Origin of the sequence: Bacillus sp. 95MFCvi2.1 (genome assembly GCF_000374965.1) — a bacterium.
Lineage (GTDB): Bacteria > Bacillota > Bacilli > Bacillales > Bacillaceae_G > Bacillus_A > Bacillus_A pseudomycoides.
Genome location: NZ_KB895695.1, coordinates 1 through 57671 on the forward strand (window position 1 = coordinate 1; position 57671 = coordinate 57671).

At 35.0% G+C, this 57671-nt stretch carries 59 protein-coding genes and 6 pseudogenes (1 of these 65 running past the window's edge); 37 read left to right on the forward strand and 28 right to left on the reverse strand.

The window, feature by feature from the left end; translation table 11 throughout:
* Nucleotides 1–740, reverse strand: a 740-nt coding sequence (locus C568_RS0110165; protein ID WP_018781432.1) for a collagen-like repeat preface domain-containing protein, incomplete at its 3' end; no start/stop codon positions are given.
* A gap of 115 nt (nt 741–855) precedes the next feature.
* The gene (locus tag C568_RS0110170) at nt 856–1818 is read right to left on the reverse strand and encodes a tyrosine-type recombinase/integrase (protein ID WP_003203435.1); all 963 of its coding nucleotides are present in this window, start codon (nt 1816–1818) and stop codon (nt 856–858) included.
* A gap of 119 nt (nt 1819–1937) precedes the next feature.
* Between C568_RS0110170 and spoVK the strand changes: the two genes are divergently transcribed.
* On the forward strand, nt 1938–2894 hold the full coding sequence (spoVK, locus tag C568_RS0110175; protein WP_018765230.1) for a stage V sporulation protein K: 957 nt from the start codon (nt 1938–1940) through the stop codon (nt 2892–2894).
* A gap of 47 nt (nt 2895–2941) precedes the next feature.
* On the opposite strand, the gene C568_RS36090 is transcribed toward spoVK, so the two are convergent.
* Both C568_RS36090 and C568_RS0110190 read right to left on the reverse strand, forming a co-directional pair.
* Nucleotides 2942–3076 carry a hypothetical protein gene (locus C568_RS36090; RefSeq protein WP_001051869.1) on the reverse strand — a complete coding sequence of 45 codons (135 nt, stop codon included), beginning with the start codon at nt 3074–3076 and terminating at the stop codon, nt 2942–2944.
* Nucleotides 3077–3324: 248 nt separating this feature from the next.
* Nucleotides 3325–3948: a trimeric intracellular cation channel family protein gene (locus C568_RS0110190; RefSeq protein ID WP_003203441.1), complete on the reverse strand. Its 624-nt coding sequence runs from the start codon at nt 3946–3948 to the stop codon at nt 3325–3327.
* Between the two features lie 92 nt (nt 3949–4040).
* Here C568_RS0110190 and hflX point away from each other — a divergent pair, with 92 nt between their 5' ends.
* From hflX to C568_RS36095, 5 genes and pseudogenes are all read left to right on the forward strand, one after another.
* A complete protein-coding gene (gene hflX / locus C568_RS0110195; protein WP_006095585.1) occupies nt 4041–5318 on the forward strand; it encodes a GTPase HflX in 1278 nt (425 codons plus the stop codon).
* On the forward strand, nt 5311–6582 hold the full coding sequence (locus tag C568_RS0110200; protein ID WP_018781433.1) for a methionine gamma-lyase family protein: 1272 nt from the start codon (nt 5311–5313) through the stop codon (nt 6580–6582). The genes hflX and C568_RS0110200 overlap by 8 nt, the downstream gene beginning before the upstream one ends.
* A gap of 174 nt (nt 6583–6756) precedes the next feature.
* A complete protein-coding gene (gene glnR, locus C568_RS0110205) occupies nt 6757–7146 on the forward strand; it encodes a transcriptional repressor GlnR (RefSeq protein WP_002014475.1) in 390 nt (129 codons plus the stop codon).
* A 48-nt stretch (nt 7147–7194) separates the two neighbouring features.
* The gene (gene glnA, locus C568_RS0110210; RefSeq protein WP_003203448.1) at nt 7195–8529 is read left to right on the forward strand and encodes a type I glutamate--ammonia ligase; all 1335 of its coding nucleotides are present in this window, start codon (nt 7195–7197) and stop codon (nt 8527–8529) included.
* Between the two features lie 34 nt (nt 8530–8563).
* Nucleotides 8564–8956, forward strand: a pseudogene (locus C568_RS36095) (N-acetylmuramoyl-L-alanine amidase); the annotation flags it as partial.
* 273 nt (nt 8957–9229) lie between these two features.
* On the opposite strand, the gene C568_RS0110225 reads toward C568_RS36095, so the two are convergent.
* From C568_RS0110225 to C568_RS0110240, 4 genes are all read right to left on the reverse strand, one after another.
* Nucleotides 9230–9733: a DUF7018 domain-containing (lipo)protein gene (locus tag C568_RS0110225; RefSeq protein WP_003205215.1), complete on the reverse strand. Its 504-nt coding sequence runs from the start codon at nt 9731–9733 to the stop codon at nt 9230–9232.
* Nucleotides 9734–9771: 38 nt separating this feature from the next.
* Complete coding sequence (locus C568_RS0110230; RefSeq protein ID WP_018781436.1) at nt 9772–10383, reverse strand: DUF7018 domain-containing (lipo)protein; 612 nt, start codon at nt 10381–10383, stop codon at nt 9772–9774.
* 37 nt (nt 10384–10420) lie between these two features.
* Nucleotides 10421–11296, reverse strand: a complete 876-nt coding sequence (locus tag C568_RS0110235; protein WP_003205210.1) for a DUF7018 domain-containing (lipo)protein — start codon at nt 11294–11296, stop codon at nt 10421–10423.
* A 221-nt stretch (nt 11297–11517) separates the two neighbouring features.
* Complete coding sequence (locus C568_RS0110240) at nt 11518–12348, reverse strand: hypothetical protein (RefSeq protein WP_018781437.1); 831 nt, start codon at nt 12346–12348, stop codon at nt 11518–11520.
* Between the two features lie 423 nt (nt 12349–12771).
* On the opposite strand from C568_RS0110240, the pseudogene C568_RS36100 reads away from it, so the two are divergent.
* Nucleotides 12772–13164: pseudogene (locus tag C568_RS36100) on the forward strand (N-acetylmuramoyl-L-alanine amidase); the annotation flags it as partial.
* Nucleotides 13165–13217: 53 nt separating this feature from the next.
* On the opposite strand, the gene C568_RS0110250 reads toward C568_RS36100, so the two are convergent.
* Nucleotides 13218–13463, reverse strand: a complete 246-nt coding sequence (locus tag C568_RS0110250) for a hypothetical protein (RefSeq protein WP_003199277.1) — start codon at nt 13461–13463, stop codon at nt 13218–13220.
* A 169-nt stretch (nt 13464–13632) separates the two neighbouring features.
* Between C568_RS0110250 and C568_RS35305 the strand changes: the two genes are divergently transcribed.
* The 3 genes from C568_RS35305 (at nt 13633) to C568_RS0110270 (ending at nt 15567) form a co-directional block, all read left to right on the forward strand.
* Nucleotides 13633–13833, forward strand: a complete 201-nt coding sequence (locus C568_RS35305) for a hypothetical protein (RefSeq protein WP_003199274.1) — start codon at nt 13633–13635, stop codon at nt 13831–13833.
* A gap of 385 nt (nt 13834–14218) precedes the next feature.
* Nucleotides 14219–15307: a response regulator aspartate phosphatase gene (locus C568_RS0110265; protein WP_003199272.1), complete on the forward strand. Its 1089-nt coding sequence runs from the start codon at nt 14219–14221 to the stop codon at nt 15305–15307.
* A complete protein-coding gene (locus C568_RS0110270; protein WP_029427132.1) occupies nt 15307–15567 on the forward strand; it encodes a hypothetical protein in 261 nt (86 codons plus the stop codon). Before C568_RS0110265 ends, C568_RS0110270 begins: the two co-directional genes overlap by 1 nt.
* 59 nt (nt 15568–15626) lie before the next feature.
* Here the strand turns inward: C568_RS0110270 and C568_RS0110275 are convergent, their stop codons facing one another.
* From C568_RS0110275 to C568_RS0110310, 8 genes and pseudogenes are all read right to left on the reverse strand, one after another.
* Complete coding sequence (locus C568_RS0110275) at nt 15627–15929, reverse strand: hypothetical protein (protein ID WP_003199269.1); 303 nt, start codon at nt 15927–15929, stop codon at nt 15627–15629.
* A 59-nt stretch (nt 15930–15988) separates the two neighbouring features.
* A complete protein-coding gene (locus C568_RS0110280; protein WP_006095590.1) occupies nt 15989–16924 on the reverse strand; it encodes a DUF7018 domain-containing (lipo)protein in 936 nt (311 codons plus the stop codon).
* A 56-nt stretch (nt 16925–16980) separates the two neighbouring features.
* Nucleotides 16981–17535, reverse strand: coding sequence for a hypothetical protein (locus tag C568_RS0110285; protein WP_003199265.1), 555 nt, complete (start codon nt 17533–17535; stop codon nt 16981–16983).
* Nucleotides 17536–17762: 227 nt separating this feature from the next.
* Nucleotides 17763–18335, reverse strand: a pseudogene (locus C568_RS31790) (helix-turn-helix domain-containing protein); the annotation flags it as partial.
* Between the two features lie 654 nt (nt 18336–18989).
* Nucleotides 18990–21224 (reverse strand): DUF4129 domain-containing transglutaminase family protein, encoded by a 2235-nt coding sequence (locus tag C568_RS0110295; RefSeq protein ID WP_018781442.1) that lies wholly within the window; start codon nt 21222–21224, stop codon nt 18990–18992.
* Nucleotides 21221–22435 carry a DUF58 domain-containing protein gene (locus C568_RS0110300; protein WP_018781443.1) on the reverse strand — a complete coding sequence of 405 codons (1215 nt, stop codon included), beginning with the start codon at nt 22433–22435 and terminating at the stop codon, nt 21221–21223. The genes C568_RS0110295 and C568_RS0110300 overlap by 4 nt, the downstream gene beginning before the upstream one ends.
* Nucleotides 22435–23397 carry an AAA family ATPase gene (locus tag C568_RS0110305; RefSeq protein WP_018781444.1) on the reverse strand — a complete coding sequence of 321 codons (963 nt, stop codon included), beginning with the start codon at nt 23395–23397 and terminating at the stop codon, nt 22435–22437. The genes C568_RS0110300 and C568_RS0110305 overlap by 1 nt, the downstream gene beginning before the upstream one ends.
* A gap of 505 nt (nt 23398–23902) precedes the next feature.
* Complete coding sequence (locus tag C568_RS0110310; RefSeq protein WP_018781445.1) at nt 23903–24082, reverse strand: small acid-soluble spore protein H; 180 nt, start codon at nt 24080–24082, stop codon at nt 23903–23905.
* Nucleotides 24083–24425: 343 nt separating this feature from the next.
* Between C568_RS0110310 and C568_RS0110315 the strand changes: the two genes are divergently transcribed.
* Nucleotides 24426–25274, forward strand: coding sequence for a DUF2935 domain-containing protein (locus tag C568_RS0110315; RefSeq protein WP_003199253.1), 849 nt, complete (start codon nt 24426–24428; stop codon nt 25272–25274).
* A 213-nt stretch (nt 25275–25487) separates the two neighbouring features.
* Here the strand turns inward: C568_RS0110315 and C568_RS34180 are convergent.
* Nucleotides 25488–25589: pseudogene (locus C568_RS34180) on the reverse strand (tyrosine-type recombinase/integrase); the annotation flags it as partial.
* A 226-nt stretch (nt 25590–25815) separates the two neighbouring features.
* On the opposite strand from C568_RS34180, the gene C568_RS0110320 reads away from it, so the two are divergent.
* The 5 genes from C568_RS0110320 to C568_RS0110340 all read left to right on the forward strand — a co-directional run bounded on the left by C568_RS0110320 (nt 25816) and on the right by C568_RS0110340 (nt 29901).
* On the forward strand, nt 25816–26727 hold the full coding sequence (locus C568_RS0110320; protein WP_018781446.1) for a DUF2935 domain-containing protein: 912 nt from the start codon (nt 25816–25818) through the stop codon (nt 26725–26727).
* A gap of 234 nt (nt 26728–26961) precedes the next feature.
* The gene (locus C568_RS0110325; protein ID WP_018781447.1) at nt 26962–28014 is read left to right on the forward strand and encodes a pyruvate kinase; all 1053 of its coding nucleotides are present in this window, start codon (nt 26962–26964) and stop codon (nt 28012–28014) included.
* A 222-nt stretch (nt 28015–28236) separates the two neighbouring features.
* Complete coding sequence (locus C568_RS0110330) at nt 28237–28548, forward strand: PadR family transcriptional regulator (protein ID WP_018781448.1); 312 nt, start codon at nt 28237–28239, stop codon at nt 28546–28548.
* Between the two features lie 4 nt (nt 28549–28552).
* A complete protein-coding gene (locus tag C568_RS0110335; RefSeq protein ID WP_003208004.1) occupies nt 28553–29095 on the forward strand; it encodes a DUF1700 domain-containing protein in 543 nt (180 codons plus the stop codon).
* 5 nt (nt 29096–29100) lie between these two features.
* The gene (locus tag C568_RS0110340) at nt 29101–29901 is read left to right on the forward strand and encodes a DUF4097 family beta strand repeat-containing protein (protein WP_018781449.1); all 801 of its coding nucleotides are present in this window, start codon (nt 29101–29103) and stop codon (nt 29899–29901) included.
* A gap of 29 nt (nt 29902–29930) precedes the next feature.
* Here C568_RS0110340 and lexA read toward each other — a convergent pair whose 3' ends face one another.
* Nucleotides 29931–30551: a transcriptional repressor LexA gene (gene lexA / locus C568_RS0110345; RefSeq protein ID WP_003199232.1), complete on the reverse strand. Its 621-nt coding sequence runs from the start codon at nt 30549–30551 to the stop codon at nt 29931–29933.
* Between the two features lie 142 nt (nt 30552–30693).
* On the opposite strand from lexA, the gene C568_RS0110350 reads away from it, so the two are divergent.
* Nucleotides 30694–31350 carry a YneB family resolvase-like protein gene (locus tag C568_RS0110350; protein ID WP_018781450.1) on the forward strand — a complete coding sequence of 219 codons (657 nt, stop codon included), beginning with the start codon at nt 30694–30696 and terminating at the stop codon, nt 31348–31350.
* A 45-nt stretch (nt 31351–31395) separates the two neighbouring features.
* Nucleotides 31396–31635: a DUF896 domain-containing protein gene (locus C568_RS0110355; RefSeq protein ID WP_003199228.1), complete on the forward strand. Its 240-nt coding sequence runs from the start codon at nt 31396–31398 to the stop codon at nt 31633–31635.
* Between the two features lie 42 nt (nt 31636–31677).
* Here C568_RS0110355 and C568_RS0110360 read toward each other — a convergent pair whose 3' ends face one another.
* Complete coding sequence (locus C568_RS0110360; RefSeq protein ID WP_018781451.1) at nt 31678–33261, reverse strand: bifunctional metallophosphatase/5'-nucleotidase; 1584 nt, start codon at nt 33259–33261, stop codon at nt 31678–31680.
* Between the two features lie 158 nt (nt 33262–33419).
* On the opposite strand from C568_RS0110360, the gene C568_RS0110365 reads away from it, so the two are divergent.
* The gene (locus C568_RS0110365; protein ID WP_006095601.1) at nt 33420–33902 is read left to right on the forward strand and encodes a hypothetical protein; all 483 of its coding nucleotides are present in this window, start codon (nt 33420–33422) and stop codon (nt 33900–33902) included.
* A 36-nt stretch (nt 33903–33938) separates the two neighbouring features.
* Here the strand turns inward: C568_RS0110365 and C568_RS0110370 are convergent, their stop codons facing one another.
* Entirely contained in the window at nt 33939–34238 is a 300-nt protein-coding gene (locus C568_RS0110370; RefSeq protein WP_018781452.1) for a hypothetical protein, read from the reverse strand.
* A gap of 360 nt (nt 34239–34598) precedes the next feature.
* Between C568_RS0110370 and tkt the strand changes: the two genes are divergently transcribed.
* From tkt to C568_RS0110395, 5 genes are all read left to right on the forward strand, one after another.
* Nucleotides 34599–36599, forward strand: coding sequence for a transketolase (gene tkt / locus C568_RS0110375; protein WP_018781453.1), 2001 nt, complete (start codon nt 34599–34601; stop codon nt 36597–36599).
* 156 nt (nt 36600–36755) lie between these two features.
* Entirely contained in the window at nt 36756–37196 is a 441-nt protein-coding gene (sirA, locus tag C568_RS0110380; RefSeq protein ID WP_003199216.1) for a sporulation inhibitor of replication protein SirA, read from the forward strand.
* A 78-nt stretch (nt 37197–37274) separates the two neighbouring features.
* Nucleotides 37275–37496 (forward strand): YneF family protein, encoded by a 222-nt coding sequence (locus tag C568_RS0110385; protein WP_003199214.1) that lies wholly within the window; start codon nt 37275–37277, stop codon nt 37494–37496.
* A 125-nt stretch (nt 37497–37621) separates the two neighbouring features.
* The gene (locus C568_RS0110390) at nt 37622–39373 is read left to right on the forward strand and encodes an ABC transporter transmembrane domain-containing protein (RefSeq protein ID WP_018781454.1); all 1752 of its coding nucleotides are present in this window, start codon (nt 37622–37624) and stop codon (nt 39371–39373) included.
* Nucleotides 39373–41136 (forward strand): ABC transporter ATP-binding protein, encoded by a 1764-nt coding sequence (locus C568_RS0110395; RefSeq protein ID WP_003207987.1) that lies wholly within the window; start codon nt 39373–39375, stop codon nt 41134–41136. Before C568_RS0110390 ends, C568_RS0110395 begins: the two co-directional genes overlap by 1 nt.
* Before the next feature lie 70 nt (nt 41137–41206).
* On the opposite strand, the pseudogene C568_RS36400 reads toward C568_RS0110395, so the two are convergent.
* A pseudogene (locus C568_RS36400) lies at nt 41207–41287 on the reverse strand (YxiF family protein); the annotation flags it as partial.
* A gap of 314 nt (nt 41288–41601) precedes the next feature.
* Here C568_RS36400 and C568_RS0110405 point away from each other — a divergent pair.
* From C568_RS0110405 to C568_RS0110430, 6 genes are all read left to right on the forward strand, one after another.
* On the forward strand, nt 41602–43209 hold the full coding sequence (locus C568_RS0110405) for an esterase/lipase family protein (protein WP_018781456.1): 1608 nt from the start codon (nt 41602–41604) through the stop codon (nt 43207–43209).
* 464 nt (nt 43210–43673) lie between these two features.
* Nucleotides 43674–44717, forward strand: a complete 1044-nt coding sequence (locus tag C568_RS0110410) for a nuclease-related domain-containing protein (protein ID WP_018781457.1) — start codon at nt 43674–43676, stop codon at nt 44715–44717.
* 30 nt (nt 44718–44747) lie between these two features.
* Nucleotides 44748–45281: a hypothetical protein gene (locus tag C568_RS30590; RefSeq protein WP_018781458.1), complete on the forward strand. Its 534-nt coding sequence runs from the start codon at nt 44748–44750 to the stop codon at nt 45279–45281.
* Nucleotides 45282–45405: 124 nt separating this feature from the next.
* Nucleotides 45406–45552 carry a BC1881 family protein gene (locus C568_RS34185; RefSeq protein WP_003199195.1) on the forward strand — a complete coding sequence of 49 codons (147 nt, stop codon included), beginning with the start codon at nt 45406–45408 and terminating at the stop codon, nt 45550–45552.
* A gap of 119 nt (nt 45553–45671) precedes the next feature.
* The gene (locus C568_RS0110425; RefSeq protein WP_029427140.1) at nt 45672–46427 is read left to right on the forward strand and encodes a sulfite exporter TauE/SafE family protein; all 756 of its coding nucleotides are present in this window, start codon (nt 45672–45674) and stop codon (nt 46425–46427) included.
* Between the two features lie 26 nt (nt 46428–46453).
* Nucleotides 46454–47044 carry a DUF2238 domain-containing protein gene (locus C568_RS0110430; protein ID WP_003199191.1) on the forward strand — a complete coding sequence of 197 codons (591 nt, stop codon included), beginning with the start codon at nt 46454–46456 and terminating at the stop codon, nt 47042–47044.
* A gap of 305 nt (nt 47045–47349) precedes the next feature.
* Here the strand turns inward: C568_RS0110430 and C568_RS0110435 are convergent, their stop codons facing one another.
* The gene (locus tag C568_RS0110435) at nt 47350–47550 is read right to left on the reverse strand and encodes a DUF3903 domain-containing protein (protein ID WP_016115767.1); all 201 of its coding nucleotides are present in this window, start codon (nt 47548–47550) and stop codon (nt 47350–47352) included.
* A gap of 142 nt (nt 47551–47692) precedes the next feature.
* Between C568_RS0110435 and C568_RS0110440 the strand changes: the two are divergent.
* From C568_RS0110440 to C568_RS0110450, 3 genes and pseudogenes are all read left to right on the forward strand, one after another.
* Nucleotides 47693–47851: pseudogene (locus C568_RS0110440) on the forward strand (NUDIX hydrolase); the annotation flags it as partial.
* Nucleotides 47852–47964: 113 nt separating this feature from the next.
* Complete coding sequence (locus C568_RS0110445) at nt 47965–48711, forward strand: IclR family transcriptional regulator (RefSeq protein ID WP_018781460.1); 747 nt, start codon at nt 47965–47967, stop codon at nt 48709–48711.
* Nucleotides 48712–48791: 80 nt separating this feature from the next.
* Nucleotides 48792–50432, forward strand: coding sequence for a M20/M25/M40 family metallo-hydrolase (locus tag C568_RS0110450; RefSeq protein WP_018781461.1), 1641 nt, complete (start codon nt 48792–48794; stop codon nt 50430–50432).
* A gap of 145 nt (nt 50433–50577) precedes the next feature.
* Here C568_RS0110450 and C568_RS0110455 read toward each other — a convergent pair whose 3' ends face one another.
* Both C568_RS0110455 and C568_RS0110460 read right to left on the reverse strand, forming a co-directional pair.
* Nucleotides 50578–51255 (reverse strand): LrgB family protein, encoded by a 678-nt coding sequence (locus tag C568_RS0110455; RefSeq protein ID WP_018781462.1) that lies wholly within the window; start codon nt 51253–51255, stop codon nt 50578–50580.
* Nucleotides 51252–51617, reverse strand: coding sequence for a CidA/LrgA family holin-like protein (locus tag C568_RS0110460; protein ID WP_006095612.1), 366 nt, complete (start codon nt 51615–51617; stop codon nt 51252–51254). The genes C568_RS0110455 and C568_RS0110460 overlap by 4 nt, the downstream gene beginning before the upstream one ends.
* A gap of 145 nt (nt 51618–51762) precedes the next feature.
* Between C568_RS0110460 and alsR the strand changes: the two genes are divergently transcribed.
* Complete coding sequence (gene alsR, locus C568_RS0110465) at nt 51763–52665, forward strand: acetoin biosynthesis transcriptional regulator AlsR (protein WP_006095613.1); 903 nt, start codon at nt 51763–51765, stop codon at nt 52663–52665.
* 30 nt (nt 52666–52695) lie between these two features.
* Here alsR and C568_RS0110470 read toward each other — a convergent pair whose 3' ends face one another.
* On the reverse strand, nt 52696–53307 hold the full coding sequence (locus C568_RS0110470) for a hypothetical protein (RefSeq protein WP_006095614.1): 612 nt from the start codon (nt 53305–53307) through the stop codon (nt 52696–52698).
* Nucleotides 53308–53504: 197 nt separating this feature from the next.
* Here C568_RS0110470 and C568_RS0110475 point away from each other — a divergent pair, with 197 nt between their 5' ends.
* The 3 genes from C568_RS0110475 (at nt 53505) to C568_RS0110485 (ending at nt 56022) form a co-directional block, all read left to right on the forward strand.
* Complete coding sequence (locus C568_RS0110475) at nt 53505–54080, forward strand: FtsX-like permease family protein (RefSeq protein ID WP_018781463.1); 576 nt, start codon at nt 53505–53507, stop codon at nt 54078–54080.
* 93 nt (nt 54081–54173) lie between these two features.
* Nucleotides 54174–55085 (forward strand): ABC transporter ATP-binding protein, encoded by a 912-nt coding sequence (locus tag C568_RS0110480; protein ID WP_003199178.1) that lies wholly within the window; start codon nt 54174–54176, stop codon nt 55083–55085.
* A complete protein-coding gene (locus C568_RS0110485; protein WP_018781464.1) occupies nt 55078–56022 on the forward strand; it encodes an ABC transporter permease in 945 nt (314 codons plus the stop codon). Before C568_RS0110480 ends, C568_RS0110485 begins: the two co-directional genes overlap by 8 nt.
* 45 nt (nt 56023–56067) lie before the next feature.
* Here the strand turns inward: C568_RS0110485 and C568_RS0110490 are convergent, their stop codons facing one another.
* Both C568_RS0110490 and C568_RS0110495 read right to left on the reverse strand, forming a co-directional pair.
* Nucleotides 56068–57213 carry a M20 peptidase aminoacylase family protein gene (locus C568_RS0110490; protein ID WP_018781465.1) on the reverse strand — a complete coding sequence of 382 codons (1146 nt, stop codon included), beginning with the start codon at nt 57211–57213 and terminating at the stop codon, nt 56068–56070.
* Between the two features lie 231 nt (nt 57214–57444).
* Nucleotides 57445–57671 carry the final stretch of an EamA family transporter gene (locus tag C568_RS0110495; protein WP_018765307.1) on the reverse strand. Its footprint extends 682 nt past the window's final position, so the window shows 227 of its 909 coding nt (coding positions 683–909); the start codon falls outside the window, past its right edge; it ends in the stop codon at nt 57445–57447.

Below are 57671 nucleotides of genomic sequence, written 5' to 3' on the forward strand. Positions count from 1 at the left end.
TCGCCTTGAGGCCCTTGTTCGCCCTGAGGTCCTTGCTCGCCTTGAGGCCCTTGCTCGCCTTGAATACCTTGTTCGCCGTGAAGTCCTTGTTCGCCGTGAAGTCCTTGCTCGCCTTGAGGTCCTGGTTCGCCTTGAGGTCCTGGTTCGCCTTGAGGTCCTGGTTCGCCCTGAGGTCCCTGTTCGCCCTGAGGTCCCTGTTCGCCCTGAGGTCCCTGTTCGCCCTGAAACCCTTGTTCACCTTGAGATCCTTGTTCGCCTTGAGGTCCAGTCATTTCAATTGACGCAATTTGTAGTAAAGTAATTTGTAAATTTTCTATTTGCATGATGATTTTTTGGAACACAAGATGATTGATTCTAAATAATTTAGTGATATACAGTGAAAAGTTGAGTAGATTTTGTAATTCAATATATGTTGCATTTGCTACAAAAGGTTGATTATCCAAAATAGTAATTAAATTTTCGACAATTGCAATGCCAGCTTCTCGCTGTGTAAGCGTTAAGTTTAAACGTTCCAGGAACCCCTTTATTATTTCTAATAAGGTTATAAGTTCTTTTGTGTTAGATTCTGTTGGATTGGAAAATACAGCTGGAATAATATTAGTTAGGTCACTTAAAGTATCGGAAAAAAGATTCGCGTATAATTTAGGAATAGGGGTATAATGGACTGTCGGAATACGATGAGGTTGTGTTGGAAAATACGGTTTTGAAATCTTTTTTTGGTTATCATTAAAATAAGACATTAAAATGCTCCTTTCTAATTGAGATGGTGAAAAACCTATCATAGTAGATGCAAGTTAAAGATAAAAAGGAATAGGGAAACGGGCAGTTTATGTGAAAAATAGTAAAAACGCCCATTTATAAGGCGTTTTCTTTTTGTTTTGCATATTGATAATACCTTTTTAATGAAATTTTTGATTTGAAACCAACGCGTTTCATGATTTCTTGCTCTGGGATGTGCTGTTTAATTAACCGTAAAATAAATGTATTTCGAAAGTGTTGGCCGGAAATGCCTTTCCGTAAATTTGCCCGTGCCACCTCAAGACGAATCATTTTTTGGACGGCTATTTCTGTTAGTGCTTTTGGAGCATCATTTTCGTACACCCACCGATATGTGTTACGGTTGAAATCGAATGCCACAAATAGCGGGTCATCACTATGGTATTTGGGACGAACTGGTTCAGGGATTTTTTTATAATAGTTATATAGTTGTTGTTTGTCGTCGTGAGTTAAATTAATGGTTCTTTCAACACCTGCTACTGCTGGAATGGAAATTGTATTCGTTTCAAAATGAACGTGATGCATATTTAATGATACAAGTTCTTGTAGGGATAAGCCGTAGTCAATGAGTAAATTTACAATAGAAATATTACGATCCATTAGTAATGGACGTACAGGGCGTTGTTTCTCTGATAACCCTTCTAATGAAGTCAGAGTATGTTTTAAGCGTTTTTCGTCCTCTTTTGAAATGAAATCTTCATCACGTAACGCGCGATTAGGTTGGATGACGAGTTTCATGTCCTTTAATGGGTTTGGGAGGTTTAAAAACTGATATAGTCTATTTAAGACAATAAAAACACGGTGCATTGTTTTTTCAGAGTAATGCCGTTTCTTTTTTAAGTCGGAAAAATAATCTTCATAGTCTTTTGTACAAAGTGTAGCCCATATATTACTAGAGGAAAGTTTTTTATTTCTTTCTAACCAATGCCCAAAATCTTCAATATCATAGACGTAACGTTTAATGGTTGAAGGTTTTCTTCCTTTATTTAATAAAAAGGAAGAAAAAGCTTGTACCGTATCATGAATTTCCTTTGTTTCCATATTCCCACCACCCTGTTTTTTTCTTATATTATAACAAATTTTTCTGAAAACAGTTATTTGTATGGGAAGTGGAAAAATTAATGATATTTTTTGGTGAGTCGATAAAAAGAGGTGATTGTATGGAACAATCGATGCGAAAGAAAAATAATAATCAAATTAATATTGTGTTAAATCACCGAAAAAAAATTTCAGTACCTGCTCCAGAAAAGAAATCGGTAATTTCAAGTGAAACGTCTACGAAGCATGAGATGCTGCAGCGGATTGAAGAAGAAATGGGTAAACTTGTTGGAATGGAAGATATAAAAAAAATCATAAAAGAAATTTATGCATGGATTTATGTAAATAAGAAAAGGCAAGAAATTGGCTTAAAGTCAGAAAAGCAAGTGCTTCATATGTTATTTAAAGGAAATCCAGGAACGGGGAAAACAACTGTCGCAAGAATGATTGGGAAATTATTATTTGAGATGAACATTTTATCAAAAGGGCATTTAGTCGAAGCGGAACGCGCGGATCTTGTGGGAGAATATATTGGGCATACAGCACAAAAAACAAGAGATTTAATTAAAAAAGCCATGGGTGGAATATTGTTCATTGATGAAGCATATTCGCTAGCGCGTGGTGGAGAGAAAGATTTTGGAAAAGAAGCGATTGATACGCTTGTCAAACATATGGAAGATAAGCAACATGGATTTGTTTTGATTTTAGCGGGATATTCAAGAGAGATGAATCATTTCCTTTCTTTAAATCCAGGTTTGCAATCGCGTTTTCCATTTATTATTGAGTTTGCGGATTATACAGTGAATCAGTTGCTTGAAATTGGGAAGAGAATGTATGATGAACGAGAATATCAATTATCAAAAGAGGCGGAATGGAAATTCCGTGATCATTTACATGCGGTGAAATATTCATCACAAATTACATCATTTAGTAATGGACGCTATGTCCGGAATATTGTTGAGAAATCCATTCGTACACAGGCAATGCGCTTATTGCAAGAGGATGCATATGATAAGTATGATTTAATTGGGATATCAAGTAGTGATTTAACGCTTGAAGAAGAGACGCACAGTTCATAAACTGTGCGTTTACTTTATTATGGAAGAGAAACGTAATGCATCGTATTCTATTTTGTATTTTTTGTTTTTGCTCGTTGTTCTAATTTGCTTTTTGGACTTGTATCAGCTACATCTGATGCAAGTCCTTGTGGATTAACGCTACTACTTTGTCCGCGATTGCGGTTGTTGTTTCCTTTTGCCATTCTTTATCACCTCTATTCTTCTTTAGCTTTTTGTTGATATGCCCTATGATATCGCTCCATCTTTTTGCTTTTTTCATGGGCGGATTTTGGGTCGAAGCTAATTTGGTTGACTGAGCTTTTTTGAGCGCCTTTGTTTACGTGGTTTGTCATTATGTTCACCTCGCTTTAAAGTTTAGTATGGACACTCTGAACAGAAAAAAACGTTGGAAAAGAAAAACCTCTTTACGTCATGTAAAGAGGTGAATTTACTATTTATGCAAGGAACGCTCTTTATTCTCTAAGCGTCTGTGCGGTAAATGCCATTTGTAATGAATGGAAATCATGCGGAAGCAAACAATAAAAATAAATAAGGTGTATAGAGCCCAGTCACTGACAATAATCTTGGCACCAATTAAAAATCCTGCTAAAATCGTCCAAAATGCATATACTTCTGCGCGAAGGACGAGAGGTTTGCGGCGTGCTAATAAATCACGAATGATACCACCGCCAATCCCTGTTAAAACAGCTGCAACAATTGTAGCGCTAATAGGTAAGTTGAGCTTTTGTGCATAAAGTGCTCCTTGTACAGCGAATGCTGATAAGCCGATAGCATCTGTGATGTTCTCCCATCTTTTCCAATGTTTAATTAATTTATTTGGAAATAGAAAGATAATCGTCATTGATAAAAGTGCAATTTGAAATAACATGTCTTGTTGCCAAAAAGCGCCGATTGGATAACCGATTAATAAATTACGAAGGGCACCTCCTCCAAAGGCAGTTGCCATCCCTAAAATATATACCCCGAAAATATCGTAATCTTCTTCCATTGCGACAATAGCTCCGCTGAGTGCGAAGGCAATTGTACCGATGATGCTAAAAATCTCCCATGCCATGAATTTTCTCCCTCGCTAACTAGATGAAATGTGCTTCCTCTGCTATTATATTAGAAGGTTTAATTTTCGAAAAGGGTGAGTGAACATATTTGATGGAAGAAAAAGAAAAAGTCATATTAGTTGGCTGTCAATTGCCGCAAGATGATGATGAACGGTTTATGCATTCCATGAAAGAACTCGCATCGCTAGCGAAGACGGCACGTGCAGAAGTTTTGGTATCTACAACGCAAAAACGTCCGAAATTTCACCCTGCTACTTACATAGGTAAGGGGAAATTAGAAGAACTTGCAGCGCTGACGGAAGAATTAGAACCAGCTGTTATTATATTTAATAATGAATTAACACCGAGCCAAATTCGCAATTTATCAGCTATGTTAGATGCGAGAGTAATCGATCGAACGCAACTAATATTGGATATTTTTGCTCAGCGTGCGAAATCAAGAGAAGGTAAGCTTCAAGTGGAATTAGCTCAGCTACAATACACGATGCCACGTCTTATGGGGCAAGGGCTAGCGCTATCACGTCTTGGAGGCGGGATTGGTACGAGAGGTCCTGGTGAAACGAAGCTAGAAACAGATCGTCGTCACATTCGCTCTCGTATTGATGAGATTAAGAAGCAGTTAGCGATTGTTGTGGAGCACCGGAAAAGATATCGTGAGCGCCGAAAGGATAATCAAGTATTTCAAGTTTCGTTAATTGGGTATACAAATGCTGGGAAATCGACGTTATTTAACAGATTAACAGAAGCAGATACATTTGAAGAAAATTTGCTGTTTGCGACGTTAGATCCAACAACAAGAAAAATGCAATTGCCGTGTGGATATACGGTGCTATTAACTGATACGGTGGGGTTTATTCAAGATTTACCAACATCATTGGTTGCTGCGTTTCGCTCTACACTGGAAGAAGCGAGGGAAGCGGATGTGATTTTACATGTCGTTGATTCTGCAGATCCAAATTATGTAGGTCATGAACAGACGGTGAAAAAATTACTACAAGACCTTGAAATTGACCACATTCCGATTATTACGGTTTACAATAAGAAGGATAGATTACATCAGAATTTTATTCCGTTTCCAAAAAATGATTTTCTTATGACAAGTGCTTTTGAAGAAACGGATCTATTAAGCTTGAAAGAATCGGTAGAAACGAAGATGATGGAAGAGATGGAATCGTATAAGGTCATGATTCCTCCGAGTGAAGGTAGATTATTAACGCTTTTAAAAACAGAAACGGTATTAACTGGGATGGAATTTAAAGAAGATGGATTCTTGTATGAGTGTACAGGTTATATATTTGCTCATTCACCGCTGAATGGACAGTTAAAGAGATTTTTAGTGGAAAAAGGAGAAGAGAATAAAAATGTTTGATCGTTTGAAAAATGGAGAAAGAATTGCTCCTATTGTAAAAGAAGTAGAAGAACAAATTACCGGTGTACATAAACGTATTGATACAATAATTGAAAGTAATCAATTCCGTGTATTAGAAAGTTTTCGTAAACATAAAATTAGTGATTCACACTTTATTCCAACAACAGGTTATGGCTATGATGACATCGGTCGTGATACATTAGAAAAGGTGTATGCTGATGTATTTGGAGCAGAAGCAGGGCTTGTTCGTCCGCAAATTATTTCAGGTACACATGCGATTTCAACAGCTTTATTTGGTATTTTGCGCCCTGGTGACGAATTATTATATATAACAGGGAAGCCATATGACACATTAGAAGAGATTGTTGGTGTGCGCGGGAAAGGTGTTGGTTCTTTTAAAGAATATAACATTGGTTATAATGCTGTACCGTTAACGGCGGAAGGACGCGTTGACTTTAAAGCTGTAGAAGCAGCTATTCAGGGAAATACGAAAATGATTGGTATTCAGCGTTCAAAAGGGTATGCGACTCGTCCGTCATTTACAATTGCAGAAATTAAAGAGATGATTTCTTTTGTAAAAGAGATTAAATCAGATGTTGTTGTATTTGTAGATAACTGCTACGGAGAATTTGTTGAAGAGTTAGAACCGTGCCATGTCGGGGCAGATTTAATGGCAGGGTCTCTAATTAAAAACCCGGGTGGTGGAATTGTAAAAACAGGTGGCTACATTGTTGGGAAAGAACAATATGTAGAAGCTTGTGCATATCGTTTAACATCTCCAGGTATTGGAGCGGAAGCAGGGGCATCTTTATATAGCTTACAAGAAATGTATCAAGGTTTCTTCTTAGCTCCTCATGTTGCTGGTCAAGCGTTAAAAGGGGCGGTCTTTACAGCTGCATTTTTAGAAAAGTTAGGAATGAATACATCACCAACTTGGAATGCTGCAAGAACAGATTTAATTCAGTCTGTTCAATTTGATGACAAAGAGCGTATGATTGCATTTTGCCAAGCAATTCAATACGCATCTCCAATTAATTCTCACTTTACACCGTATCCAAGCTATATGCCAGGTTATGAAGATGATGTCATTATGGCTGCAGGTACGTTTATTCAAGGTGCAAGTATTGAGCTATCAGCAGATGGTCCAATTCGTCCTCCGTATGTTGCCTATGTGCAAGGTGGATTAACTTATTCTCACGTGAAGATTGCGATTTGTTCTGCGATCGATGCGTTAATTGAAAAAAATCTATTAACAATTTCGTAAGGGAAAGCTGTCGATTTCGGCAGCTTTTTTGTATAGAAGAAGGTATTTATGCCATTTTAAAAAAGAATGAAAACATTTATAAAAAAACCATGTTAGAAGAGCTGACATCTGTTGACATCAAACATAACATGATATAAAATGAGAAACAGTTAAGGCGAAGGAGGAACTGAAACAATGAAAGAAGATAGACGTTCTGCCCCGCTGTTTCCTATTGGTATTGTAATGGATTTAACACAATTATCTGCTCGTCAAATTCGCTACTATGAAGAGCACAATTTAATTTTCCCAACCCGTACAAAGGGAAATCGTAGATTGTTTTCATTTAATGATGTAGATAAGTTGTTAGAAATTAAAGATTTGTTAGATCAAGGCTTAAATATGGCTGGTATTAAACAAGTGTTACAAATGAAAGAAAATCAAACAGAAGCAGTGAAAGTAAAAGAAGAAACGAAAGAAATTTCAAAATCCGAGCTTCGTAAAATTCTTCGAGATGAATTGCAACATACAGGTAGATTCAATCGAACTTCATTACGGCAAGGTGATATTTCAAGGTTTTTTCACTAAAGATTACTGATTCTGAAGGTGTTTAGAGGGACTAAGGAGGAATATATAATGGCAAAGTACACAAAAGAAGATATTTTTCGTTTAGCGAAAGAAGAGAATGTAAAATATATCCGTCTACAATTTACGGATCTTTTAGGGATTATTAAAAACGTAGAGATTCCAGTTAGTCAGTTAACGAAAGCTCTAGATAACAAAATGATGTTTGATGGATCTTCAATTGAAGGATTTGTTCGTATTGAAGAGTCTGACATGTACTTATATCCAGACTTAGATACTTGGGTAGTATTCCCTTGGACTGCTGAAAAAGGTAAAGTAGCTCGTTTAATCTGCGATATCTACAATGCTGATGGCACTCCATTTGAAGGTGACCCACGTAACAATTTAAAACGTATGTTAAAAGAAATGGAAGCACTAGGATTTACAGAATTCAACCTTGGACCAGAACCGGAGTTCTTCTTATTCAAAGTTGATGAAAAAGGAAATCCAACATTAGAACTAAACGATAACGGTGGATACTTCGACCTTGCGCCGATGGATCTAGGGGAAAACTGTCGTCGTGATATCGTTCTTGAACTTGAAGAAATGGGTTTTGAAATTGAAGCATCTCACCATGAAGTTGCACCAGGACAGCACGAAATTGATTTTAAATATGCGAATGCACTTCGTTCATGTGATGACATTCAAACATTCAAACTTGTTGTAAAAACAATCGCTCGTAAACACGGTTTACACGCAACATTTATGCCGAAACCATTATTCGGAGTGAACGGTTCTGGTATGCACTGTAACTTATCTCTATTCAAAAATGGAGAAAACGTATTCTACGATCAAAATGGTGAATTACAATTAAGTGATGATGCGCGTCACTTTATCGCAGGTATTTTAAAACATGCCCCGGCATTTACAGCGGTAGCTAACCCAACTGTAAACTCTTACAAACGTTTAGTACCTGGATATGAAGCGCCTTGTTACGTAGCATGGTCTGCACAAAACCGTAGTCCATTAGTGCGTATTCCAGCATCTCGCGGTATCAGTACACGTGTAGAAGTACGTAGTGTTGACCCAGCTGCAAACCCATATTTAGTAATGGCAACATTATTAGCAGCAGGTCTTGACGGAATTAAAAATAAATTAACTCCGCCAGCTGCAGTGGATCGTAACATCTATGTAATGACTAAAGAAGAACGTGAAGAAGCAGGTATCGTTGACTTACCAGCAACATTAGCACAAGCGTTAGTTACACTACAATCTAACGAAATTGTATGTGGTGCATTAGGTGAACATTTACTTGAGCACTTCATCGAAGCGAAAGAAATTGAGTGGGATATGTTCCGCACGCAAGTTCACCAATGGGAACGCGATCAATATATGTCTCTTTACTAAGAGGCTTAAACCCTTGACACATAACGTGTTGAGGGTTTTTCTTCGTAAAGGGGCAGGTGCAAGTTACTCTGTTATTCGTCAGTTAAATAAACCAGAATCATACCAAGTGTGGGGAGAAAAAGATGGTTGGTTAAATCTTGGAGGAAATCAGTGGGTATATAACAATCCTTCTTACATCAAGTTTGAGAAGAAAGAGCCAGTTAATCCAATTGTAGGAAAACGCGTTGTATCCAAAGTAAATGACCTACGTTTCTATAATTCTCCATCTTGGCATGATAAAGACGTGGCTGGTACTTTAGATGCAGGACTAGGGTTTACAATCGATGAAAAAGTAAATGTCAATGGATCACCACAATACAAAGTACACAATTCGAAAGGGAATACGTACTACATTACAGCTAGTGATGCATACGTAAACGTACGTTAACATAAAAGAAACCGGCTCTTAATTGAGTCGGCTTTTTTACTATGTATTAAACTTTAGCATTCATAAATAACTCTTTTAATTCTTCTGTAGATAATTTGCTTTCTAACGCTTTACTTAAGTCAAGTATAGAAGTTTAATAATCTACTACTACTTGTAAACTATCAGTCTTCTTTTCTTCTACATTGTCTTTACTGCAACCTACCCCTAAAGCTAGAGTAATTGGTAATGCAACTGCTAATATTTTACGTTTCATTGACGTAGTCCCCCTTGTTACTACTTTATGTTTTTCATCTTTTTATCTGCTTCTAATAGTAAATCAGATGCTTTCGTAAACGAGTCTGCACCTTGCTGTACGACACCCTTATCTTTCATGATTAAGCCGTTTTTCGTTGAACTTATTCCACCTTTTAACTCATACATAGCGTCTTTTACCGTATTTTGTACGTCGTTATACTTCTTACCTGGGTCTAACTCAATTACTTTATCAGTTATTTCCAATAAAGCCTTAGACTTCTCTCTATACTCTTCTTCTTTTTCTTTTATTGATTTATCACTAGTTATGACTTCTTTTAATACTAGTGACTCTTTAGTTATATCTTTCATTAAAGAGTTTAATTTTGACTTGTACTCTTTTTCTGCTTTACTATTTGATACTTCTTGATTATCAGTCTCCGCTACTTCTAGACTGTCAGTTTTACTTTCAGAAGCGTCTTTTGAACAACCTACCCCTGCTACTAACATAATTGGTAATGCTACTGCTAATAGTTTACGTTTCATTGTTATATACCCCTTTGTTTGGTTTCTTATTATTCGTTTTACGATTTTGTTAAGCTTAAAATAACTCCAAGTGACTCCATAAGACCGTCACTACCTTCATCAATCAGTTCACCTGACTTATTAATCTTTGTTTCATCTAATGTTGTAAACCCCTCTACCATTATGTCTAGACCTTTATCAAAAGTATATAGAGATTGAGATAACTCTGATTGCAAGTTATCGTACTCTACTGGTGGTTTAATTTCTCTTAATTTCTTGTTTGCTGACTTCATTTCACTTACTACTTGCTGTAATTCATCGTGTGTGTTAAGGAATGTAGGGTCTTTCTTTTCTAACTCACTGAATTTATTTTGTGCTTGTACCCAAACCATAGATATGTTTTGTACTTTTAAAACGTAATCTGTTTTACTCGTTAGTCTACCTTCTTCGTCTGTCTCAAATACCCTTTCGCTTACTGCAATGTTGTTAGACTTCTTTTTCTTATTCGTGTATCTCTTTATTATCCATGTTAGTAGAAGAATAGGTACTGCTATGGACATTACTCTAGCCACTACCGATGTTTCCCCAGTTCCTAAACTAGCTATTGCCCCTGCAAGAGCGAAAAAGAGAGCAGGAACTATGATTACGAACACTAGTATTTTTCGTCCCATATGTAAAACTCCTTTGTTTGAATACTGTTATTGACTATTACCTACGTTTTACTTGACGCATCACGCTACCATCGTCTCCTACCATCTTGTATCCCGTATCAGTAAAGTTCTCCATTTTATAGGTCATAGATTGTTTCATTTCACCAGGTTCAGCCTTTTTGCCGTCTTTTACATATTCGTCTATTGTCAATGTCATTTCTCTCGTGTCTCCATTGTAAGACCATTTTCCATCCATATGTGAGTTCTCATAAGGTGTGTTGTCTACATCATCAAATATAGTGTATGTACCATCTTGACGGAACTCTGTTCCTTTAGTGAATTTATCACCAACATAACTACCCCATTCACCTACTATTTCTTTACCGTCTTTTGATAAAGGGATAGCGTCAGGTCTTTTGGTATGTTCTACAGCTTCCTCAATTGGTTTCATACCTTTTTCTAAGTAGTCATTACCTTTGTACATTAAGTCTTTTAATTGCTCCGTCTTATTCTTTGTTACAGAACCACTTTTTGCTAGACTTAATTGTGTGTCAATCGCTTCTTTATAACAGTCTATTGCTTTTAAAACAGATTTGTGTTGTTCTTCAAACTCTTTTGGTGGGTCTATCTTGTAAAACTTAACATATATTTCTTGTAACTCATCTGCACTTTTTAAGATTTTCTTGTTTTGCTCTTTTACATCCTTGTCTTTTCCTTTTGATACTTCAGTTAGTTCTTCCATCTTCAACTTTAACTCATAATGTAAGTTTGACATACGAGAAGGGTATGCTTCGTTCGATAACTTTTCCTTGTCTTCTTCTTTTACTTCTATCTTTGCTACCTTTGTGTCTGCTTTCTTCTCTATATTGTCTGTTCCGCAACCCCCTAGTAACATGATTGGAAGTGCTAAACTTACTAGTTTCTTTGCTTTCATTATGTATCCTCCTTTTAGAAAGTATTGTAATTAATTAACATATTGTACCATAGCATAAATTATATAAATAAGATATAAAGATTTTCCATCCTTAAGAGAAATTTTGAGTGTTTTAACAATATGAAAAAATGTATTACGGTTGTAGAGAATCCCTCTCTGCATGTTTTCCTTCCAAATTTACCCTTATTCGCCCCCGAACATTTAGTGTTTGGGGGCTTTTTTTATGCTCCCATAAACTCACTATCAAAGTAGAACTTATCCATTAAGTTATTTACAATACCGTTGAAGTAAGCGAATTTACCCTTATTCATTGTTGCTCCGGATTTAATTTTCATAACAAACTCTTTAATAGCTTTTAAGCCTATAGTAAGCTCCTGGTCTTTAGTAAATGCTTTATCACCTGTAGAGAAGTTAGTAGTTTTATTACACTGTCTTACGACCTTCCACAGTTCTTGAATTGTTTTAGATTCAGAATAGAAAGAGCTAACTAGAGAAATAAAACGTTCTGGTACCCAATGGGCAACAAAATCAGCTTCTTTAATTTTTTCTTCAGGTGTAGTGATATTTACATTACTATTACGTTTGTTTTTATCTTTTATATTTTGTTTTAAGGAAACAGGGGTTGTTTTAATGGTAGGACACTTTGTAGGACTTTTTACCACTACCTTGTCGGACACTTCTTCCACAATTGGTTGAATGATAATAGCATTAGAAGTTTGAAGCATATCTTTTTTACGCTTCATAGAAACTTGCTTAATCATCTCTAAATCCACAAGTTTCTTCATTAAACGTTGTACAGTTTTATATGAAACTTCCATTTTTTCAGCGATTCTATTTTTACATAGGAAACTAACGCCTACATATTTGCAGCTGTGGCGTTTTAAAATTTCAAGTAATGTAATTAGTTTAGATTGTACGTCAGTACGCTTAATAGACATATGGATATTGTCACGGTATGTACGTACAGTTTTATTTAGTTCTTCCACATCTGTGAAGGATGATAAGTTGTGGAAGGATACTTCATTTGCGATAACATCGATACGTTTCTTCATTATATAGGCCCCTTTGTATAAACAAAAAAGCAACAGAATGCCGTGTGTAAGCAAACTGTTGCTAAGGAGCTCTTACGTACTGTAGAATAGTTCGTAAGAGTACAGCAAGTGTTTGCCTAGTGTGATTAGGCGGACGGTATATAGAGTGTTGGTAGCACTTTATATACACGCTGTGCTCTTTTGTTTTTTTGATTAATAGGTGCCCACAAAAGTACCCACAAAATGCCCACGAAATAATGAAACAATATTATTTGTTTTGAGTTTCAAATTTTAAAGATTCCCTATAAATTTAGGTTTCGTGATTATTTTGATTTGTTATTAGGGTGTGAAGCTTGATCCGCACGCAAGTTCACCAATGGGAACGCGATCAATATATGTCTCTTTACTAAGAGGCTTAAACCCTTGACACATAACGTGTTGAGGGTTTTTCTTCGTAAAGGGGCAGGTGCAAGTTACTCTGTTATTCGTCAGTTAAATAAACCAGAATCATACCAAGTGTGGGGAGAAAAAGATGGTTGGTTAAATCTTGGAGGAAATCAATGGGTATATAACAATCCTTCTTACATCAAGTTTGAGAAGAAAGAGCCAGTTAATCCGATTGCAGGAAAGCGTATTGTGTCCAAAGTGGACAAACTACGTTTCTATGACTCTTCATCTTGGCAGGATAAAGACGTTGCTGGTACCTTAGATGCAGGACTAGGGTTTAAAATCGATGAAAAAGTAACTGTCAATGGATCATCACAATACAAAGTACACAATTCGAAAGGCAACACGTTCTACATCACCGCAAGCAATTCCTATGTTAACGTACGCTAACGCAAAAGAAACCGGCTCTGTAATCAGAGTCGGTTTTATTTATTCCTTTCGTGTTAAATAGGGTCAGTAGGAAAAACCACACCGATAAATCCACGATTTCTAACTTGAGCTCCGATGAATGCCAATCCACCAAACTCACCTACATTTGCCACAACTCGATAACGAACAGGGTCTGTTGGGAGTACTGGATCACTTGGGGAATCTACCCATGTAAACGTAGAGTTAAAGGTATAAAGCGAATTTGGCTCGGAAAGATCACCTACATAGTTTCCAGATACAATCGTATCTGTCAGCAGCACATCATTACGGAATAGCTGATACGTAATGGCATCTATATTTTAAAAAAGATCAACTACTTCTGTCTCAACAAAAACTTCTGTACTGATTGTTGAGTCTAACTGAACTCTTGCTGTTCCTCCTGCTACTGCTTGGGCAGGAACTAAGAACTCCATAATCGGGATATTAAGTGTGTTTTCCGGAAGGGGAATAGGAGGTGGATTTGGTGACAAAGGAGTAAAAAATAAGCGTGGAATTGCAGCTGGCGCTGAACCCGGGAAAGGAGCGGAAATCGAACTAGGAACAGGACAAGGAATTGCAGCAGAGTTACAGTTTTTTCCGTTATTTAGGCTCAAGAATAATCACAATCCTTTACTTATAAATTATATTTAATACAGTAGATGCGAAATGATTTCGTTTTTCTTGTATGTTTACCTAGCTAGGCTCTAGCTATAGGGGGAATTCTCCAAAGAAGTTGCCGGTACTTTAGAGTCAGGACTAGGATGTACTATTATTAATAAAGCAACAGCAAACGGATCCGCACAATATAAAGTGAAAAATAGTAGAGGTAATGTGTACTACATTACAGCAAGTCCTTATTATGTAAAAATTAAATAATAAGCATAAAAAGTGCCGGCTCTTAATTGAGTCGTTTTTTTTAGTTTACCTCCCTAGGAAAATATTTTCTGATAATTATTTTTCAATTAATTTAAACAGGGAGTTTATATATAATGTGTAGAACTATGTTAATATTTTAGGAAAATAGGGGGGGCTTGTTATGAGTGCACATATAGTAACTAAAGAGCAAATCAAACACTTATTAGATACTTGGTATCAATCAATGTTGAAGCAACAAGTGGAGAAAGCAAGGCAACTAAAAGAAGAAATTGACAATAATATTAATCATGTAGAATTGGATGAAGATGTATTACTGTATTTTGCCTTATTAAATTTCAGATATAATGTGCTGACTGACTGGATTTCGATTAAAGAAGATAGCTTCAATAATGTGGAATCTTTTGAAATTCCTAACAAAGGATACTTGGCATATTATTATCACTTTTTCAAAGCCATTTATCTTATGTTTGTTACAAAATATAAAGAAGCAAAAGAACAATTTGAGACAGCTGAAAATCTTTTGAAATATGTTCCAAATAAGTTGGAACAGGCGGAATTTTATTATCGATTAGGCTATTTTTATAATCAGTCTTATCAACATATGTCAGCGATTGATTGCATAAAAAAAGCAAAAGAAGAATTCATAAAGCAACCAGATTGCGAGATTAATGTTGCTTTATGTGAAAATATGTTTGGATTATGTTGTATCGATTTAAGACAATTTGAATTAGCTGAAGAAACATTTAATGCTGCACTAGATGTATTTCAAAAAGCTAATCATAAAAAATATGTGTTGATGGTTCGAAATAACTTAGGATTACTGTATGCAAATCAAAATTTATCAGAATTAGCAATTCGTCATTTATCAGAAGTTACAAATCACTCTCAAAATCATTTTCGTGCAATTTATTTGGAATCGGATGAAAATTTGAAAATAGGTGAATATGAAAAAGCTGAAGGATTAATAGAAAAAGGATTGTACATCTGTGATCAACTGGAAAATCAGGAGTATCAACATCGTTTCATGATTTTAAAAGCAATGAATACAAATACAGCTGCATTGGAAAAGGCTGTTTTTGCAGGAATTTCGTATTTCGAAAAAGAAGAATTATTTGATTGCATTGAAGAATATACAGATCGTTTAGCTGATAAATTTTATAATGACAACAACTATGAAAAAGCAGTCGAGTATTATCGTATGGGTAAAGAAGCCCGAAAAAAACAAATGGAAAAAGGAGCATTAAGATGATAAAAAAAATCCTCTTAACAACAATAGGTTGTGCATTTGCGGTATGTATAACAACTGGATTTTCGACATTAAACAAAGGAGATGGAGGAGCACCTGTAAGGCCAGATTTAGCGTTAAATAAAGTTGATACGATATCTGATAATAAGGGGGATGGTGGCGGAGCTCCTGCAAGACCTGACTATGTTAATATTGGTGACGGTGGTGGTTCGCCTTCTAATGCGCATGGAAACGGTGGAGGCATTGTAGCAAAAGAAATTTAAGTGAATTTGCAGTAAAAGAAGAACATTTACCCTCACTAAAAGATGTTCTTCTTCTTTTTTTACTTCAAATCAGATATCTTTCTAACTTGTTTTTCCTTCGCTTTAAAATCCTTCTTGTATTGCTTAAATTCTTGTTTATCAACATAAAATTTTTCACCAGTAGCTATATTTTTTACTAAGCATGTTTTAGCGAAAAATTCCTTTGTGAAATAATAAATCAATAATGCTACTAAAGAAAAAGTGAAAGTAGGAATGAATAAAATAACTGCAATAACTGCCAACCATGTATCTAAAGTTGTGTTAGCTCTTTTTAGAACTAATCTTTCTCCAGCTGCAGCTTCTGCTTGTTCCAATTGTTGCATACGTTGCAACGATCCGACTGTATCATAACTAATGAAATAACCCCCTTTTTACACAATATTTACTTCTGTCTTTCTGCTTCTATTTTGTTACCTTTACTATCTACCATTCTTAAAGAACCTGCTCTGAAAAACTCAACAGTATAATCTACTACCGCATTCATTTGTCTAGCATCTATCTTCTTACCGTCTTTAACAAATTCAGTAGGAATCATAGTTACTTGCTTCTTGTCTGCATTATATAACCACGTACCTGTCATATGGTTGTCTTCATAAGAAGACTTACCAGTATCATCATAAGCCGTGAATGAATTATCTTCTCTAAAGTCTAAACCTTTATGAAACTCAGAACCTTTGTAACTACCCCACGAACCAAATAATTCTTTACCGTCTGCGGATATTTGCACATTGTCATCATCGGATTTAGAAGTTGAAGGAGTATCAGTTTTTGCTCCTGTATCGAAACCAAGAGCGTTTGCTTGTTTTACTGTAGCGTCTTCAATTGGTTGGAAACCAGTTTTCCAATAACCATTACCTTCTTTTATTAAGTCCATTGACTTTTGAGACTTGTTTCTGTCTTCATCTGTAACTTTTCCTTTGCCTTTTATAATTTCAACTTGTAATGCATAGGCTTTACTATAACAATCTAACGCTTTTAAGACTTCCTTATGAGAGTCCTTAAACCCTTTAGGTGGTTCTATCTTATCGAATTTAGAAATAATCTTTTGTAACTCAGTCTCTTCTTTTACTATCTCTTTTACTAAATCCTTTTCGTCTTTCGTTTTATCCATTGCTATCTCAGTTATAGTAGAGATTTTATTCATTAACTCAGAAGATAAACTCGTCATACGAACTGGATACTGCTCTTTTGATAACTTATCCTTAGTTTCTGACTTAGACTCTATTTTTTCTTTTGGCTTTGCGTCTGTTTTATCGGTACCACAACCTGCCAATAACATAATAGGTATCGCTAAAGTTACTAGTTTCTTTGCTTTCATATTTCTATTACCCCTTATTAGTTGAATGATTGTATGTATAATTACAAGTTACTCTATTACTTTGTATGTTCTTCCATTTTCTTATCAAGTGCTTTGGCGTAGGCATCTTTGGTTTCCTGATTTAACTTATAAATTGCTTCTCTCCACTGTTCTCCATCTACACCTGACATATGTGGAGAACTTTTTAATACAGCTTCTTGAATCTTCAGTCCATCGTCTTTATCAGCGTCTTTTATTAACTTTGTTCCTTTTCTTGCATCTGTTATCCCTTCTTGTACGAGTTTATGAATGTCTTTGTATTTATCAGGTACTATTATGTTCTCCATACGGTCTAAGGCTTCATCCATATTGTTTGCTGTTTTAAATACATCTTTATATTTCTTATTATCTTTTGAAGCTTCTCCTAGTTTTAACAATATTTTATCCTTCTTGAATTGAAACTCTACCAGTTGCTCACAAATATAATACGGATACTGTTTTTCAGATATTACTGTTTTCGACATTGCTTTACTAGTTTCCTCAGTCTTAGGGATAGAATCTTTATCTCCTACCCCACAACCTACTAATAATAGAACAGGTATTGCTAATGATACGAGTTTCGTTGCTTTCATTATGTATACTCCTTCTTAACAGTGTTGTAATTGACTAACATATGGAACTGTAACATAAAATAAATAAATAAATAAATCTAAGTTCATTTTTTTGTCCTTAAAGGAAATTTTAGGAATTTTAATAATATGATAACATGTATTACGGTTGTAGGGAATCCTCCCTCTGCATGCTTTTCTTCCCAATTTACCCTTATTCGACCTCTAACGTTTAGCGATTGGGAGCTTTTTTATACTCCCATAAACTCTTTATAGAAGTAGAACTTGTCCATTAAGTTATTTACAATCCCATTGAAATAAGCAAATTTACCATACTTCATTTTTATTCCAGACTTCACTTTCATAACAAACTCTTTAATAGCTTTTAAGCCAATAGTAAGCTCCTGGTCTTTAGTAAATACTTTATCACCTGTTGTGTAATTAACAACTCTATTACACTGTCTTACAACCTTCCACAGTTCTTGAATTGTTTTTGATTCAGAATAAAAAGAGCTAGTTAAAGAAACGAAACGTTCTGGAACCCAGTGAGCAACAAAATCAGCTTGTTGAATATTCTCTTCAGTAGTATTACTAGTCTCATTACTATTACGTTTGTTTATATCTTTTATATTTTGTTTTAAGGAAACAGGGGTTGTTTTAATGGTAGGACACTTTGTAGGACTTTTAGTAGATTCCTTGTCGGACACTTCTTCCACAATAGGTCGAATTACTATAGCATTAGCAGTTTGCATCATATCAGAATTACTTTTCATAGATACCTGGTGGAACATGCCGAGGTCCACAAGTTTCTTCATTAATATTTGTCTCTTTTGTGGAAACAAAAAAGCAACATAATGCCAAATTTAAGCAAACTTTTGCTAGGTGTTTTTTACCCACAATTCGCCCACATATCTTTCTTGTCATATCAAAGTTTATCCGTAATAAGAAAATAGAGAAGAAAAGCCCGCAAAAGCAGGCTATGTTTTGTCGACCGTTTAATGACCATATTTTGACCATATTTATTTCAAAAGCAAACGAATATTATCGAAAGTCAATATACAAACAATTGTCGTTAAACATTGGTGCTACAACATTTATGCATAGCTTAATAGATACAAATCTTTATTGATTTTTGTTCCGCACGCAAGTTCACCAATGGGAACGCGATCAATATATGTCTCTTTATTAATATTTTAAAAATAAAACGCAATAAACATTAATGTGACGCGGTTTCTGAGTAATCAGGAACCGCGCTTTTGTGTGTCTGTAAATGTATTGAGAATATTGATTATTTTTACTAAGAACTGAAATTCTTGATACTACTGATATCAAGGATTTCAAAGTTGAATTAAATTTGAAGTAGGAATCTAATTATTCGTAAGGACTATCTAAAACACATGATCATGAGACTATTATGATTACAAATCTGATAAATTAATAAAAGGTTTTGTTCTAATTATAGAAATCGCCTTACTCAATTAAATGAACGTATCAAATTCATTCGACTTGGGTGGAGAGGTTGCTTTTTTCATGAGTTTTTCCCATAATTGTATGGACTTGCTCCATTCCGATGTAGCAGGATGGTTTTGATAAATAACATTTTCATAACTAAGAGTGAGTTTTTGCATATCAGTCGAATTGTAAAGGTTATCTACATGGATTGCATATTCTCTCAATGTTTGGCTTTCGTTGCGTGAGATGCCGGTTCTTTCCAGTTGTTTTAAAAGTGCATCATAAGCTTTTGCATAAACATCATCTCCTTTTCGGTATTTATAGGAGAGAATGATAAAAAATGCGAACCACTTTATTCTAGTAGTAAAGAGGGCATAGCCAGTTATGCTAATTGATATGATACAAAGGAACAAGTATCCCCATGAAAATCCTTTTTTGGAATCCATAATCTTTCCGTTAGAGAGGACTTCGGTATCTTCTATTAAATTTTTTTGTTTTGTTTCTGCATTTCGCTGTGGAGTTTGTTCGTTGCTAGGTATCGTAGTTTCGCTATTTGGTGAAGTGGCAGTTGGAGCAGAAGCGTCATGTGTAAAGTTATATGGATTGCTGAAACCCTTTGTTGGTTCGAACGGGACCCATCCGTATCCTGGAAAATATACTTCAACCCAAGAGTGTGCATTGTTATTATCGATTGTGTAAATATTCTCATAATCTGAATTCGTTACTTTGTTTTCAAGAGTGCCCCCGGTATAGCCCTTTACCCAGCGTGCCGGAATCCCAATAGAGCGAAGTAAAACAATCATAGACGTGGAAAAATTATTGCAGTATCCACTTTTTGTATCAAATATAAATTGATCTGCATAATCTTGATCCTTTCCAGGAACCTTAACATGTTCTGTTTCATATACAAAAGAATTATTTGCGAAGTAGCTTTCAACAGCTAATACTTGATCGTATCGATTGTTTTTATCTTTTGTAAGATTTATCGCTAAGTCTTTTACCCTCTTTGGTAATGAGTCGGGTAATTGAGTATATTTTTCTATGAAATAAGAGCTTGCCTCTAGACCCTCAGCCGCTTTTACAGCTTTTAAGTTTTCGATAGAAAAATGAGGAGTCTTATAAGTCACCTTATATTTATTTAAGGTAGTAGAAGAGCCTTCTTTCATCATATCGATTTTTTCCGAAAAGGGATCTGCACGGAATGATACATCTGAAGCAGCTTCAACCGATACTAATCCCGCGGGATAAATAAGGTGAGGTGAGTCTTTTTGCATGGTGATAATTGCTTCGGCAGTTTCCGTTTTTGTATTCCGTTCATACCAACTCAATACGTTGTTTTTATTCTTAAAAGAAATTTTTTTCGGGTTATCAGAAATTTCCCAACCCTTTCCGGTATAAAAGTCTTTTGTTTCAACTCTCCAATATTGACTATTTTGCATTTGCGCTGTGAAAACAACTGTGTTGTCCCATTTAAAAGGACCGCCTAATTGAGAGTCATCCATACCGTAACCAACTTTGTTGATTGTTGTCTCTTTATTTGCTGAAGGTGTATCGAATCTGAAGAAAGTATCAATATTGGATAATTGAGGACCGGGTTTGGGAGCGAAATATCCAATAGTTATCGTAAATATAATAGATACCGCAATTGGGATGAGCAATTGCGGTGTGGATTTGGTATGCTTTTGTAAGTTCTCGAACGTTTTTATACGTTCAATCTGGAGAAGGCTGAGCATGAAAAGACCCGTTATAATTGTACGAATAATCGCCTTGTTCATGTCATATAAGCCGAATATATCAAAAATTGTAATATAAATAACGGTTAACGTAAGAAATAAGAGTCCGCGTTTTTGGTGAATCAGCCAATAAAGGGTGAGGAAGCACGAAAACCAAAGAACTAAAAAAAATAAAAAGGTCTGAAAAGATTTGGAAAGATCCCACCAATTTGCTTGAAAGAGAAGGCGGATATTGTGAAAAAAATCAGATAAGAATTCTACCAACCAAGCAGGATGAATAAAAGGTCCCTTATAATCTACCGAATGAATCATAAATAAGATGACTACAATCTTTATCGAAATTTGGAATCGCGTTTGAAAAAAAGAGAGAATGAAGCAAATTCCTATAAATCCTGTAAAGAGGTTCAATCTCACCATGTCTGTAATTTCTATAAGTGGTCGCAACCATTCTAATAAAATGAGAAAACCAAATAAATGCATTAGGAAACTACTGATATCCCATTTATTATTTAAAGGTAATATGGTCATTTGTTCACCTCAAAAAATACATTTGTATAATGATTCTCATAAACTGCTTTCACGAATACTTTTTGTTTTCTTAGCGTTTCGAGTAGGCTTAGTTCCAATTTTGAGAATTGATGTACTTTTTCCTTGACGACAAATATCATTAGCTTACTGCTTTTCAGTGATATACTGTCAGCAACTTTTTGAATATCGGGAGAAAGATTACTTGTTACAAGTACGAATGTTACTGGTTGATAGATTTTCTTTAACTCTATTTCTACAGTTTGGGAGAGCGGAAACATATTGTCTGCTTGTACTTTTGCTAAATGGTGAAAAATTTGTTGTAATTGTGTCTCACCATGACGTAAAGGAAGAACGGTTTGTTCTTTTCCGGCGGATATAAATGATGCTTGTGAATCTTGTTTTAGGATAGACCTCACGAGAGAAGCTGTAAACGTAACAACCAATTCGAACAGGGGAGAGGGGGTTCTGTCCATGAAAATCACGGCATCATGACTTCGTTGTTGTTCAAACTCTTTCGTCATAATCTTGTTTTTTCGAGCAGTTGCCTTCCAATCGATCCATGAAAAACGGTCACCAGGTTTATAGTCTCTGACGCCAGATGAGACTGTTGCATCTCTTGCTACATTCACATTTGAGGAGAGTGTTCCTTGTTCGAAATCGTTTTCTAATTGTCTATAAGTTATGTCTACATATTGGGGATAAACTAAAAATCTATCGGGAACTGAAAAGATTGTCTCTTTTTCGATAATCCCGAATACATCACCAGTTTTTACACGCACACTCGAAAAGGTGTGTTCTCCTCTTGGGATTGCGTCGATTACATATTGATATGAAATATTTCGCTTGAATCCTGAAAATAATAACACTTTTGCATTTTTTGATTGTTTGCGAGTTTTGAATTCCAGGGGTAGCACTTCTTCTACAATTAAATAAAGCAAGGGGAAGGGGATTTTTCGTTTTATTGTAATAGTGCATAAGAACTGCTGTCCTGCTGTGAACTCCTTTTGATTTGTTATGCGCTTCACCTCGGCGTTCCACAAGGCACAAAAGGGTAACAATAATGAGTAAAGACCGAAGGGAATAAAAGTGTAAAATAGAAACCAGCTTACAAATTCTCCTTGTAACATGGTGTATACAAATGTTAAAGCGATGAATAAAGCAAGCAATGATAACTTCCCGGCGTGACGACCATTTCGTAGTAGCTGTTTCATTAGGAGTTTTTCGCCTTTTGAGCCGGAACTGGAGTCCGGGCGATAATTTTTATGATAACGCTTTCTGGTGTTATCCCTTCAAATTTCGTCTCTATTTTTAAAATGAGTCTATGGGCTAAAACATATGGAGCTAAACATTTAACATCATCTGGAATGACAAAATCCCTGCCATTTATGAGCGCATAAGCTTGTGCAGCCTTCATCAAAGCAATGGAGCCACGGGGGCTAGCCCCTAGCTGTACGGAATTATAAGATCGGGTTTGATTAACGATTTTTACGATGTAGTGTTTGATGGCCTTGTCCGTATAGATTGCCCGTACGTTTTGTTGTAAGTGTAGTAATTCTTCTATTGTAATAACGGCTTGTAAATGAGAGATAGGCTTTGTCTTTTCTGTCCGATTTAAAATTTCAAATTCTTCTTCTGGTGTGGGATAGCCCATTTTTAGTTTTAGTAAGAAACGGTCGAGCTGAGCCTCTGGTAAAGGATACGTTCCTTCATACTCAATTGGATTTTGTGTAGCAATTACAAAAAATGGTTTTGGTAAAGGTCTTGTTATACCATCTACTGTTAAATTGCCTTCCTCCATACTTTCAAGCAAGGCTGACTGTGTTTTCGGTGATGTACGGTTAATTTCATCAGCAAGCACGATATTTCCTATAATAGGTCCTGCCATAAATTCAAATTGATATTCTTTCGGATTATAAATAGAAACACCTGTTACATCTGATGGCAGTAAATCAGGAGTGAATTGAATCCGTTTGAAATCTGCATCTATGGATTTTGCAAGGGCCTGTACCATCATAGTTTTCCCGACACCTGGAACATCTTCTAATAGTACATGGCCTTCGGTTAAGAGAGCCGCTAAGGTAAGAATGATTTCCTTTCGCTTTCCGACAATCACTTTTTCAATATTATTGATTATCTTTTCTACAATTGGGTGCAAAGAATCGAGTTGCGTCATCGTACTCCTCCCAATTTCATTTTTTATAGTTGATTCAATTTATTGTGAAAATTATGTTTCGTGTAAAATGAAATTTGCTTTTTGATTTTTGTTGCAAGAAAAAACCAATCTACGGGGAAACTGAAGGGGATTTGCTTGAAATGGTTGGTGTTGTTGAGGAAATCACCCCTTTTTGTCACTTTATATAATTTCTATGTCATTTAAGGAAATCCTACTCTACGTTTTTAAATTATTTTGTTTTGACTCTAGTCCTATGCGCATGGAATTTGTTTCCAGTGTAAAAATATTTCACTAGAAACATAGATTAACAATATTCTAGTAACTATGGGATTTAACAACTAATTGACAAGTTCAATAAAATTACACTTATCCCAACGTATTATTCAGAAGTATTTTAGATTTTGAGGTTGAATATTTCATTTGTAAAATAGGGACAAGCAATTGTATGAGCTGTCCCTAACAAACATCACTCTGAGTAGTGTTTGTATTAAAAATTATTGTTTGTTTAATGTTCTATTAAGTTGGATAAAGGAATTTCCTGCTCATTTTGAGGCTCATTAAGGGGGTAAATTCTAGCTGTTTCATTATTTTCATCTACATTTTGAATATAAATCGGAACTCCATTATAGGTTACATTAGCCATAACCGGTGAAGATGTAATCTCTTGTGCTCGTTGTTTGTTCATGATAATGACCTCCTTTTGACTTATAACAGTAATAATATGTACTTTAAACTACTTAATTATTCTTAATACTCAATAGTACGCAAATAGGTATTAATTCTGATTTTAAGCATATAAGTTTATAAAGTTTATCTTGATGGACAAGGAGTGAGCTTTTTTTGGCCACCGATAATGATAGGTTATGTTAATTTCCACATGTATACGAGATTTATCATTATTTATGTTGTGATGAATAGAAAAAATAATCTTATTTTTATAGTCATAATGAACTTTTATTGATGGTATTTTTATCTATATTTATTCATAAGAATAGAACTAGCGTAGTATTTACTGGGGGGGATTGAGAATGAATAGGGATGAAACCTCATTACATCCTGATACGGGTGTTACGTCTGTAATGTTTGTTGAACGATCATTAAATGAAATCCGTTTTTGGTCTAGAATCATGAAAGAGCATTCTCTATTTCTTCGATTGGGGTTTAGATGTGAGGATACTCAATTAATCCAAGAGGCTAATCAATTTTACCGATTGTTTGAACACATCGAACAAATTGCATATTCTTATACAAATCAAACAGATCCTGAGCAAATAAAGAGATTTAATTCAGAAGTACAACAAGCTGCAACTAATATTTTTGGATTTAAACGAAAAATTCTAGGATTAATTCTCACATGTAAATTGCCAGGACAAAATAATTTTCCACTGTTAGTTGACCATACAAGTAGGGAAGCTGATTATTTTAGAAAACGCTTAATTGAATTAAATGAAGGTAGATTGGATGCTCTTCCTGATGCTATTATTAAAGAAAATGTTTTCTTTTTAAGGATTATGGCAGACCATGCTAAATTTATTGGTCATCTTCTTGATCCATCGGAAAGAAAGCTTGTAGATATAGCCCGGAATTTTAGCAATGATTTTGATGAATTGATGTATCAAGCAATTGACTTAGAATCTATGAAACCACAATCTCAAACAGTTCCTCTTTTAGATCAATTTTTGGATCAAAATCGTGTGTCAGTCACATCTCTTCGGGATTTTAAGAAAACGGCACGTGATTTAATTGAGCAATGTAAAATAAAGAGTATCATTCATCCACTATTAGCAGACCATGTTTTCCGTGAAGCTGATAGATTTCTTGAAATAATTGATATGTTTGATGCTCATCTTACAAGCGTTAAATCACAATCTAGATAGTAGGATGTGGGTAAAAACACCATTTTTTCCATGAGTTAAGAAGCTAACAATAAATTGTTAGCTTCTTTTTCTTGTGATTTATCTTCTTGATAATTAAGAATTAGGAAGGTGAATTATATAGTTAATGAATGAGGGCTTAATACAAATTAGTGGAGTTTAATTATCAAAACTAAAAGGGACTCGTAGGTAAGAGTCCCTTTTAGTTTTATATTGCTAGATTTGAAATGTATCAAGTATATTATCTTTCCCTTCTTTATTGATTCCGATATGTTTAAGTGTGATTTATGGTGTACTATGATTGAGTATTCCTTGCAACTGACCTCTTTATTTACAGTATTTTGAATGTATACTTTTGTTATGTATTTTGGGATATCGGGGGGCGGCATAAAGTTAATGTTTAAGGGGAAATGAATGTAAACTAATAATAAAAAGTTTACATTCAAATCACCGAAAAAGAGTCCTATTAATTTAGGACTCTTTTTCGGTTTGATGTAATTCTGAATTCTTAAGTTGATGGGCGTGGGGCGCTAGGGGGGATTTAATGAATAATGGACAACAACAATCTATTCCTGGTCACTTTGTCATGGATACACAGCGGGCTATGCTGCTTCCACCGGAATTGAAAGCTACGCCTTCTGAATCATTAACTGAACAATTATTTATTGAACGCTCTTTAACTGAAAATCGATTTTGGTTACGGATTATGAAGGAATATGCACTTTTTCTTGGTGAAGGATTTAATCGGAAAGATAAAAACCTAATTCAGCAAGTAGATCAGTTTTTTCAGCTTTTTGATCGACATTTACAAAAAGCATTCTCTATTCCTCGAATTGTTCAAGCGGTCAGGCAATTAAATGAAGAAAGTATTCAGCTAGTTTATGCGTTTCGTAATTATAAAAGAAATCTTTTAATTTTAATTATTAATTGTAAGGTAAGTGGCTTTAATTTTCCTTTATTAGTAGATCATGTTGCACGAGAAGTGGAATATTTTATAAGAACGCTTCAGAAATTTAATGAAGGAAAAATGGATCCAATTCAAGATGCGATAATTAGTGAAAATGTGTTTTGGCTAAAAATTATGATGGAGCACTCTCGTTTTATTGCCTCTTTGCTTGATCAATCAGAGCGAAATTTAGTTCATACTGCTTTAAAATTCGGTGATGATTTTGAAGTTCTCCTTAATCAAGCTAGGGATGTTGAATCGATGTTATATCAGAAGGAACCAACATATCCGATAATCGGAAAGCTAAATAAAGATAGTGAAAATGCCACAGTTGAATTGAGAAATTTCAAAAAGGCGGGATTGGAACTTATTCAAACATGCCAAATTCGAAATATAATTAATCCATTACTAGCTGATCATGTTACAAGAGAAGCTGAGCATTTCTTATTTATGATTCATGTGTTGGAAGAAAGGTTGAAACAAAAACAAATGCAGCAATCGATGGAATGAGTGCTTTGTTATCATGATGGATACATACTAGAGTGTTCATTTGTTAAAAAAATCCATTTGGTGGCTCACTTTTTTATCATGCAACAACTCAGTTCATTTTCATCGTGAAAAGGTCGGTAATTCTTGTACTAAGGAATTATTGGCCTTTTCTACTCTTACATTACAAACCATGTATGAGAAATATTATTTTTTCTTTCTATATGGGAATTATAGATAAAAAAGGATGGTGAAAATATGACAATTGATCGAATTTGTACAATTGGACCGGCGAGTAATAATAAGGATACTTTGTCGCAGTTAATAAGAAATGGTATGAATATTATCCGCCTTAATTTATCGCATGGTTCCCATGAAAGCCATAAGGAAATAATTCAATTAGTAAAATCTTTAGATGATTCCATCAAAATTTTAGGGGATTTACAAGGACCCAAGATAAGATTGGGAGTTATTGAAGAAAATGGAGTTACTCTTCAAGCAGGAGATACTTTTACTTTATACATTCATTCTATTTCTGGAAACAAAGAAGAAGCAAGTGTTGATTATCCAGGGATTATTAATGACGTGAAAGTTGGAAGTAGAATTCTTATTAATGATGGACAAGTTGAGTTAACGGTTGAAAAGATAAGCGAGGATAAAATAGAAACAAAAGTAAAGGTAGGTGGCGATATAGCTTCTCATAAGGGGGTGAATTTACCAGGTACAATCGTTAGCTTACCAGCTATTACAGAGAAGGATAAAAAAGATATTCAGTTTCTTTTAAGTGAGAACGTTGATTTTATTGCTTGCTCATTTGTTAGAAAACCTTCTCATATACAGGAAATCCGGAACTTTATCCGCCTAAAAAATGAAACTTCACCAAATCTAATTGCTAAGGTGGAAACGATGGAGGCCATCGAGAATTTTCAGGAGATATGTAAAGAAGTGGAGGGTATTATGATTGCCAGGGGCGATTTAGGCGTAGAATTACCGTACCAATTTATTCCGCTTTTACAAAAAATGATGATTCATGAGTGTAATCGCACAAATACGTATGTGATTACGGCAACGCAAATGCTTCAATCCATGGTGGATTATTCTATTCCTACAAGAGCTGAGGTGACTGATGTATTTCAAGCTGTATTGGATGGAACGAATGCTGTTATGCTTTCTGCTGAAAGTGCATCAGGTGATCATCCGATTGAAAGTATTAAAACATTGCGTCTAGTTTCTGAGTTTGCTGAGCATGTAAAAAAAGATGCCCCCTTTGTTATGAAAGATGTGCTGGAATTATTACATAAATCCATTTAGTGTATAGAATTGTATGATATTATTTATCACGATTTCTCCATGTTTAGGTAAGGGGAATCGTGATTTTTTAATTTGTTTGGTATAAAGAAAAGAGAGGTGGAAAACGGTATTTTATTAAATAGACAACAAACGGTACCTTGCAATAAACAATAGTGGATGGTATATTATGGGTAACGTAAGTACCTTGCATTGAGTGGTACTGATTGGAAAGGGGGATTATCTTTGAACGTCCAGTTTAAAAAAGGTGTGCTAGAACTTTGTGTACTGGCACTTGTCAAACGAAAAGATTGCTACGGTTATGAGCTCGTTCAGCAAATCTCCAATAAATTTTTAATATCGGAAGGGTCTGTATATCCGTTATTACGTCGATTAACAAAAGAGGGCTATTTTCAAACATATTTAAAAGAATCAACAGAAGGGCCACCGCGTAAATATTATCAATTAACAAATCAAGGTGAAGAACAACTCCATTTACTTGTAAGGGATTGGCGTGATTTTGCTAGAGGGGTACAAGAAATTATTGAAGAGGTGTAATGAGATGAACAAAGAACAGTTTCTTCGAGATCTATCAGGACATCTTAGAAAGTTATCAGAAGAAGAAAGACAGGATATTTTATACGATTATGAGGAGCATTTTCAGTTTGGATTAGAGGAAGGGAAGACAGAGGTAGAAATTATAAAAGGACTCGGTTCGCCAAAAGCAATTGCGAAAGAGATGTTAGCGTTATATCGTTTTGATGAGATGAAAAAGGATCCATCTGCTTCAAATATAACAAGAGCTGTAATGGCGGCAATTGGTCTTAGTTTATTAAATTTTATTCTTGTATTAGGTCCTTTAGTCGCAATTATAAGTTTTATATTTGCACTTTGGGTTGGTGGAGTTGCTAGCGTTGTGGCACCACTATTTGTAGTAATTAAAATCCTAACTGGTACTTTTTTGTGGCTTGAGGTATTCGTTTCTATTACGTTTGTTGGTGTTGGATTATTGTTATGTATAGGTGCTTACTACTGTACAAAATGGTTTAAAAAATTTTGTGTGCGCTATGTCAATTGGAATCTCAAAATGATTAGAGGGGAATAGATGAGATGAAAAAGATATTATTAATAGCTGTCGCTTGTATCATTATTGGTGTTATTGGTATATCGCAAACATATTCAAAAACAGTAGATGCGGCGGAAAAGGGAGAAACTGAAAGAGTTATAAAAAATGAAGCAATTAAAAATCTAGAAATTGATTTGGATGCTGAGGATGTTACAGTTCAAAAAGGGAATGATTCTTCTTTTTATATAAAACAATCAGGAAATACTACGAAGCAAAAAATAAGTATTGATGAAAAAGGAGATATATTAAAAGTTCAAGGTAAGATAAAAAAAGGAATTTCATTAGATTTTTCATTTTTATCATTTGGGTTTAAATCGTCGGGGGTAACAATTGTTGTTCCAGAACGTGCTTATCAAGACATAAAAGTAAGTTCTTCTGCTGCTGAGATAACAGTAAATGATGTGAAGAGTGAACGCATAGAAGCAGCAACGCTTGGTGGAGATGTAGAAATAGAGCGGGTGACAGCGAAGAAAGTAGAAGGATCTTCAAAAGCGGGCGGAATTAAAATGAAAAAAGTAAGTGGAAAAGTTGTTGCGAAAACAACAAGTGGAGATGTGGACGTTATTGATCATGACTCTAAATATGATGTGGAAGCAAGCTCGACTGCAGGAGATGTTGATATTCGTCTACTTGAAAAGCCTCAAGATGCGACTGTAAGTGGGAAAACATTTGCTGGTGAAGTTAAGGTTTTCAAGGAGGAAGAAAGAAATGTAGTAGTAGGGAATGGGAGCGTAAAAATTAGCGGACAAACATCTGCAGGAGACGTGACAATTGAAGCGAATTAAAAAATAGACCAGTTTAACTGGTCTATTTTTTAATGTAAATCGCGATATACCCCGATTACTTTTCCAATAACAGAGACTTTATCTAAAATGATTGGCTCTAAAGAAGAGTTTTCGGGTTGTAAGCGGAAATGATCTTTTTCTTTGTAAAAACGTTTTACAGTTGCTTCATTATCTTCTGTTAAAGCAACAACGATTTCTCCATTGTATGCAGAATGTTGTTGGCGAACAACAACTAAGTCTCCATCCAGAATACCAGCTTCGATCATACTATCTCCAGAGATTCGTAGCATAAACACCTGGTCTGCTCCAGCAACAACGCTTGCAGGAAGTGGGAAGTGTTCTTCTACACTTTCAACTGCTGTAATTGGTAAACCAGCTGTAACTTTTCCGACAATTGGGACTTGAACAACTGATTGTGTGTCTGTTTCGATTCTTACTTCTCCTAAAATTTCAATAGCTCTTGGTTTTGTTGGATCACGTCGAATATAACCTTTTTCTTCTAGACGTGATAAATGTCCGTGCACCGTAGAACTAGAAGCAAGGCCAACCGCTTGACCGATTTCGCGTACGGAAGGTGGATAACCTTTTTCTTGTACTTTTAGTTTAATGAAGTCGAGAATGTCTTGCTGGCGTTTTGTTAACTTTTCCATGTTTTTTTACACCTCGTTTTCTTTCAATTTTCTTACTTATAAGTATAACATGCAAAAAAACATTCTACAAACATAAGTTCGAACAAAAGGACGATTTGTGATACACTAAAGGAAAAATTGAAATGAGGAAGAAGGTTTTAAAATGAATGCAATCATTTATGCCCGTGTAAGCACAACGAAAGAAGCGCAGGAAACTTCATTATCACGCCAAAGAGATGAATTATTGCATTTAGCTGAGCGGTATCAAATGAATGTTATAAAGGTGATTGAGGAGAAGGCAAGCGGCTATACGATTGAACGAGACGGTATATTAGAAGTGTTAGATATGATTCGAGATGAACAGGTCGATGTGCTTCTCATTCAAGATGAAACGCGGCTTGGAAGAGGGAATGCAAAAATTGCTTTAATGCACTGTTTACATAAAGAAAGAATAAAAGTATATACACATACGCATAATGGTGAATTACAGCTTTCTGATTCGGATTCTATGGTACTAGATATTATTGGTATAGTTGAAGAGTATCAGAGAAAGATTCATAATTTGAAGATTAAACGTGGAATGCAGAGAGCGGTAGAAAGAGGGTTTCGTCCAGAAAAAAACTTAAAAAACCGACATTTAAGTACAGGACGTGAAAAGAAAGAAGTGCCGATTGAAGAAATTGTACGTCTGCGTCGCAATGAATTAACATTTGAGGAAATTGCAGCAACGCTTCGTGGTTTTGGACACGATGTATCTAAAGCAACAGTACATCGCAGATACGTGGAATACACGAAGCAATTGCTTGATAAACAAGACTAACTATTGTATGATAATAATCAGTTTTAAGTAGAAAGGGGATTCGAGATGCTAAGTCACGAACTCATTGAACGCATTAACTTCTTAGCGAAAAAAGCGAAAGCTGAAGGATTAACTGAAGAAGAACAACGTGAGCGCCAATCGCTCCGTGAACAATATTTAAAAGGATTTCGTCAAAATATGTTAAACGAATTAAAAGGCATTAAAGTCGTTAACGAAGAAGGTAAAGATATTACACCGACGAAATTAAAAGCATTGAAAAAACAAGATAATACAAAGTTAAATTAAGAGGTGGGCGCAGCCCATCTTTTTTGATTTTAATAGAATGGTTTATTTGGTAACTTTCCAATTATGATTGGTAGTCGCTTCAATTGTCCCCCGCTCCAATATGTAATTTGCGATAAGTTCAGACATATCAATTGGTATGTCTTTTATGATGGGTTTATTTTGGTACATAAAATAATTTCCGCCACCACTTGCACGATAATTATTCATAACTACGTCATATTCTTGATCAAAGTGAATGGGAGATCCGTCATATTGTAAGGAAACTACTCGTTCACCAACTGGTTTTGAAATGTTTAATATGTATGAAACTCCTTCCCACATATCGTAATTGTAATGCTGTGGTTTTGGCGTAGTGTAAGCGGGGTTTACAATAATATCTCCTTCGTTATTTAATGTGAAATATTCAGCGGATAATTCAAGAGCATCTTTAATATCTTTTCCTGTAATACGTATGACCTTTAATGTGTTTGGATAAATATAATTTGATACAATATCTCTCATTGTAATTTGATTTGGAAAGCCAGAAGATTCATTATGAAATAGGCTTGTACAAGAAATATGGACTCCAGCTACCTCCATTTGTACTTTGTTTATAAATTCAATAAAAGGATTGTCTTGTAAACGTGTTTGCATCGCAGTGTGAATTTGCATGTCACCGATAATGGTGCCGATTGGTTGATCTAGCCATTGTTGCGTTTGATTTTCGTAGTCAGATACAAGTGAAAGTGCTTTTTCGTCTGTTTGAACGTCTTTGACAGATAACAGTTCCGATTGACACTTTTTAATTATCATTCGATCTTTATTTTGTTCTAACTCTACTCGAACTTTTCCTAATGAATGGCCATTAGATCCGGGTTGTACAACGGTTACACCATTTACTTTCGTATTTGCAATAGAGCGATGTTGGTGACCTGTTAGTAATATATCAATACCATCTATTTCTTGGCACATCGCATATCCTTGATTCTCACCGGTTAAAATTTCTGTTGGTTCTCCAGATTGTAAATCCCTTTCAAAGCCACCATGATATGCTACGACTAATAAGTCAGGTTGCTCTTGGTTATGAATGAGAGAAACCCATTTTTTTGTTGTTTCTAGTGCATCTTCAAATAGTAAATCTTTAATATGAGGTGGCTGCTCCCAATTTGGGATGTAATGTGTTGTAACTCCCAAGATAGCGACTTTTATATTAGGATGTATATGTTTAATAATATAGGGTGTCCCAAAGTAAGGATCTTTTGTATGTTTATTTAAAATATTTGCAGATAGATAAGGCATATTCGCGTTTAATATAGCTTTGTTTAATACATCCATTCCATAGTTGAATTCGTGATTTCCGATAACGGCCGCATCATATCCAATGTAATTCGCGATAAGTGACATTGGGTTCTTTTTATGCTGTATATATTTAGCGTAGTAATAGGTGAATGGAGTTCCTTGTATAAAATCGCCGTTATCGATCACAATTACATGTTCATGTTGGTTACGCTCTTGGGTGATACGTGTTGCAAGTTTGGCTAATCCTATTTCTGCTGGCTCGTTATTTCGATAATGAATTGGATAAATCGTACCGTGTATATCGCTTGTTAGTAGAATGTTTATATGAACGATGTTGTTCTTATTCAAGCTTATCAACCTTCTTTTTTTGTTATCTTATGATAAATCATAACAAATAATCTAGGTTTATTTTTTGTCAAATGTTTAGAAAATATAAAAATATATAATGAAGAAAATGAAAATGTTTTTGGAGTATCGTATGATGACAGGAGAAGGAGGAGAATACTATGGCTTTGCAACATGAATTTGTATTTGTTTCAAATGAAAAAGGAGAGCTAAGTTCTGAAGATTTCTCTTGGCATGACAGGGAGTTTTTTTATAAAGATGGAACGGTTGTTGAAGAATGCGTGATATTCAGTGATGAAATTGTTTTGTATGTGTCAGATTTTTTACAGTGGATTCCAACATATAATCCTTTTAAGAAAGAGAAAGGGTTTGGTATCCATTATTATGGTATTACAAAAATCGAGAAAGAGGGAGCAGAAATAGCGATCAACCTATTTCGCTCATTAGTCAATCTCTTTTCATTGGGACCTGAAAAAATAGAACTCACAGGCTCATTTCAATGGACGGTAGAGTGTGATACGGATGGAGAGTATGAACACCTTAGTTTTAATCGAGATATTCTTTGTACAGAGTTAGAGTCTTTAATTAGACTACTCTATAAAGTGGAAGCGGGAGAAGGACACCTTTTGCATTTTGGGATTTAATTTTTTATCGAGCGTAGTGCTCAGACATAACAAATGTTAATTTTTTCTAAATAAAGCTGAAATAAAAGAAATAGCAATTGCTATGAATAAAGAAATACTGGCGATAAGTAACAAGAGGATTGCAATGAGACTATATAAATAACCTAATCCTTCACTCGTTATCATTATACCTCGATCAAAATATAGTATGCTGAACGTGCCAATGGAGAGAATAAGCATGACAACACCTGGGAGGTATTTATAAGGTGACTTTAATTTTACTGAAAGGTAAATAGAACTAATTGTAATAAGGGAAAAAACAATTAAAAAGGTGTAGGAAACCACTTGTTCACTCATCATTTCTCCTCCCGCAGTTTTTATTTGATATATACGACGAAAATTAATATATATTCATTTCTATTATATATGTTGTGAATAAATGGTAAATAGAGGAGTGGTATGGAGGGGGGAGAATATTTGCTAAAGATTTTTATGAGCCACGTATGAAAATACAGATAATTCCCTTTATTATCAATAAATGAATAATGAAAAAGTATAGCAGATTGAAACCCTATACATTGTGAAATTTAGTATGTTTTTTGAACAAATTCGAAAAAACATCAACATATTTGTCGATACATGTTGTATAATCTTGCGTGGGAAGCTATCATATAAATGTGTAAAACGTTTACTAATATAAGCGAAGGGAAGAATAGCATGTCACATTCAATCGAACAACTTTCTATCAACACGATTCGCACATTATCCATTGATGCGATTGAAAAAGCAAACTCTGGTCACCCAGGAATGCCAATGGGTGCAGCACCAATGGCTTATACATTATGGACGAAATTTATGAAACATAATCCAAATAACCCAACGTGGTTTAACCGCGATCGTTTCGTATTATCTGCAGGCCATGGTTCAATGTTATTATACAGCCTACTTCATCTATCTGGTTACGATGTAACAATGGATGATTTAAAGAATTTCCGTCAATGGGGAAGCAAAACTCCAGGACATCCTGAGTATGGTCACACAGCAGGCGTAGATGCAACAACTGGTCCGCTTGGACAAGGTATTTCGACAGCTGTTGGTATGGCAATGGCTGAGAGACATTTAGCAGCGAAGTATAACCGTGATGCATACAATGTAGTTGACCATTATACATACGCAATTTGCGGTGATGGCGATTTAATGGAAGGCGTTTCTGCTGAAGCATCTTCATTAGCTGCTCACTTAGGATTAGGTCGACTTGTTGTATTATACGATTCTAATGATATTTCATTAGATGGTGATTTAAATCGTTCATTCTCTGAAAGTGTAGAAGATCGTTATAAAGCATATGGTTGGCAAGTAATCCGTGTTGAGGATGGAAACGATGTTGCAGCAATTGCGAAAGCAATTGAGGAAGCGAAAGCTGACGAAAAACGCCCAACGCTAATCGAAGTAAGAACAACAATCGGTTTCGGTTCTCCAAACAAATCAGGAAAATCAGCTTCACATGGTTCTCCACTAGGTGTAGACGAAACAAAATTAACAAAAGAAGCGTATGCTTGGACAGCTGAACAAGACTTCCATGTATCAGAAGAAGTATATGATAACTTCCGTAAAACGGTACAAGATGTTGGCGAAACAGCTCAAGCTGAGTGGAACACAATGCTTGGTGAATACGCACAAGCATATCCAGAATTAGCAAATGAATTACAAACAGCGATGAAGGGTCTTCTTCCAGAAGGTTGGGATCAAAACTTACCAACTTATGAATTAGGATCAAAAACAGCAACTCGTTCTTCTTCAGGTACTGTAATTAACGCGATTGCAGAAGCGGTACCATCATTCTTTGGTGGATCTGCAGACCTTGCTGGTTCTAACAAAACATACATGAATAACGAAAAAGACTTTACAAGAGCTGACTACAGCGGTAAAAATATTTGGTACGGTGTACGTGAGTTCGCGATGGGTGCAGCAATGAACGGTATCGCACTTCATGGCGGCTTAAAAACTTACGGTGGTACGTTCTTCGTATTCTCTGATTACTTACGTCCAGCAATCCGTCTTGCAGCATTAATGCAATTGCCTGTAACATATGTGTTTACACATGACAGTATCGCTGTTGGTGAAGATGGTCCAACACATGAACCGGTCGAGCAGTTAGCGGCGCTTCGTGCAATGCCAAATGTATCTGTTATTCGTCCTGCTGACGGTAACGAGTCTGTTGCAGCTTGGAAATTAGCTTTAGAATCTACAAATAAACCAACTGCATTAATCTTAACTCGTCAAGATCTTCCAACATTAGAAGGCGCAAAAGACGATACGTATGAAAAGGTTGCAAAAGGTGCGTATGTAATTTCTGCAAGCAAAAAAGAAACTGCTGATGTAATCTTACTTGCAAGTGGTTCTGAAGTAAGCTTAGCGATTGAAGCGCAAAAAGCATTAGCAGAAGATGGTGTTGATGCAGCTGTTGTCAGCATGCCATCTATGGATCGCTTTGAAGCGCAATCTGCTGAATATAAAGAATCTGTATTACCAAAAGCAGTAACAAAACGTTTCGCAATTGAAATGGGTGCGACTTTCGGATGGCACCGTTACGTTGGTCTTGAAGGAGATGTACTAGGTATCGATACATTCGGTGCTTCTGCTCCTGGTGAAAAGATCATGGAAGAGTATGGATTCACTGTAGAAAATGTTGTTCGTAAAGTAAAAGAAATGCTTTAATGGTTTGTGAAAAATCTCTCCGGCATGGAGAGATTTTTCTATGTAAATGAGTTTATTCGACAGAAAAAGTTTTTTCTTTCTCCGTAGTCAGACAATCATTGCATATTTTCTTCTATATAATGAAGAGAAAAGGTTGTCCAGAGCGGGAGGGAAAGTATGAAAACGTATGAATTGTATTTAATTCAAGAAGATGTTGCGAAGGCATACTTTGGTCGGGAGTATTTGTTTTTCGATTTATTTGCTCGATTTTCAGAATCTGATTCCCTTTCGGAAAAGAAAGTGTTATATAAGCAGATGATGTATATTACGACACCATTACAAGTAATGAGAATTCACCATAAATTAGAACAGGTTTTACGTAGTTTTGGGAAGTATAATAGAACACATCATACGCACATGCTTTATACTGGGGCAGAATACGGCGAAATAACGGTGAAATCACAATATATTCAAATGAGTACATCCGGAAATGTGTCGATGGAAACGACTTTCTTTGAGGTTCTTAGGAAATGCGAATTGACATTTTTAGCAATGGATTATGAAAATAAAAAGTATGGTTGGTTAAATCCTCTGAAACAAGCACGAACATATGTGTAAAAAATGTCGAATACAATCTTGTCTTATTGAAAAGGTTTTAGTACACTGTAAGGTAGACAACATGAAGGAGGAAAATATATGTCAATTTGGGTAGTTGTTCTAGTGGGCGTATTAGCACTAGTAGCAGGCGTGGCGTTAGGATTTTTCATCGCTCGCAAATATATGATGAATTACTTACAAAAAAATCCACCAATCAATGAACAAATGTTAAAAATGATGATGATGCAAATGGGACAAAAACCATCCCAAAAGAAAATCAATCAAATGATGAGCGCAATGAACAAACAACAAATGAAATAAGCGCTAAAGGGGGCACTCGATAAGAGTGTCCTTTTCTTTTGGAAAACTTTAGTGTTTAAAACTTTTAAAAATTCTGTATTTTTGATAAACTGAAAACATCGCTCATTTCAAGGGAGGGGGATATAATGAAGGTATTTTTTAATTTAGCGTGGTTTTTTAAACAAGAAAAACGGGCGTACATAACGGGAATTATTTTGTTATTTGGTGTAGCACTTCTTGAGCTTGTTGCACCAAAAGTAATTGGAGTTGTTGTAGACCAAATTAATAACCAAACGCTAACATCTGAAAAGTTGTTACAATGGGTTGTTCTTTTAGTAGTTGTCGGGATTACAATGTATATATTACGTTACATATGGCGTATTATGATTTTTGGGTCTTCTTTAAAGCTCGCGCGCCAATTACGAAAGAAATTATATGAACATTTTACAAACATGAGTCCATCTTTTTATCAATCACATCGTACAGGGGACTTAATGGCCCATGCAACGAATGATATTCAAGCAATCCAACAGACAGCTGGAGCAGGCGTTTTGACGCTTGTTGATTCGTTAGCCGTAGGTGGATGCGTGCTAGTGGCTATGGGGTTTACGATTAGTTGGAAGTTAACATTGTTAAGTTTAATCCCAATGCCGATTGTAGCGATTTCAACTAATTATTATGGTACTTTATTACACAGACGTTTTCATAAAGCACAGCAAGCGTTTTCTGAGATCAATGATAAAGTACAAGAAAGTATGAGTGGAATGAAGGTGATTCGCTCAATTGGTCAAGAAAAGGAAGATTTACAAGCATTTCGAAAAAAGTCAGAAGATGTTGTGCATAAAAATATGTTAGTTGCGCGTATCGATTCATTATTTGATCCAACAATTTCTCTTATTGTCGGTTTTTCATTCTTAATCGCTGTGTGCTATGGATCACTATTAGTTGTTCGCGGAGAACTGACAGTTGGTGAGTTAATTACATTTACAACATATTTAGGGACGCTTGTTTGGCCGATGCTCGCATTTGGTTGGCTATTTAATATTATGGAACGTGGTCGTGCTTCATATGACCGTGTGGAAAAAATATTATCTCAAACTTCAGATGTTGTGAACAAAGATGGAGCGGTACATAAAGAGGCAAGCGGTGATATAACGTTTGCAATTGATACATTTTCCTATAAGAAAAATGAAACTCTCCATTTAGAAGATATTCATTTCACACTGAAAAAGGGTGAAACATTAGGTATTGTTGGCCGCACTGGTGCAGGGAAAACGACATTGTTAAAATGTTTAATCAGGGAATATGATCATTTTAAAGGATCGCTGCAAGTTGGTGGGAAAGATATTCGTGATATGACGCTGCATGGCGTTCGATCTGCTATTTCGTATGTTCCTCAAGACCATTTCCTATTTTCAGCAAGTATAGGGGAAAATATTGCATTTGGAAAGGCTGATGCTACATATAAAGAAATTGCATGTGCTGCTGATATTGCTTGTATTCATGATGATATTGTTCAATTTCCAGAAGGATACGATACGGTAGTAGGGGAACGAGGAGTGTCTTTATCAGGTGGGCAAAAACAAAGGATTTCTATTGCACGTGCTTTACTAACGAATGCTGAAATTTTAATTTTAGATGATTGTTTATCAGCAGTTGATGCAAAGACAGAAGAAACAATTTTAACAGCGCTGAAACGAGAAAGAGAGCAAAAAACAACGATTATTACAGCACATCGGTTAAGTGCCATTCAACATGCAAATCTTATTCTTGTTGTTGATGAAGGGAAAATTGTAGAGCGTGGTACACATGAACAACTAATGAGGCAAGAAGGTTGGTATAAAGAGATGTATGAAAGCCAGCAGTTAGAAGCGTTAGTTGAGAAGGGAGGCATATAATGGCTGAGAAAAAAAGAAGCGATTTATGGCGATTACTTTCTTATATGAAACCATATAAAGGCTTATTGTCACTAGCATTTCTATTTCTAGTTGGTGCAACTGTTACAGAAATGATGGGTCCGTTTTTAATTAAACAGTTTCTTGATGAACATTTAGTTCCCCGTAACTTTGAACAATCAGCACTTGTAACCTTATTTGTTGTATATATGATTGCTCATTTATTAAAGGTTTTATTTACGTATTTAAATTTATTATATTTCCAAAATATAGCTTTCAAAATTGTGCAAGATATGCGAGTGGAAGTGTATGAACATGTACAACGGTTGTCATTAAGCTTTTTTGACCGTACACCAATTGGTACCCTCGTATCTCGTATAACAAATGATACAGAAGCAATTAAAGATTTCTATGTGAGTGTGTTATCAACATTTGTAAAAAATGTAGTATTTTTAATTGGAATTTTAGTGGCTATGTTTTTACTTAATGTGAAACTTACATTGTTTTCTCTTTTATTAATACCAATTATGTTGACGATTATGACCATGTATCGCAGGAAAAGCTCTGTTTTTTATTTAGAACTTCGCAATCAATTAAGTATTTTAAATGCAAAGCTTAATGAATCGATTCAAGGGATGAACATTGTGCAAGTGTTTCGTCAAGAAAAACGGATGCGAAAAGAATTTGAAGAAGTGAATAATAAGCATTACAGTGCTGGGCGCCGTACGTTAAAATTAGATGCATTGTTTTTACGACCGGCAACAGATCTTGTTCATATTGTGGCGATTGCATTGGTGCTCGCATTATTTGGAATTGACGCTTTGAATAGTCCAGTTGAAGTTGGGGTATTATATGCTTTTGTTAACTATATTCATCGTTTTTTCCAACCTGTAAATGAAATGATGATGAAATTATCTTTTTTCCAACAAGCACTTGTTTCTTCATCACGTGTCTTTCATTTGATGGATGAAAAAGATTTAGCGCCTATTCAACAAGGGAATGGAGAGCCGAAAGTACATGAAGGAGAAATTGAATTTAAAGATGTTACATTTTCATACGACGGAAAACGTGATGTTTTAAAAAATGTATCTTTTCATGTAAAACCTGGGCAAACAGTTGCTTTTGTTGGGCATACCGGAAGTGGGAAAAGTACAATTATGAACTTGTTGATGCGGTTTTATGATATTAAAGCGGGTCATATTTTAATAGACGGTGTAAACTTAGAAAAGTTTGAAGAGAAGGAAATTCGAAAGAGAATTGGGCTCGTATTGCAAGATGCCTTCTTGTTTGCTGGAAATGTGAAACAAAACATTCGCATGTATAATGAAAGTATTACGGATGAAGAAATAAAAGAAGCAGCACGCTTTGTTCAAGCAAATACGTTTATTGAAAAGTTACCAGAACAGTATGATACAGAAGTAGTAGAAAGGGGAGCGGCATTCTCAAGTGGACAAAGGCAACTCATCGCGTTTGCTAGAACGATTGCGACAAATCCGAAAGTATTGGTATTAGATGAAGCAACGGCCAATATTGATACAGAAACGGAAGAGGCCATTCAAACAGCGTTGCAGCGTATGCGAAAAGGTAGAACAACAATTGCGATTGCACATCGCTTATCTACTATTCAAGATTCTGACCAAATCTTTGTTATGCATGATGGAGAAATTATAGAAAGAGGAACACATCAAGAGTTACTGAGTAAGCAAGGGTTATATTACAATATGTATTTACTTCAGAATAAAGGAAGCCTTCAGAAAGCTTTGTAGTATTAAGGTTTTGAAGGCCTCTTTTTTATTCTTTTAAAAATGATCACATTGCTGTAATTTCTGTTACGCCTCACATACTGAATTCGTAATGATATTCTGTTCTTTCAATACATACACCAACTTCTAAATCATCTCCAACTAATATAAAATCTTCATCATACAAATTATAACTTCTTTTTCTAGTGGGTTTTCTTAACTCAGTATTATTACCGATAAAATCTGTAAGTTTGTTGTTGAGAAACATTTGTACTATTGATGAATGAAAGGAATTAAGGAGCGTAGGAAGAATATCGTTTATAAAGAATAAGACGATGCTGTCAAATTATCATACTTATTAATGGAATAAATATGAATCTTAGAAACTTTAGAAGAAAATGAGATTTGGAAATAATAGCAGTTATTGTATTGCAACAGCATAGCAATCTATAAACTCTGCGTCATCTTTCTAAAAAAGGAGGGAGTATTATGCAAGCGTTGTTTAAAAGATGTATGGTGTTGATTGCTGCATTCATTTTACTGGTTACTTCTGTTGGTGGTATTGCAACTGCTGAGACCAATGCTACGCCAATTTATAGGGAGATGCTTCCACCGAAAGAAACATTCAATCCAGGAGATTGGTTTTTAGGTGAGAAGCCTCTAAATTATGATGAAAATAGGCCACCTATTGTTTTTGTGCAAGGAAGAAATGGAAGTGCGGATAGTTGGTATGGAAAAACAGTTTATCACGATGCAAACGATATGTATGATTATGCTTATCGTGCAGGATATCAAACTGTATTTGTTCAACTATATGATGCAGCTGGGAAGGGATCTGCAAGTCAGTGGGATAATGGCAAATTGTTGGCTGCAAAGCTAGAAGAGATTTATAATCATTTTGGTAAAAAAGTGAATATTGTGGCTCATAGTAAAGGTGGAATTGACACTCAAGCAGCACTCATTCAATATGGTGCGAATCGTTTTGTAGGAAAAGTCATTACACTGGCTTCGCCGCATTATGGATCAAATTTAGCGGACTTATCGTATAGTTGGTGGGCTGGTTGGCTGGCTTCATTACTCGGACAAAGAGACGATGGCACTTATTCTTTACAAACAGGTGAAATGGCACAATTTCGTTCTGTAATAGATAACAATCCAAATGTTAAATTAAATCGTTACTATACAGTTGCAGGTACAAGTTGGGGACCGGCTTTCTCTGCTCTATCTTTAGGTGGGCTATACCTTTCCGCGTATGGCTCCAATGATGGATTAGTGAATGAATGGAGTGCAAAATTACCTTATGGAACACACTTATTTACCGATTCTAGATTTGATCATGATGATATACGAAAAGGTTCGGCGGTGTTTTCTCGAATTGAACCGTATTTACGTACTTCTACCGCCACGTTCGTTCCTTATACTTCAAATAATAATGCTAGAGAACTTGTTAATGATTTAAATACTACTTCTAATCAAACCGTTTTAGGTGGAGAACTAATACAGAATAAATGGATTGATCAAACGTTTGCTGTAGATACAAAAACAGAGGGCGTTGTCTCGGTGTTAACAGCATCTTCAGAAGTGAAAATACAACTTATTTCTCCGTCGGGAAAAGTATATACAAACGAGGATAGTAAGGTCACGATAGGAGATGAAACTTCCTACTTTAAGGGTGCGTCTATTCGGACATTTAAAATAAATCGAATGGAAATAGGGGAATGGCATGTTAAACTAATGACAGCACATGCAAAAGATGCTTATATGATTGTTAGTGATTATAAACAAAAAGCACCGTTTACTTTGAAAATGCCAGGGAAAATCAAAGCTGATAAAGTTGAATTTCAATTGAAACAATCTACTAAAGAACTAGGAAAACAAGAGGATCTTTCTTTCACTGTCCGAGTTGTTGATCGAGAAGGGAATTTAGTATCGCAATCGAATCAGTTGCAAAGGTTAGATGAGGCTGCATTCACAGGCCTTTTGAATTATATTAAAAAGTCAGATGTATATAATGTGACGATTGATATTAAAGGTATTAACTCAGAAGGTAAAGCTTATACTCGTACGATTGTACGTTCGGTGTATATTGAAAAATAAAAAGTATGGAGGTATTACAGTTTAAAGCTTATTTTATGATTCAATTATTGAGTATATTCTTTTCAAAAAGATATAGGAATATGGAAAGAAAATGGATTATAGTAAATAATCAGGTCTAAATGTAGTAAGGCAAAGAATTATAAATTAAAATATATATTTACTTCAAAATATAAGAGGTCTTCAGGAAAAACTACGAGAACAAGGTTTTCCTGAAGGCTTTTTTATACTATCATATCTGATTATCGATATTTTTACTCTACTTTTAAAAATTCAATATGTATTCTATCAACTTCAATTTCAACATATTTGTTAAACCATTTGCTATATTCCGAGAGATACCCATCGCTATCTGTGAAAAGTATATCCAAATTTTACAGAGAGTTATTTTAATACGTAGTATAATAGAATAAAATGGATTTTAAAAGTTTAGGTAATATTTTACTAAGCCATAAAGGAGAAAAAAGATGGAATATGTACTTATATGTGTGATTTTAGCTTTATTAGCTGGAGTATTTGTATTGTTTTATAAGAATAAACAGTTAGAATCAGAAAACCAACAAGTGGAATTTGAAAAGACAAAGTCAATAGAAAACTATCAGAGTGAGATGGCTGCAGCTGTAGCGGATTATGAAGAAAAGCAGGAGACATTAAAAAACATAGAGCGTAAAAAGTACAATAATTTAAAAGAGAGTGCAGCTAGAGAAGTAGAAAACATGAGAGTGATGAAGAATCAATTAGCGATGCAGCATAGTAAAGAGCGTAGTGAAATGCAACAGAAACACAGTAATGAGATACATATGTTACAAGATCTAATTACAGAATTAAGAGCGTATTCTAGAAATGGTGAAGAAATGAATACGCATGAAATATTACATTATATGAAACGGGGATTTGTTCAGGAAGGAATCATAAATGAAGACGAACTACATATTATTCCAAATATATTTCTTCCCAAAGTACATAGTAGAAGAGGAAATAAAATGGGGAATACTCGAGTTGATCATATATTGTTATCGACAACCGGAATATATGTAATTGAGACAACAGAATGGCAAGGAAGAATGATACACGGATTGACGAAAGAAAATGCAGGGGTATATTCATTTATGATTGATGAGATTGGTAAGTATCAAAATGAATATGAGAAGGAAGAGACATTTGTTTTTATGAAAAAGGGAGATTCAATGACTCTCATGGTAGAAAACGTAGGAAACCCCGTTTATAAAGCAAAACATCTTTCAACAATTGTATATGATTACTTGAAAGAGGTTCATTCGCAAGCTCTAAAAGAAGAAGTTAAGCCCACTGTATATTTCGGCAATGAGACAAATGGAAGTGGAAATGAAATGATCGATCTTTCCAATGAAGTACTTCCGAGGTTGAAGGATAGAGAGCAACTTGTTACGTATTTTAGAAAGGAAAGATTGGAAGGGAAAGTACTATATACAGTGCAAGAATTACAAGGGATAAAAGAAATGATTGAATGTATGGGAGAAGTGAAGTTGTAAAAAATCTGATGTGATAAAGGTGATTTTTCATTGGGAGCGTATAGAGATTTTTTATTACGGGCAACATTGTATGTTTATGTTTTTTTATATTTGTTTATATGTATCGCTTTCATATTCATCATTGGCATGACTCATTCGTCTTATAATACTGTGAGTATTTTAGTGGTATCAATTCCGTTTATTCTTTTACTGGCTCTTCAGTGGATCGTTTTTCATTTTTCTGGTGGTAATAATAAGGGTATATTTAAAAGTATTACAATTGTGGGAGCGGTATTATTCAGTATTTGTATCGTACAACTAGGTGTAAATGAGTATAATTCAAAGTTTCAAACAGATAGATGGCTAAAAGATGAACGGAAACGAGTATATATGATAGATGATCTTCTAACGAAACATAAACTAGTGGGAAAACCTAAGAAAGAGATTGTACAATTGTTAGGAAAACCAACTGAGACAAGGCGTTTTGAGGAAATGAATCAAACTGATGAAAGCATCCGTACAGGATGCTTTTTTATTTTTTTTCAATATGCTACAAAAAGGAATCGTATATTCTTTATGGAATAAGGAATGAAAATGGCAGGGGGAGTGTATATATGGATGCATTGGAACAATTTCATAATCTTACATGCCAGATTCATGACAAGATATTACTGATATAAGGTAACAAGAATGAAAAGGAGGTAAGACGGTGAAAAAAATACCAACTGAAGCCTTAAGTAAGGAATTGATGGAAAGAGAAGGGGTTATATCTATTACAGTTAAAGAATTTGAAAAAATTGAAGTCGCTGGAGTGGTAGTATCTGGGCCAGCAGTCATTTTAATTAATCAAGATTAACAGAGTACATATAATGAATATAGAAAAATAGTGAAAAGCATCCTATGTGGATGCTTTTTTATTTGCTAAAAAAGAAATATATAAGATAATAGAGCCATTGGAGGGGAAAGAAAGTGGCTATTATTATTATTATTACAATGTTTCTAATGGGGATTTTATTAGGGTTTGTTGGAGCAGGTGGAGCTGGGTTTATTATTGCAGTGCTCACTCTCGTATTTCATGTGCCAATTCACATAGCGCTCGCGACATCATTAACAGCAATGGCATTTACAACACTTTCTGGAGTGATAAGTCATTATCGAGAAAGAAATGTTGTCATGAAAATTGGCTGTGTTGTAGGAGGATTTGGTGCGCTTGGATCATATGTTGGATCTAAAATTGGTGCTGGGATTCCTGCACAGCTCCTTCATTGGTTTACGGCTGGTATGTTATTTTTATCAGCCATATGCATGTTAGTTCGTTTGTTTTTTGTGCAAAATCAAAAAGAGTTGTCTGCTAGTTTATCAGATCAGTTATCTCCATATGTATTAGGAAAAGGAGCTATGTTAGGAATTGCAACTGGGATATTAGCAGGAGCATTTGGAATTGGTTCAGCACCTTTCATTCAACTAGGATTAATGGTATTACTAGGCTTATCAATTCATCAGTCAGTAGGGACTACAATGCTTGTTATTTTACCAATTGCAATTGGTGGAGGAGTTGGATATACTTCAGCAGGATATTTAGATTACATGTTATTAGTACAAGTTTTAATGGGAACAATGCTCGGGGCATATATAGGCGCGAAGTTTACAAATTATGCACCTCGTATTATTTTGAGGTTTTCGATGATCATGACACCTGTTTTAGCTGGATGTATGTTATTAATGGAATAAGAAATAAAGTACTGGGGGGAAGAGGTGTGTCTGCTCATTTTCATAAATTGTTATGTGTAGGTTTTTGGATTGCATTACTTATATCAGGAATATATCCAAAGGATTCTTTTACATGGGTTTTAGAGGTCGCACCTGCAGCTATTTTAGTACTCATTTTAATGATTACATATCGACGTTTTCGATTTACAACGTTCACATACGTATGGATTTGGATTCATATGTTGATATTGCTCATTGGAGGCCATTATACATATGCAGAAGTACCATTATTCAATTGGCTACGCGATGCTTATGATTTAGAAAGAAATTACTATGATCGTGTTGGGCATTTTATGCAAGGCTTTGTTCCAGCATTATTAACACGAGAAGTACTTATAAAGGTAGTTGAGATTCAAAAAAAAGGATGGCTAGAACTACTTGTAATATCAGTTTGTTTAGCATTTAGTGCATTATATGAGTTGTTAGAGTTTGCAGTTGCAAAATTAACGGGGACAGGAGCAGAAGCATTCCTTGGAACACAAGGAGATGTTTGGGACACACAGTGGGATATGACACTTGCATTAATTGGGGCGATGTTGGCAATGCTATTATTTCGTAATGTTAAAAATATAAAATGATGGATTAATATGTTTTACGTATGAATTATGTAAGTAATTCATATTTCCCATATAAAAGGATTTACTATAATATAATGAGTGTAGCGTCCGAGTATTCGACGCATTACTAGTATTATATCCCTATCCCTTTTCTAAAAATGCGAACAAGTTTTGCCCTATTCTATTCAATGTTTGATTGTATAGAAATATATTGTTCGATGCCCATTATGGAGCGTACATAATGGGGAAATCCCGATCCTTAAAGAGGATGCCCCTAATCTTCATGTGAAAATATGATCGGATGAAGAAAGCTGACCAATGTATGGTCAGCTTTCTTTTTTGTGTAAAAATAATTCTTCTGTAATTTCAGTTTGTAATAGCAGTGTTTTTCCAAAGCGGCGTTTGCATTCATCTCTTACTTTTTGAATGGCAAGTGTATGAGAAGTGGCAGACACGGTGACAGTTGCTTGCCGAGATTTTCGGTTTTCTTCACAAAAAACACACTCCACAACATATTTAGAAATCATACTCTCATCCTTCCGCTTGAATTTCTAGGAATGAGTTGTCTTTGAAGTTGATATAATCTTTCGTTACAAATTCAGCATTTTCCTCTATTTTCAAGGAGAAGAACAGGGTAAGAAAGAATATTAGGTATGGGAGGAGAGACACATGAAAAGATGGATTGGAACAGCAGCTATATGTGTAAATGAAAAAAATGAAATTTTGATGGTATTACAGGGTAAGAAAGAGGAACCGAAAAGGTGGTCAGTACCAAGTGGTGGACAAGAAGAAGGAGAAACATTAGAAGAGTGTTGTATCCGAGAAGTTGTTGTTTTTATTTTTAGAAAATTCGATAATTAAATTGATTTCAGTTTGAATTTTTGTTAAATTGATAGTTAATTAAGGCTACTAACATATTACAAGTAAAGTTGAGGCGAGTTATGGTACAATCCATTGATCGAGCAATAAGTATTATTAAGTTATTGAATTCTATAAATGACAAAGAATATTGGGCTATTTCTGATATAGCTGATAGAACACATCTCCCAGTTAGTACAGTACATAGGTTACTTAACTCTCTAATGGAGCATGGATTAGTTACGCAAGTTTCAGAAACAAAACAGTATACAACTGGACCAATGTGGATGGAAATAGGGTTACGTCAATTAGAGAAGATAGACTACAGATCTGTTGCAAGAGAAGTGATGAAGCGTTTGGCCTTTGAAGTTGAAGAAAGTGTTTACTTGAACATTCCAAATGGAACACATTCTATTATTATTGAAAGAATGGATAGCCCTTTAAAAATTCGAGTTATCGATAACTTAGGGGAACAGATTCCTCTTTCGATTGGCGCCGCAAATAAAACGATGCTTGCCAATATGAAAACAAATGAAATGGAATACATTGTAGAACAGTTACTTTCTTCTTTACCAGAACAAAAGCAAATGCTTTTTGATCAACTCGCAATGATAAGAAATGAAGGATATGCTGTGAGTTATGGTGAGAAAACAGAAGGAACAGCTTCAGTAGCTGCATCTATTATAGGATTTAATCATAAAGTAGTAGGAGCACTAAGTATTGGATTAATTAATCATCGTATTAACGATGATCGACTATCTTTTCTTATTAGTAAGGTCAAACAAGCGGCTAATGAAATATCAATAAAAATCGGCAGAACATCGGAATAATAATTTTGATAGTCTGTCGTCATTTTTTTATTCATATAGTGGAAATGAATTTCATTATGTGGAAAAATAGGGGGATTTATATGTCAAAATGGCAATCAAAAGAACAATTGGTTCAATTATTAAGCGATCTTGTTGAAATTCCTAGTATTACTGGCTCGGAAGCTGAGATTATATTGCCAGATTTTGTTGTTGGCCAACTAACGGATCTAGATTATTTCAAACAAAATTCCAATCATGTGCAAAAAAATCCGACGGGGGATGGACGATATTTTGTTACTGCTCTAGTAAAGAAAAATAATAATACAAAAAATACAGTAATTCTTGTTAGTCACTTTGATGTTGTAGATGTGCAAGATTATGGGGGGTGGAAAGCGGATGCATTTAGCCCTAAAAAATTAACATCTATGTTTTATTCTCATAAAGATGAGCTACCGAATCATGTACGTGAAGATATAGAAAAAGGGGATTGGCTATTTGGTAGAGGAACAATGGATATGAAATGTGGTCTAGCTTTGCAAATGGCAATGGTTGAGCAAGCTTGTGAAGGGAAGTTTGACGGAAATGTCCTTTTATTAGCTGTTCCAGATGAAGAAGTGAACTCTGTAGGAATGAGAGCTGCTGTTCCAAGATTATTAGATTTAGCAAAAGAACATAACCTAGAATATAAAACGGTTTTAAATTCAGAGCCTATGTTTACGCGTCATCCTGGTGATCAAAATAAGTATATTTACACGGGTTCTATTGGTAAGGTGTTACCTGGTTTCTTTTGTTATGGAAAGGAAACACATGTAGGCGAACCTTTTGCGGGATTAAATGCTAATTATATGGCTTCATTATTAACAGCTGAATTAGAATTGAATACGGAACTTTGTGATATTGTAGAAGGCGAAGTGAGCCCTCCACCAACTAATTTGTTTCAAAGAGACTTAAAGGAGGATTATTCTGTACAAATTCCTCATCGTGCAGTCACATTGTTTAATTTATTTTTACTAGAAAAAACGATGACAGATGTAATTTCGTTGTTACATCAAAAAGTAACGAAAGTAGCAGAAAAAATCGAAAACTCGTATGAGAAGCGAGCATATCGTTTTTCTAAGTATAATCCGTTCATACCGCCTAATCTTAAAGTAAATGTATTAACGTATGAAGAGTTTATCGCTTATGCAATTGAACAACATGGGCAAGAAAAAATAGCTGATATTCAATCTACTGTTATAAAAAATAGTGAAGATAAAGATGATCGTGCGGTAACAATTGATTTAGTTGATAAATTAGCTATTTTATGTAAAGAAAAGGCACCAATGATTGTGCTTTTCTTTGCCCCACCGTACTATCCAGCTGTGAGTTCACGTCACAATCCTTTAATTAAAGAAGTAGTTAGGGAAATGGAAAGATATGCTCACTACAATCATGGAATTACATTTGAAAATCAAAATTATTTTGGAGGAATTTCAGATTTAAGCTATGTAGGCTTACAGTATCCAGTTGATTCAATGAGCTCACTTGTAGAAAATATGCCATTATGGGATAAAGGCTATTCAATTCCGCTCCAGGAGTTAGAAGAGTTTGATGTTCCAGTATTAAATATGGGACCAGTAGGAAAAGATGCACATCAATGGACAGAACGTCTGGACATAAATTACGCATTTGAAACGCTATTAGATATGTTGCCTATATGTATTGAAAAATTACTTGTTTCAAATAAAATTACACAGTCATAGTTATGTTTGTGTAGGAGAGAAGGGAATTAAGAAAAGGATAGAAATTGTAGCGTTATACTACAGTTCCTATTCTTTTTCTTGTAATGATTTATTTTTATTCAAAGCCCGATTGATCGGGATAAATAAAATAAGAGTATAGTGTTGTTTAATGTAACCAGGATAAGAAAAGTGGTACAATGACTAAACTTGCGCCAGCTGTTAGAAGCATGGATAAACTTGCAATTGTACCTTCCACCGGTCCGATTTCGAATGCTTTTGAAGTACCGGTACCGTTTGCACTAGTACCTAGCATAATACCTTTCGCGATGGCGGTTTTAATACGGCATATGCGAATAAGAGAAGGGCCTAAGAGTGCTCCAGTTAGTGCTGTAAGTACAACGAATACGGCTGTTAATTGTGACATACCGCCAATCATTTCTGAGATTGCCATGGCAATTGGTGTTGTGACAATGTGCGGTGCTAAGCTATGTTCTAGTGATGAATCAATGTGAAAAGCATCTGCTAGAAGAGCTGAAGTAATAACAGATAATAATGAACCGACAATGACGTTAATTAAAATTGCACTCGCATGTTTTTTAAATAAATCAAAGTATTTATAGATGGGCCATGCAAAAGCTACGGTTGCTGGTTTTAATAGTTCAGTTAACCAATGGCCACCAGAATCGTATGTTTCATAAGATGTATCTAGTCCAAGTAATAACACGATTAAAACAATTGGACAAACGAGAAGCGGTGAAAGTATACTCCAATTCCAGCGCTGATATAGTTTCTTAGAAATCCAATATGTTAATAGTGTTAATAGTAAACAAAAAAAGCCGATCATTGTGCTGATCCTTTCCGCTTTAATAGCAGTTCTGTTAAGATTCCAGTGACGAGTGTTACACAAAGGGTACTAATCATGATAATCAAAATGAGATCGATACCATATTGTGATAATGTATCTTTGTAGCGGATAACAGCGACGGCAGAAGGAATAAAAAATAAAATAAGTTCTTTTAATAAAAAATCCGCTCCGTCTTGAATCCACTCTTTTTTCACCAAGTTAAATTTTAATGACATTAATAATAAAAAAATTCCGATAATACTTCCTGGAATTAGGAGGTGTGCCTGCTTTGTGATCCATTCACCTGTCCAAGCGAAACAAAATAATAGTAAGATTTGTCCGCTTAATTTCCACCATTTCATACAGTAACACCGCTTTCGATTTTTTTCATAAAAATTGTAAAAAGAATTAACAATTTCTACTATACGTCCTTTCAAAATATTTGTCTAATATATAAATTATATGTTATTAATTTATTATACATATTAATCGAAAAGGGGATCTCAAATGGAATTACGGCATTTGCAATATTTTGTTGTTGTAGCAGAAGAGCTACATTTTGGACGAGCAGCTGCTCGCTTACAAATGACACAGCCACCGCTAAGTCAACAAATTCAGCAATTAGAGAAAGAGATGGGAGTTACATTATTTTCAAGAACGAAGCGGAAAGTTGAGATGACAGAAGCAGGAGAGATGTTTTTAAAAGAAGTGAAAAAAGCATTTGATCAAATTGAGAAGGCAGTAGAAGTCGCGCAAAGTGCACAAAGGGGAGAAGTTGGATCACTTTCAATTGGATTTGTAGGGGCAGCGATATATGATATTTTACCGTCTATTGTTAGGGAGTATCGAAAGAAGTTTCCAAGAGTATCTGTTGCACTGCATGAATTATCGACACCGGATCAAGTTCATGCGCTCCATGATAATCGTATTGATGTTGGATTTTTACGTCCACCAATTAATACACAATTACTAGAATTAGAACCAATTCAAAAGCTTTCGTGTACACTATGTTTACCAAAAGCGCATCCATTAGCAGAGAAAGAAGAAATTCATATTGAAGATTTGCAAGATGAACCATTTGTATTTATAACAAGACCCGTTTGGCCTGCGTTATACGATACAATTTTATCGTTATGCAGGAATGCTGGATTTAGTCCACACATTGTGCAAGAGGCAACAGAGTATCAAACCGTTATGGGGCTTGTAGCTGCAGGAATTGGTATAACCGTTATTCCGGTATCGGCAAATAAGTTATATAAAACAGAAGTGGTGTACAAGGCAATATTTGATTCTAAATTTGTAGCTGAAATGTCAGTAGCATATCGGAAAACAAATAGTAATCCTGAGCTGTTAGAGTTTTTAAAAATTGCGAGAGAAAAAAAACGAATTGAAGTTGAAAATGATAAGTAAGGTGACAGAAATGTGATAAAAGAGGAGATGCTATTGTGATGCATCTCCTCTTTTTATTTCAATAATGAATAAGTAGACATGTTCATTTTCTTGAATTAATCGTTGGCGTGAGCTTTCATCTTCTATAGAGAGTGAAGATATATGATTTTTATTTGTTTTTATCCAAGCAGCAAGAACTGTTCTTTTATTATATTCTATTTTTTTAGAGCTGCTAATTTCTTCAAATGCAGACCCATTAATATTAGGTAAGCTATTTTCAGAAACAGTCATTGAACTATCGTCAATACCCATGAACCATTGCCAAGTCTCGTTGTTCGTATGTTGAAACATTTGTTGACCAACGGCTAATCTTATTTTTTTGTCTTTAAAGTCGGAAGAAGAAAACCCACCCATATCTTTTACCTTTTCTCCATTCTGGTAATATTCAATATTTGTAAATATTTCAGCTTGTTTATGAGGAATGGTAACTTCATAAAAAGAGACATGTCCTTGTTGTAAGGGTAATAATTGCAAAAGCGCAGTTTCTTTTTCTGATAAATTATATGGTTTTACAGTTGTGTACGAGTTTATATTTTGTTGGACGCCACAACTACTAAGAGAAGTACTCAATAAAATGATGCTGAGAAGTAGTGTTTTTTTCATTTAATCCCCCAATATTAATATATTAGATTTTTATGGGGATTCTTCTATTTCAATGTAACCTTAGACATAAAGTCATTTTTCTGCGACTTAAGACCTAGTAGAGACTCCGATTGTAGTTCGATGTTAAAAAAGTCATATTTTTATACACTAGTAGTATGGAATACTGGACGTTAAGAAGTAAGGTAGGGGAATCAATTATGTCTTTATTTCGGTTAGCAAAGAAAAATATACAAAACTATGCTGCCCAACGATTAAAGCAATTTATATGGATTGCAATGAGTACAATGCTATATTTTTTCATTATATCTATCCGATCTAATGAAGCGGTAATAGAAAAAATACAGCATATACCGTTTTTGTTAGCTACACTATATTATGGGGAAGTACTGTTGTTTTTGGTATGCACTGCTGTTGCATACCAAATGACAAAAAGATTTTTAAAAAATAGGAAACAAGAATTAATGTTGTATGAAACCGCCGGTATGAAAAAAAGAAAAATATTTTGTTTGTTATGTCAGGAGCAGTTTTTGATTTACGGTGGAGCGATTCTTTTTGGTTTTATTCATGGGATGCTGTTTTTGAAATTATTTACAGTGATTTTTATAAAGTTAATAGGAGTTCATGGAATAAATAGCGCACCGATTACGTTATACGCAGTATCAGTAACGACAGTGTTGATCGTTATAATCATCTTATTATCAATATGGCAATGTTATAAATTTATTCAAGAATTTAAATATGAACAATTAAATAAAGTCGAGGAAAAGGCATGAGGCATCATGTCTTTTTGTTCGTTTTACAGCAGAAAATAATCATGATACAGTGTAAAGAACTGAAAAAAGTGTTAGAGAGAAAGGTTGTATAAAATGGTAAATAAACAATCTATAGTGAGAGTAGAACAACTAACAAAGCGAATCGGCTCAAAGACATTAGTAGAAAATATAAGTTTTGAAGTAAAGAAAGGCGAAGTTGTTGGTTTATTAGGGCCAAACGGTGCCGGGAAAACAACATTAATGCGAATGATGGTTGGTATGATTCGCATGACAGAAGGTGAAGTCTGGATAGATGGTCAATCTGTAAAACAGCAATTTGAAAGTACAGCTGCAAAAATTGGTGCTGTAATCGAAAATCCAGAATTCTATCCTTTTTTAAGTGGTTATGAAAATTTGACATATTTTGGGCGTATGAATAGTAACGTTACAGAAGACCGTATTGATGAAGTTGTCCAATTACTAGGTATGGGACAGGTTATTGACCGAAAAGTAAAAGCATATTCACTTGGTATGAGGCAACGCTTAGGAATTGCACAAGCACTTATACATAACCCGGATGTACTTATTTTAGATGAACCAACAAACGGGTTAGATCCAAATGGTATCCATGAGATGCGTATGTATATAAAGAAAATTGCACATGAACAAGGAAAGGCCGTTCTTGTATCGAGTCATTTATTATCTGAAGTTGAATTAATGTGTGATCGCGTCATTATCATTCAACATGGAGAATATGTAACGACGCAAAGTATTCAACGAGATGGAAGTTTGGAAATGGAGACGATTCATATACGTGTTGATGATGTGAAGCGGGCAGCGGATCTTTTAACGTATGATGCTGTAATTCAAGATAATGAATTGATTCTTACTGTGGAAAATGAAGAAATTCCAAATGTGATTCGTACATTAACAGAAAAAAGTATTCGTATTTATCGTGTTTATGAAGAAAGAAAAACATTAGAAGAGAAGTTTTTAGAATTAACAGGAGGCAAGGATATTGTTTAATTTAGTTTATAACGAACTGTATAAAATCTTTAAGCGAAAGCGAACAATGATACCGTTTGTTGTTATTGCAATTTTAGTTATTGGTTTAGGATGGGTTTCTGTTAAATACTTTCCGTCTTTATCAGGAGATTGGAAAACAGAGTATACGGAGCGAACGGCAGAAATTGAAAAGAAACTTGGAAGTACGAAACAGGATATTATAAATCAAAAATCAGGAGATGAGCTCGTTAAAGAGTATCAGCTTAAAATGAAGCACTTAGATACGAATACACCACCTGCAGATGCTTCACCTCTAACTTTTATGAGAGATACCGGATTAATTGTTTTTCCGATTTTATTACCATTTATTCTTGTATATGCTAGTACAATTTTTGCAAATGAGTACAACTGGGGAACTTATAAATTCTTAATGATTCGCCCGGCGAATCGATTTAAAATTTTAACAGCGAAATATGTTGCGATTGTTATTTTTTCTGGATTACTATTTATATTTAATATGCTTTTCTCACTGTTATGTGGGTTTGTTATTTATAAGTTTCAACAGCCAGCATGGACGGAATTTATTGTACAAAATGGTAGTATTATTGAGCGGAATATCTTTGGTGATGTGAGCCAGTATTATCTATTAGAATGGCTACCAACTCTTGTGTATGCAGCGCTTGCTTTTATGATTTCTGTTCTAACAAGATCAAGTGGGGGTGCAATAGGTATTTCTTTATTTGTGGCATTATCTGGTGGAATCATTTTAATGCCAGCATCTAGATATGAATGGATGAAATTTTTATTACCGGCAAATACAGATTTATATGGAATATTACAACATGGAAGCGTAGTTTCAGGGATAACATTCCCATTTGCCTCTTGTATTCTGATGATTTATTTACTTGTTTTCCTAGGTATTTCCTATACTGTATTTTCAAAGCGCGATTTAACATAATAATAGATGGAAAAACCGTTAAGAAGAATGATCTTAACGGCTTTTTTATCGTAATTTGTTAATAGCTTCTTGAGCTAATAAAGCAAAATATTGTGCGCTTATAGGTAATGCTCCTTCATCTAATGTAAAAGCAGGGTGATGCCATTCTTGTGTCCCAGCCGTTCCCATAAAGACGAATGAACCAGGTATGTTTTGTTGATAAAATGAAAAATCTTCTCCTGCCATAGAAGGTTTTGGTGAAATAATTTGGAGGCCCATTACTTGAGCAATATGGGTAGATAATTCTGTAAGTTTTATATCGTTATGAACGGCAGGAGGACCTGGATACCAATGCAATTTCGTTTCAGCACCTAGTGCATCAGAAACCCCTTTAATAATACGTTCCATCAGTTCTGGTATTCTTTGGCGTGTTTCAGGTTGGAATGTACGAACGGTTCCTTCTAAAGTTGCTTTTTCAGGGATAACGTTCCATGTATTTCCTGAATGAATGTTTGTTACACTCACGACAGCGTTATGAAAAGAGCTTACATTTCGGCTTACAATTGTTTGTAGTGCCATAACAATTTGAGAAGAGGCAACAATTGGATCAACACCAGCATCAGGTACAGCTGCATGTGTTCCAACTCCTTGTATTTCAATCTCAAAACGATCAACGCCGGCCATAAGTGGTCCATCTTTTATACCAATTGTACCAACTGGTAAATCGGGCTTATTGTGCATACCAAAAATAGCTTGTACGTTTTCTAAATGACCAGCTTCTATTACTTTGCATGCTCCGTCTCCGCTTTCTTCAGCAGCTTGGAATATGAATCTAACAGTTCCGTTAAGTGAAGATTCATTTTCTTTTAATAAGTAGGCAGCGCCGAGAATAGATGCTGTGTGAAAATCATGTCCACATGCATGCATTTTACCAGGATTTTTAGAAGCATAAGATAAATTAGTTTCTTCATGTATAGGAAGAGCATCAATATCAGCACGGAGCACAATAATTGGTCCATTCTTATCACCGGAAACTTCTGCGATTACGCCAGTTTTTAAATTAGAACTAATAATTGTGATGTTAGCTTCGTTTAACCAGTTCTGTATCGCTTTTGTTGTTTCTGTTTCTTCATAAGATAGTTCTGGATATTGATGTAAATGACGGCGGATGGAGATTAGCTTCTCTGTTAATTGATTTGTGATGGGTTTCATCTATTTTGCCTTCTTTCTCAGGATAAACTTCAATTTATATTTTAAGTATATTAAAATAAAAAATCTATTCATTAGTAATTATATAGGAGTTTAGTGTTTTTAATGAATCTGTAAGAGAAAAATATCCCTTAAATTAATTTTGAAATTTTTCACATGTTATTATTTACAAGGAATTCATAAATACAAGATATACTAAAAAAGAGGTTTCTCAAATGAGAAGCCTCTTTTCGCTTATGCAGCAACTTTCTTATGTGTATGATGTTTTCGATATCGTCCGCGCATTGCATATGCAATTTGTGGAATTGCAATACCAACCAAGATAAGTGATACACCAAGCCATTGAGAAGAGAGTACCGCTTCTTTTAAAACGAATACAGACATAATTGTTGTAACAGGTAATTCGGCTGCACCAAGAATAGTGGCTAAGCCGGAACCGATTTTTGGAATTCCGATTGTAA

Excerpts from the sequence above, each read along its gene's own strand:
- C568_RS0110385 (WP_003199214.1), top strand. The coding sequence starts at position 37,275 with ATGTCAATTTGGGTAGTTGTTCTAGTGGGCGTATTAGCACTAGTAGCA.
- C568_RS0110355 (WP_003199228.1), top strand. The coding sequence starts at position 31,396 with ATGCTAAGTCACGAACTCATTGAACGCATTAACTTCTTAGCGAAAAAA.
- C568_RS0110405 (WP_018781456.1), top strand. The coding sequence starts at position 41,602 with ATGCAAGCGTTGTTTAAAAGATGTATGGTGTTGATTGCTGCATTCATT.
- C568_RS0110315 (WP_003199253.1), top strand. The coding sequence starts at position 24,426 with ATGAATAGGGATGAAACCTCATTACATCCTGATACGGGTGTTACGTCT.
- C568_RS0110200 (WP_018781433.1), top strand. The coding sequence starts at position 5,311 with ATGTTTGATCGTTTGAAAAATGGAGAAAGAATTGCTCCTATTGTAAAA.
- C568_RS0110230 (WP_018781436.1), bottom strand. The coding sequence starts at position 10,383 with ATGGGACGAAAAATACTAGTGTTCGTAATCATAGTTCCTGCTCTCTTT.
- hflX (WP_006095585.1), top strand. The coding sequence starts at position 4,041 with ATGGAAGAAAAAGAAAAAGTCATATTAGTTGGCTGTCAATTGCCGCAA.
- C568_RS0110460 (WP_006095612.1), bottom strand. The coding sequence starts at position 51,617 with ATGAAATGGTGGAAATTAAGCGGACAAATCTTACTATTATTTTGTTTC.
- C568_RS0110395 (WP_003207987.1), top strand. The coding sequence starts at position 39,373 with ATGGCTGAGAAAAAAAGAAGCGATTTATGGCGATTACTTTCTTATATG.
- C568_RS0110170 (WP_003203435.1), bottom strand. The coding sequence starts at position 1,818 with ATGGAAACAAAGGAAATTCATGATACGGTACAAGCTTTTTCTTCCTTT.
- C568_RS0110310 (WP_018781445.1), bottom strand. The coding sequence starts at position 24,082 with ATGAACAAACAACGAGCACAAGAGATTACATCTTCACCGGTTATGGCT.
- C568_RS0110235 (WP_003205210.1), bottom strand. The coding sequence starts at position 11,296 with ATGAAAGCAAAGAAACTAGTAAGTTTAGCACTTCCAATCATGTTACTA.
- glnA (WP_003203448.1), top strand. The coding sequence starts at position 7,195 with ATGGCAAAGTACACAAAAGAAGATATTTTTCGTTTAGCGAAAGAAGAG.
- C568_RS0110480 (WP_003199178.1), top strand. The coding sequence starts at position 54,174 with ATGGTAAATAAACAATCTATAGTGAGAGTAGAACAACTAACAAAGCGA.
- C568_RS0110450 (WP_018781461.1), top strand. The coding sequence starts at position 48,792 with ATGTCAAAATGGCAATCAAAAGAACAATTGGTTCAATTATTAAGCGAT.
- C568_RS0110265 (WP_003199272.1), top strand. The coding sequence starts at position 14,219 with ATGAGTGCACATATAGTAACTAAAGAGCAAATCAAACACTTATTAGAT.
- C568_RS0110295 (WP_018781442.1), bottom strand. The coding sequence starts at position 21,224 with ATGACCATATTACCTTTAAATAATAAATGGGATATCAGTAGTTTCCTA.
- C568_RS0110410 (WP_018781457.1), top strand. The coding sequence starts at position 43,674 with ATGGAATATGTACTTATATGTGTGATTTTAGCTTTATTAGCTGGAGTA.
- glnR (WP_002014475.1), top strand. The coding sequence starts at position 6,757 with ATGAAAGAAGATAGACGTTCTGCCCCGCTGTTTCCTATTGGTATTGTA.
- C568_RS0110300 (WP_018781443.1), bottom strand. The coding sequence starts at position 22,435 with ATGAAACAGCTACTACGAAATGGTCGTCACGCCGGGAAGTTATCATTG.
- C568_RS0110190 (WP_003203441.1), bottom strand. The coding sequence starts at position 3,948 with ATGGCATGGGAGATTTTTAGCATCATCGGTACAATTGCCTTCGCACTC.
- C568_RS0110240 (WP_018781437.1), bottom strand. The coding sequence starts at position 12,348 with ATGAAGAAACGTATCGATGTTATCGCAAATGAAGTATCCTTCCACAAC.
- C568_RS0110305 (WP_018781444.1), bottom strand. The coding sequence starts at position 23,397 with ATGACGCAACTCGATTCTTTGCACCCAATTGTAGAAAAGATAATCAAT.
- C568_RS0110455 (WP_018781462.1), bottom strand. The coding sequence starts at position 51,255 with ATGATCGGCTTTTTTTGTTTACTATTAACACTATTAACATATTGGATT.
- C568_RS0110470 (WP_006095614.1), bottom strand. The coding sequence starts at position 53,307 with ATGAAAAAAACACTACTTCTCAGCATCATTTTATTGAGTACTTCTCTT.
- C568_RS0110490 (WP_018781465.1), bottom strand. The coding sequence starts at position 57,213 with ATGAAACCCATCACAAATCAATTAACAGAGAAGCTAATCTCCATCCGC.
- C568_RS0110350 (WP_018781450.1), top strand. The coding sequence starts at position 30,694 with ATGAATGCAATCATTTATGCCCGTGTAAGCACAACGAAAGAAGCGCAG.
- lexA (WP_003199232.1), bottom strand. The coding sequence starts at position 30,551 with ATGGAAAAGTTAACAAAACGCCAGCAAGACATTCTCGACTTCATTAAA.
- C568_RS0110285 (WP_003199265.1), bottom strand. The coding sequence starts at position 17,535 with ATGAAAGCAACGAAACTCGTATCATTAGCAATACCTGTTCTATTATTA.
- C568_RS0110280 (WP_006095590.1), bottom strand. The coding sequence starts at position 16,924 with ATGAAAGCAAAGAAACTAGTAACTTTAGCGATACCTATTATGTTATTG.
- C568_RS0110320 (WP_018781446.1), top strand. The coding sequence starts at position 25,816 with ATGAATAATGGACAACAACAATCTATTCCTGGTCACTTTGTCATGGAT.
- sirA (WP_003199216.1), top strand. The coding sequence starts at position 36,756 with ATGAAAACGTATGAATTGTATTTAATTCAAGAAGATGTTGCGAAGGCA.
- tkt (WP_018781453.1), top strand. The coding sequence starts at position 34,599 with ATGTCACATTCAATCGAACAACTTTCTATCAACACGATTCGCACATTA.
- C568_RS0110445 (WP_018781460.1), top strand. The coding sequence starts at position 47,965 with ATGGTACAATCCATTGATCGAGCAATAAGTATTATTAAGTTATTGAAT.
- C568_RS0110275 (WP_003199269.1), bottom strand. The coding sequence starts at position 15,929 with ATGCAACAATTGGAACAAGCAGAAGCTGCAGCTGGAGAAAGATTAGTT.
- C568_RS0110370 (WP_018781452.1), bottom strand. The coding sequence starts at position 34,238 with ATGAGTGAACAAGTGGTTTCCTACACCTTTTTAATTGTTTTTTCCCTT.
- C568_RS0110475 (WP_018781463.1), top strand. The coding sequence starts at position 53,505 with ATGTCTTTATTTCGGTTAGCAAAGAAAAATATACAAAACTATGCTGCC.
- C568_RS0110340 (WP_018781449.1), top strand. The coding sequence starts at position 29,101 with ATGAAAAAGATATTATTAATAGCTGTCGCTTGTATCATTATTGGTGTT.
- alsR (WP_006095613.1), top strand. The coding sequence starts at position 51,763 with ATGGAATTACGGCATTTGCAATATTTTGTTGTTGTAGCAGAAGAGCTA.
- C568_RS0110225 (WP_003205215.1), bottom strand. The coding sequence starts at position 9,733 with ATGAAACGTAAACTATTAGCAGTAGCATTACCAATTATGTTAGTAGCA.
- C568_RS0110390 (WP_018781454.1), top strand. The coding sequence starts at position 37,622 with ATGAAGGTATTTTTTAATTTAGCGTGGTTTTTTAAACAAGAAAAACGG.
- spoVK (WP_018765230.1), top strand. The coding sequence starts at position 1,938 with ATGGAACAATCGATGCGAAAGAAAAATAATAATCAAATTAATATTGTG.
- C568_RS0110325 (WP_018781447.1), top strand. The coding sequence starts at position 26,962 with ATGACAATTGATCGAATTTGTACAATTGGACCGGCGAGTAATAATAAG.
- C568_RS0110365 (WP_006095601.1), top strand. The coding sequence starts at position 33,420 with ATGGCTTTGCAACATGAATTTGTATTTGTTTCAAATGAAAAAGGAGAG.
- C568_RS0110435 (WP_016115767.1), bottom strand. The coding sequence starts at position 47,550 with ATGATTTCTAAATATGTTGTGGAGTGTGTTTTTTGTGAAGAAAACCGA.
- C568_RS0110335 (WP_003208004.1), top strand. The coding sequence starts at position 28,553 with ATGAACAAAGAACAGTTTCTTCGAGATCTATCAGGACATCTTAGAAAG.
- C568_RS36090 (WP_001051869.1), bottom strand. The coding sequence starts at position 3,076 with ATGGCAAAAGGAAACAACAACCGCAATCGCGGACAAAGTAGTAGCGTT.